Consider the following 55630-nt stretch of genomic DNA (forward strand, 5'->3'; position numbering starts at 1 on the left):
GTCAAGCAGCTCAAGACCTATGAACTGGACATCACCCGGCCATTCCCGCCGCTGATCCAGCGCATCGTCCAGTCGGGCGAGAAGAACGAACGCATCCGCATCCGCAAGGTCGACAAGTCGAAATTCGACAGCGAAGCGGCGATCATCCTCAGCATCCTGAACGACGCCTGGGGCAATAATTGGGGCTTTGTGCCGATCACCGACGAGGAGGTCGCGCATTTCGGCAAGCAGTTGAAGCCCATTGTGTTCAACGACCTCATCATGATCGCGGAGCTGGAGGGTGAGCCTGTCGCTTTCATGATGACGCTGCCCGATCTCAACGAAGCGATAGCGCCGCTTAACGGCTCGCTCTTTCCCTTCGGCTGGGCGAAACTGCTCTGGTGGCTGAGAAAGCCGAAGGTGCGGACCATGCGCGTGCCGCTGATGGGCGTGGTGCAGCGGTTGCAATCTTCCCGCATGGCGAGCCAGCTTGCCTTCATGATGATCGAATATATCCGCCGCAGCGCGACCGCGCATTATGGCGCGACGCGCGGCGAGATCGGCTGGGTGCTGGACGACAATCAGGGCATGAACGCCATTGCCGACGCCATTGAGAGCAAGGTGAACAAGGTCTATCAGGTATATGAAAAGCCCCTTTAGGCGCTGTCTGCATCCCATAGGCTTCCCGTTGGAGGGGATGAAGGGACGCGAGCAGAAGCACGCTTCTGCTTTGGCGCCCATGCTGAATTCAGCCTGAAAGCCCGCCCAAGGAGAATGGTTAAGGCACCGCCACATCCACCGCGCCGGCCGCGATCTTCACCATGGCCGGCGTCTTCGCCAGCACTTCGCCGTCGATGGAAATGCTCTGCGGCGGCGCCGTTTCGATCCGGAACGCCTTGCCGCGAAACTCCTCCGTCTGCGCGTCCCGGTCGCGCAGCTTGAAGAATTTGGCGTACCAGTCCCAGGCCAGCCGGGCGTGGCTGCGCCCAACCACCGCCTGGATCACGATCTCCCCGGTGTCCACATCCGCCTGATCGGACAGTTCCACCCCGCCATGATAGGGGCCGTTGAGGATGCGTACTTCCGTCGCCCACATGCTGCGCTGCCTGATCCCATCGTCCAGCATCAACCGGAAAGCGCGAAAGCCTATGGAGCATTTGACCGCCCAGAGCAGATAGCCGATCCGTCCCAGATAACGCTTCAACTTGTGCGGCACCGTCTCCCCGATCCGGGGGGACAACCCCAGCGAGGCCGCATTCACGAAATAGTCCCGGTCGATCATGCCCAAGTCGATTCGCCGCCGCCGGCCGCCGGATATGACCGCCACCGCCCCTTCCAGATCGAGCGGAATGCCCAGCGTCCGCGCAAAACTGTTCGCGGTGCCCAGCGGCAGCACGCCGAAGACGCAGTCCTTGCCCACCAGCTCATCCACAGTGCCGGACAGCGATCCATCGCCGCCGCCGACGATCACCATCGGCGCGCCGTCCGCGATGGCCCTGCGCACCGTTTCCTGCAATCGCTCCGGCTCCTTCACCGCATGGGCTGCGATCAGGCGCAGGCCCGCTTCCTCCAGCCTGGCCTTGGCATCCTTGAACAGGGCTTCTCCTCGGCGGGAATGCACATTGACGATCAGCGCCGCCTCATGCGGCAGGTTTCTGACGGGCGGGGATGTCGTTTCCATGCCTCGACAACACGCAACTGCGCTCCAAGGTCCGAAACCATAAAAGGCCTTGCCCGTTCATGGTTCATGGCCCGCATCGCTCATCTGTCGGATATTCATTTCGGCGCCCATGATCCCCGCATCGTCACCGCCACCGAGGCCTGGCTGCAACAGCATCAGCCGGACCTGGTGGTCATCAGCGGCGATTTCACCCAGCGCGCGAGGCGCGAACAGTTCCGGCAGGCCGCCGCCTGGCTCAACCGGCTGCGGTCGGCGGGCATGAAGCTGCTGGTGGTACCAGGCAATCATGACATTCCGCTCTACGATCTGGCGCGCCGCTTCGGGGCGCCGCTGCGCCGCTACAAACATTATATCAGCAATGATCTGTGCCCTTTTTACGAGGATGATGCGGTCGCGATATTGGGGCTCAACACCGCGCGATCGCTGACGATCAAGGATGGGCGGATCAACCATGACCAGATGGACATGCTTCGCGAAAGATTCGCGCGGGTCGCGCTGGAGAAGACGCGCATCCTCGTCACCCATCACCCGCTCTTCGCCATGCCGATCGGCAAGGGCGGCGAGTTGAGCGAAGCTGTCGGAAGGCATGAGGATGCCGTACGCGCGGCGGCGGAAGCAGGCATCCATATCGCGCTGGCCGGCCATTTCCATCGCACCTATGCGGAGGCGGCGGAGAAGATGGTGGCGCATTCGGGCGGCGCGCTGGTGATCCAGGCGGGAACGGCGACCTCCACCCGCCTGCGCAATGCCGAGCCGCAAAGCTTCAACTGGCTGCACGTTCACCGCCATGACGAGATAGAAGTGCAGGTGGTGGTATGGGACGGCGCCAGTTTCCAGCGAGGCCACCATATCGGCTATTTCAAACAGGGCGGCGCGTGGATCGGGCAGGACATGGCCGATCCGGCGGCCCTGCCGGGAATTCAGGTAGCGGAAAAGGCGAGAAGCTGAGGCTGGCAGGCTGTGTGGGGAGGTGGAAACCGATTGTCTGCTGAAAAGGATGCGACAACGCAAAGTTAGAACGCACGCCCAGCGTCCGATTCAACGCGGCGCGCTCTGGTCGAATGCTCCCTGGGCAAGGGCCGCGCCATGATCCCGGATGGCGCGGGGCCAGTCGGCAGCAGCAAGGTCGAACCCCGCCTTGTCCCTTGCATAGAGCGCGCGAATGGCGTCCTCATAGCCGGGCCGGTCGCCCGCCATCACCGTCAGAAAATGATAAGCCGCGTCCATCGCCGCGCGAGGCGATGGCTTTGTGTCCGCATCCTTGCGCGCCGCATCGACCAAGCGCCGCAGCGTCACGGAAGCACCGCCGGGCTGCGCCGCCAGCCAGTCCCAATGCCGGGGGAGCAGAGTCACTTCACGCGCCTGAACGCCCAGCCGGGGCCGCCCCCGGCCGCGGGAAATCTCCTGCACTGGACCGCGCAGATCGATATCCACCTGCCGCCCGGTGCTGTCGTCGAACAGCAGCAGAGACTGCGCCTGCGTCCCCATGGCATGAAGCGTTGCCCGCAGCTCTTCCTCGTCACCCGTCGCAATCCAGAGGTCGCCCGCAAAGGCGGTCAAAGTGCGCGTCATGCCGAAATCTCCTTCGGCACAACATTTATTATCCGGGTAAAATAGAGTCAATAACGTCCGGGTAAAATTATTCGGTCAGTTCCGCCCAGACAGGGGCATGATCGCTGGCCTTTTCCCGCCCACGAAAATCCTTGTCGACCTGCGCGTCGATCAGGCGGTCGGCGGCGGCGGGACTGAGCAGCAGATGATCGATCCGGAACCCCGCGTCGCGTGGCCAGGCGTTCATCTGATAATCCCAATAGGTCCATATTCCGCCCGCCGGGTGCCGGGAAGCGATGGCATCCGTCCAGCCGTCGCCCAGCAGGCGACGATAGGCGGCGCGGCTTTCCGGCTGCATCAGCGCGTCGTCGGCCATCGCCTTGACCGAATAAACGTCCCTGTCACGCGGAATGACATTATAATCGCCCGCCAGGATCGCCGGCACTTCCTCCGCCCAGATTTCCGCAGCGCGAAGGCGCAGACGCTTCATCCAGCGCAGCTTGTAATCGAATTTCGGTCCCGGCTGCGGATTACCGTTGGGCAGGTAGATGCTGGCGACGCGCAGCCCCTTTACATCGGCTTCCAGATAGCGGCTATGCTCGTCCTCCGGCTCCCCTTCCAGGCCGCGGCGGACCTCCACCGGCGTCTCGCCGCGCGCAAGGATGGCTACCCCGTTGAACCCCTTCTGCCCGTGCCATATCGCGCCATAGCCGACATCTTCGATGTCCTTGACCGGGAAAGTGTCGTCGGAGGTCTTGATTTCCTGAAGACAGGCGATGTCGGGGCGGGTCTCGTCCAGCCACTCCAGCAAGCGCGGCAGGCGCGCCTTGATTCCGTTGATGTTGAAGGTGGCGATGCGCATAAGGGCCTGTCTTTCTTTCGGTCGGCCTGAATCGCATCAAACCGGCGCGTGCCCTTTTAAGGAAATGAAGGGCTTCGACAAGCTCAGCCCGAACGGGGAGAGAGCGCTATCAGACCGAGAAGCTGGTGCCGCAACCGCAGCCGGCGGTGGCGTTGGGGTTCGTCACCTTGAAGGCCTTGCCGCCCAGATCGGACACGAAATCGACCGCCGAACCGCGCACCAGATCGATGCTGACGTCATCCACCACCAGCGTCACGCCGTCGCGCTCGACCATGATGTCGTCGGGCTCCACCGCCTCGGCCAGACCGAAGCGATACTGGAAGCCGGAACAACCCCCGCCCTCCACTGCCAGACGCAAAATGGCGGGCTTGCCCTGCTTGGCGGCAATGGCGGCCACGCGGGCAGCGGCAGAGGGCGTAAGATCGATGTCGGTCATGACGTTTAAATAGGATCAAGCAAAAGGCCCGACAAGCTTTCGCGTGCCGGGCCTTGGGAAAGAGAAAAAAGTTCGGCTCAGTCCGCCGCCTTTTCCTGGGCCTTGGTCGGGCCGCCCATGGCGATCGGCGGCTTGGTGTTCATCGCCACCAGATAATCGGGTCCGGCCACGAAGGGGATCGGGTTGATCGCCTGGCCGTCGACGCGCACCTCATAATGCAGATGGCTGCCGGTGGAACGGCCGGTCGAACCCATCAGGCCGATCAATTGGCCGCGATGGACATAGCTGTTGGCGGCGACCAGCAGCTTCGACATGTGGCCGTAGCGCGTTTCCATGCCGCCGCCGTGAGAAATCTGGACCAGATTGCCGTAACCGCTGGCCCAGCCGGCGCGGCTGACGATGCCGTCGGCGGTCGCGTAGATCTTGGTGCCGGTCGGGCCAGGGATGTCGATGCCCTTGTGCATGCGGGCGCCGCCATTGAACGGGTCGGAGCGGACACCGAAATTGGAGGTCAGGGAGAGTTTCTCCACCGGACGCCCGGAGGGGATGTAGTTGCTCGACTTGGCCTGCCCGTCGAGCCGCTGAAGGCTGGAGAAGAGATTGGAGAAGCCGACATCGGCCGGGCCGAGCGTGCTGGTGTTGATTTCCGACGCATCGCCATAGGGATCGTCTTCATCTGCCTTGGCCTGAGCCGGGACTGCGGCGCAGAGCGCTCCCGCCATACCCAACGCTCCAGCGATTTTAAGTGCAGAACGGAACCATCGCGCAGCGCGCGCATTATCAGAATGAAGAACCAACATGCCGACCCCGACTCTCGACCGGAGGCTTTGCGCCTCTCGGCCTAATCCCCACGTTTCCAAAATGCGGCTGATGCCGCCACCCGCTGGAACAAAGAGGACATGTCCCGCCTTATTGTGCAAGCGGCGTGTAAAATTCCCGCGTTAAACCGGCTTGTCGGCGCGCCGAGTCGTTGAACGGAGGTTTCAACGCACCCCGAAAGTGGCGTTTCACAAGGATTTGGTAATGTTTTGCGGGGTTCACGCCCAGTCGTTTCGTCGCATGGCCGAACCATGTCGTCCCGGCGGAGACGTGGCGAATCTCATCTGTCATGATCCTCTGCAACATGCGCGCCGACATTTCATCGCCCGCTCCCCGGAAGCGGACGATGGTAGCCGGGGTGATGTCCAGCGCACGCGCTTCCAGCACCATCGGCACGATGGCAAGGCGGGCGAGCGCATCATGCGCCGTCTCGCTCGCGGCCTGCCATAGCCCGTCATGCGCCGGCAAAGCGCCGTAAAAGCTGCCGAACTGCCGCAGACGCCGGTCGAGCAGCGCGAAATGCATGGCTTCGTCGGCGCCCACCCGCATCCATTCACCGGTGAATTCCGGCGGGAATTCCGCCCCGAACCGCCCGATCAGGTCGAAGGCGAGATCGATGGCCACGAATTCGATATGGGCAAGCGCATGGAGCATCGCGATCCGCGCCCGTTCCGAACCGATCCTGCCGCGCTTGGGCATCTGGTTGGGCGGCAAAAGTTCGGGCTTTCCCGGGCGCGCCGGGCGATCCGGCATGGCGGCATCGAAGCGATGCGCCAGCCGCCCAAGCCGCCAGTTCCTTGCGACCGCCCGGGCCGCCATCAGCTTGGCCAACGGATCGGGGGTCAGCAGCACATGGGCGCAGGCCGCGCCGACGCTGTCGATGGAAACAGGAAGCGTCAAAGGCCTTGTCCGGCCTCCAGCACCTCGGCGGCATGGCCCTTGACCTTCACCTTGGGCCAGACGTGCAGGATCTTCCCGTCAGCCCCCACCAAAAAGGTCGCCCGCTCGATCCCCATATATTTGCGGCCGTAAAGCGACTTCTCGACCCAGGTGCCGAAAGCCTCGCACATCTCGCCCGGCTCGTCGGAGGCGAGCGTGACGGTCAGCCCGTATTTTTCGGCGAATTTCTTGAGCTTGGCGGACTTGTCCTTGGATATGCCGACCACCGGCACGCCCAATGCCGCGAAATCGGCGGCGAGCGCGGTGAAATCCTTGGCTTCGCTGGTGCAGCCGGGCGTGTCCGCCTTGGGATAGAAATAGACGACCAGGGGCTTGCCCCTGTAGCGCGCCAGGGTGAAATCCACCCCATCCGCATCCTTCAGCGTCACTTCAGGCACGGCGTCGCCCACATCCAGCATCGTCATTCCTCCTTGAAGGGCGCCGCCAGCGCCGCCCATGCGTCACCGACCCTTTGCCGGGCCTTACCGTAGCTTTCAAGCAGCGCGTCCCAGCTTTCGACCCCGCAGGCCCGCGCGACGAGAGGCCGGGTGGCTTGCGGAGGTTCGGTCGATTTCGGCGAAACGAGGCGGGAAACGACGAGAAAGCGGGTGATGAGATCATGGGCCGGGATCAATTCGCCCGGCAGGTGGCCGGCCGCCGCAAGCTGCTCCAGCGCGGCGCGCAGATCGGGGTCGAACGCCATATTGTGGCGGAACTGGGTGACGTGGATCAGGAATTCCAGGTCTACCAGCCCGCCCGGCACCAGCTTCACGTCCAGATCGCTCGCGGGCGGTTTGTGCCTCGCGATGTCCCCCCGCATCTTCACCGCATGGCGCGCCAGTTCATCGAAATCGCGCTGCCGCTCAAGCGTTTCCGTCAGGATCGCGCCCAGCGCCGCGCGCGCGGCATCGGAGCCGAAGACCGGGCGGGCGCGCGTGAGCGCGAGATGCTCCCAGGTCCACGCCTCCTCCCGCTGATAGCGGGCGAAGCTGTCCAGGCTGACCGCCAGCAGCCCTTGCGCGCCGGAGGGGCGAAGGCGCGTGTCCACCTCATATAACGGGCCTGCCGCGGTGTGCACCGACAGGGCATTGGTGATGCGCTGGCCAAGGCGGTTGAAATATTGCGTCGCGCCCAACGGCTTCGCGCCGTCGGATTCGGTTTCGAAGCTGCCGGTGAAGAGATAGACGAGGTCGAGGTCGGACGCATGGGTCAGCACTCCGCCGCCCAGCCGGCCCAGCGCCAGGATCACCATCTCGCCGCCGGGCACTTTTCCATGGGCGCGCTCGAACTCCGCGACGGTGGCGGCGCCCAACGCCTCGATGGCGGCTTCGGCCACGCGGGAATAGCCCCGGCCCGCCTCCAGCGGATCGCCGCCGCGAATGATCTGCGCGCCCAGAGCGAAGCGGCGGTCGTTCACGCGTTGGCGCACCCGGTCCAGCAGCGCCTGATAATCCTCCCCCTCCTCCAGCCGGGCGAACTGGTCGGCCAATATCTCCACAGGAGGCGGCGGATCGAAGGCGGAGGTGTCGATCAGCCCGTCGAGCAGTTCCGCCCGCCGCCCCAGCGCGTCGGCCAGCGTCGGCGCATGGCTCAGCAGTTCGGCCAGCAGTTCCACAAGGCCGGGTCGCGCCGCCAGCAGCTTGAAGAAGTTGATCGCGCTCGGCAGGCGGCCGACCAGATCGTCCAGCCGGTTGAGCGCCCGCGCCGGATCGGGCGCCGCGGCCAGCGTCCGCATCAGGCCCGGCAGCAATTGCTCCAGCGCCTCCCGCGACGCGCCGCTGCGCAATGCGCGGACCGTGCCCGATCGCCAGCGCGCGATCCGCGCCAGCGGCGTTTCCGGATCGGCAAAACCCAGTTCGGCAAGCTGCGCCTTCAGCCTCTCCTCGTCCAGCGACAGGGATTCATCGGGCGTCGCTGGGGTCAGCCGGTCGTAATTGCCGCCCACCCACTGCACATGCGGGCGCAGCAGGTCGAGCAGCGCTCCGCCATCCTCCAGCCCGTGCAGGCGCGCGACATTATCCAGCGCCTCGGCCGACCTGGGCAATTCATGGGTCTGGCGATCCTCCACCATCTGCAACCGGTGCTCGACGGTGCGGAAGAGGACATAGGCCTCGTCCAGCCTGGCGGCGACCTCCGCTTCGAACACGCCGGCGGCCGCCAAGGCACGCAAGGCTTCCCGCGTATTGCCCGACCGCAGGGAAGGATCGCGCCCGCCATGGATGAGCTGGTGCACCTGCGCGAAGAATTCGACTTCCCTTATGCCGCCACGCCCGCGCTTGAGGTCATAGCCCGGCCCGAACGCCTGACCCTGCGAATAATGGTCGCGGATTCGGCGGGAGATGTCCGTGATCGCATCGATGGCCCCGAAATCCAGACTGCGGCGCCAGACGAAGGGGCGGATCGCCTGCATGAAATAATCGCCCAGCGGCAGGTCGCCCGCCGCCGGTCGGGCCCGGATGAACGCCGCCTGCTCCCAGCCGAGCGCGGTCGATTCATAATAGCCGATCGCCGCCTCCACCGGCAGGGCGATGGGCGTCGCCTCCGGAGAGGGGCGCAGGCGAAGGTCGACGCGGAACACATAGCCGTCGCCGTCCCGGGCATTCAGCAGTTCGCTGACCCGCCGGCCAATGCGCACGGCCGCGTCCGCCGGGTCTTCCCGCTCGCCATGGGGCAGCGTCTTCGGGTCGTAGAGCAGGATCGGATCGATGTCCGACGAATAGTTCAGTTCCCGGCTGCCATGCTTGCCGAGCGCCAGCACCACGAAGCCCCGCTTCTCCGCGTCCGGATAACGCTCCGCCATGGCGGCGGCCAGCGCCTGCTCCAGCGCCTGGTCGGCAAAGTCCGACAGGGTGCGCGTGACCCGGTCCAGTCCCCAGACGCCCGCCAGATCGGCGGCTGCGGTCACCAAGGCCACCGCGCCACGCCTGCGCCTCAGCGACCGGGCAATGCCGTCATCGGGCGCCGCCACCTGCTGCGCGGCGGCCCAGGCCCCTTCGAAATCTCCGCTCTCCACCAGATCGGCAACACCCGGAAAGCGATCCAATTGCCGGGCCAGGAAAGGCGAATGCGCCCTGATCCTTGCCGCGACCGCCAAACGGTCCGTCACCATGAATCTCCCATAATGGAGCCGATATTGCGTGCCATTGCGACGAACACCAGAAACTTTTGCGCCGCTTGGCAGTTATCTTACCATGGAAATGCAACGAAAACCCCTCAGCCGGTCGGCCCGGATTCAGGATGGCGCGATCCGCCGCGTCCTGAATATCGGCGTTCCGCAACCCTATGAGGGCATCGGCAATGCGTTGCGTTCGACCTTCCGTGCGGGTAGCGGCGCTGTTCCGGACGACATGCTCGACCTGCTGGAGAAACTCGACCGGCATTAGTTTCCGTCGGATCGGCCCAGACCCACCGCGCTCCTGCGGAGGAGCGGGGCGTCGAGGGGACCGCCGCAGTCTAAGCTAGCCACCTTCACAAGGGGCGACAGCATTTTATTTACGATCCGCGCCTATGATGACGCGATCATGAATGGACGCGCCCCATGATCTACAAGGCCTTTGCCGCCGTGACCCTGATCGCGGCTCCGATCATCGTATTGACGGTGGAAAGCTTCGTTCCCCAATCCAGTCAGGCCGTGCCGTCCGCGGCGATTGTTCCGGCTTCAGCGCCCGTGGTGATGCCCGCCCAGGCCGCGCCGTCCCCAACGCCGCCCCAAGACAGCGGCGCCCAAGATCCGGGCGCTGCGGACTTCGGCCAGCCCATGCCCGAAGCCGGCAGACCCTTCCTCGCCCCGGGCGCAGGGCTGCCCGCTGCGCCCGTATCGAACCCGACGCCGGTCGAAGGCGTGCAGCCGTCCGACGAGGTGCCCGAATAAGGCCGGACCTCACATTCCCTTGAACGTGTCGCATTGCGCGGGATCGCCGCTGTCGAGTCCCTTGCGCAGCCAGGTCATTCGCTGTTCGCTGGTGCCGTGGGTGAAGCTTTCCGGCACGGGACGGCGGCCGGCCGCCTTTTGCAGCGTATCGTCGCCTATGGCTTGCGCCGCCTTCATCCCCTCCTCCAGATCGCCCGATTCCATGAGGCCGGTGCGCTTGGCCCAGACGCCCGCATAACAGTCCGCCTGCAATTCGACCCGCACCTGCAGCGCATTGCCCTGTTCCTCGCTGACGGCGCGCTGCCGCTGGTTCACCTCGCCCAAAGTCCCCTCCAGATCCTGCACATGATGGCCGACTTCATGCGCGATCACATAGGCTTGGGCGAAATCGCCGGGGGCGCCGAAGCGCTGGCGCAGTTCGGTGAAGAAGTCGGTGTCGAGATACACTTTGCGGTCATTGGGGCAATAAAAGGGGCCCATGGCGCTTTGCGCCGCGCCGCAGCCCGACACGCCGCTCTGGGAATAGAAGTAAAGGACCGTCGGCTGATATTGCCGGCCGGCCTGCTGGAAGAGCGGCCCCCAGACGCGCTCGGTCGATCCCAGCACCTTCAGGGACCAATGCTGTATATCGCTGAGTTTGGAGGTATCGCGGCTGACCTCGCTCCCCTGCGGCATCTGGCCGCCACCCCCCATCAGGCTCAGGGGATTGACGCCCATGACCGCCAGAATGATCAGCACCACGACGATCCCGCCGCAGCCGAAACGGCTGCCGATCAGCGGCAGCAGCAGGCCCAGACCGCCGCCCATCCCGCCGCCGAAGCCGCCGCGACCCTCCTGGATCTCGAAATTGGTGCTTTCCCGTTCGTCGTCGAGCCGCATCTCGTCCCTCTCTTTCCTTGCCCTGCCTATTCCATTCCGTCGCCGGTGGAAACGTCCCCGATGCAATGCGGGTTGCGGCGAGCGCACCGTCCCATGAAGAGAATGTAACGAGACATTCAGTTGGAATGCCGGAAGACTATTCTATATTGCGCTGCGACATGGCCGACACCGAATCCCAGCCGCGCAGGCGCGCCAATATGCCGCTTCCCCTCCCCCGCGAAGTCGCCCTGTTGCTGCAGGGCGGCGGAGCGCTCGGCTCCTTCCAGGCGGGCGTCTATCAGCGGCTGGACGAGTTGGGAATCGACGTCAGTTGGGTCGCGGGCATTTCGATCGGCGCGGTCAACGCCGCCATCATCGCCGGCAATCCGCCGCACAAGCGCCTCAGCCGGCTCAAGAAATTCTGGCTGACCGTCTCCGGCGGCATGCCCAATGTCGTCCTGCCGGAAATCGACCATATCCGCGAGGCCGCTCATCTGATGGCGGCGGGCACGGTCGCGACCTTCGGCGTGCCGGGCATGTTCCGCCCACGCCTCTGGCCCGCGCCGCTGATGCCGGAAGGGACGGCCGGCGCGATCAGCTTCTACGACAGTGCGCCGCTGAAGGACACGCTGGACGCCTGCATCGACTGGGACCTGCTGAATGACGGGCCGGTGCGGCTGTCGGTGGGCGCGGTGGATGTGGAAAGCGGCAATTTCGCTTATTGGGATACGCGCGGCCGGGGCGGCAACACCCGGATCGACGCGCGCCACATCATGGCGTCGGGCGCTCTGCCACCGGGCCTGCCGCCCATCGAGATCGACGGGCGCTGGTATTGGGATGGCGGCATCGTGTCCAACACCCCGCTCGCCCATGTGCTGGACCATCAGAGCGAGGATATGCTGGTGTTCCAGGTCGATCTGTTCCCCGCCGAAGGGCCGATGCCCCGGCAGATGACCGATGTCTATTCCCGGACCAAGGACATTCAATATTCCAGCCGCACCCGCCAGGTGACGGACCAGTATCTGCGGCTGCGCAAGGAGCATAAGGCGATCCGCGCCCTGCTCGACAAACTGCCGCCCGAATTGCAGGAGGACGCGGACGCACAGCGGCTGCGCCAGTTGCTGGACGTGGGTTCGGTCAACATCGTCCACCTCATCTACCGCAGCCGCGCGTGGGAAAGCGGAGCGCGCGACTTCGAATTTTCCCGCTCCACCATGCTCGACCACTGGGCGCAGGGCCGCGACGCGGTGGAGGAAGTGATGCACAAGGGCGACCTCATCGCCCGCAACATCGTCAACGGGAAAAGCTCCACCTTCGACCTCGACGCCCCCGACCATCTCAAGGAGAAGCAGGCATGAGCAGCCAATTCCTGTCCGGCAAGACCGCCCTCATCACCGGATCGACCTCCGGCATCGGCCTTGCCTATGCCAAGGCGCTGGCCGGGGAAGGCGCGAATGTCGTCATCAACGGCTTCGGAGATGCGGACGCGATCGAGAAGGAACGCGCCGGGCTGGAGGCGTTGAGCGGGGCGAAGGCGCTCTATAGCGGCCATGACCTCACCAGAACCGAGCAGATCGAGGCGATGATGAAGGAGGCGGCGGACGCATTCGGCGGCGTCGACATCCTCATCAACAATGCAGGGGTGCAGCATGTCGCGCCGGTCGAGGATTTCCCGGTCGACAAATGGAACCTCATCATCGCGCTCAACCTCAACAGCGCCTTCCACACGTCCCGTCTCGCCATTCCCTTCATGAAGGAGAAGAAATGGGGACGGATCATCCAGACGGCTTCGGCGCATTCGCTGACGGCCTCTCCCTATAAGAGCGCCTATGTGACGGCCAAGCATGGCCTTGCCGGTTTCACCAAGACGCTGGCGCTGGAGCTGGCGACCTTCGGCATCACGGCGAACTGCATTTCGCCCGGCTATGTGTGGACGCCGCTGGTGGAGAACCAGATTCCCGACACGATGAAGGCGCGCGGCATGACGCGGGAGCAGGTGATGAACGACGTGCTGCTGGCGGGGCAGCCGACCAAACAGTTCGTCACGGTCGATCAGGTGGCGTCCATGGCGCTTTATCTATGCAGCGATGCCGCCGCGAACATCACCGGCGCCAATATGAGCATCGACGGCGGCTGGACCGCGCAATAGCCATATCCATCCCGGTCATCGGCGCGCAATTCCTTAACATGGATTGTGTCATATTGGGGACAGCGGGAAGGATTTGTTTTCATTGAGGAAACCTGATGCGACCAGCGCAGGTTATCCCCTCCGACACGCCATGCGGCGAAATTGGAAAAGGGACTCCTCATGAAGAAATATCTCATTGCGGCCGCACTTGTTGCGGCGCTGCCTTCCGTCGCGTCCGCGCAGGAGGAAACGGCGCCCGACGGCACCCAGGCCTTCGGCGTCGAACCCTATGTCGGCATATTGGGCGGCTATCACACCTTTGACCGTGGCACCGAATTCGGCAGCGTGCCCGGCGAGACGATCATGAACGGCGCGATCATCAGCGGCGTCGCGGGCGTCAACGTGCCGCTCGGTCCCGTCTTCGTGGGCGTCGAGGGCAATGCCACCAAGGGTTTCAGCGACATCGACTGGGAATATGGGGTGAAGGGCCGCTTCGGCGCGCGGGCCGGTGAAAGCGGCATGATCTTCGCGTCGGCCGGCTATCAGTGGGTCAACGGCAAGGGCGGCTGGCCGGACCGCAAGGACTGGATGTACGGCCTGGGCGTCGAGGTCGGCCCGAAGGACATCGGTCTGGGCGGCGTCACGGGCAATAGCGGCATCCGCCTGCGCTTCCAGACCGAAACCTATGATTTCGACAGCTTCCGGCCCACGGCTGGCGTGATCTTCCACTTCTGATCCCTCCCATGGCATCGGCAGGAGCGCCCGTCGGCAACGGCGGGCGCTTTTGCTTTGGGGAAACAGGCTGGACATGCCGAAGCCCCTTAAAAGGCGCGGCAAATCCGCTTATGGTTGCTTCTTCCATCAGGGAGACCCATCGATGCGTCATGCGTTGACGGCCGTCATGGCCGCCGCCAGCCTTATCTCCATTGCCCATGCCCAGTCCCCTGGCGCGCCTGTGAATGGGGCGACGCCCGCGACGCCGGCCAATGCCATCGCAGCGACCATCGCGAAGGACATGGATGGGCTAATGACCCTCTATCGCGACCTGCATGCCAATCCCGAACTGTCCGAACAGGAAAGCGCCACCGCCGCCAAGCTCGCCCGGCGGTTGAAGGCGATGAAATTCACCGTCACCGAAAAGGTCGGTGGAACGGGCGTGGTCGCGGTACTGAAGAACGGCTCCGGCCCGGTGCTGCTGATCCGCGCGGACATGGACGGACTGCCGGTGACCGAGCAGACGGGGCTGGAATTCGCCTCCAGGGTGAAGGCCAAGACCGCCGACGGCGCCGAAACCGGCGTGATGCACGCCTGCGGCCATGACACGCACATGACCGCCTTCATCGAAACCGCGCGGCTGCTCTCCACGATGAAGGAGGAATGGAAGGGCACGCTGGTGATGATCCTTCAGCCGGCCGAGGAAGTGGGCCGTGGCGCGCGGCTGATGCTGGAGGATGGGCTCTACACCCGCTTCCCGCGCCCGACCCATGCCATCGCCTTCCACGACGCCGCCAATCTGGAAGCGGGGAAGATCGGCTATACGCCGGGCTTCGCGCTCGCCAATGTGGACAGCGTCGACCTTTTGGTGCGGGGCGTGGGCGGCCATGGCGCCTATCCGCAGACGACGCGCGACCCGATCGTGATCGGCGCGCGGATTGTGACCTCGCTGCAAACGCTGGTCAGCCGGGAACAGGACGCGTTCGACCCGGCCGTCGTCACCGTCGGCAGCTTCATGGGCGGCGCCAAGCATAATGTCATTCCCGACGACGCGAAGATGCTGCTCACCGTGCGCAGCTATTCCGATGAAACCCGGGAAAAGCTGATCCGGGGAATAGAACGCGTCGCCCGCGGGGAAGCCATTGCGGCGGGCGTGCCGGACGACAGGATGCCGGTGATCTCCGTAAAGGACGAATTCACGCCCTCCACCTACAATCCGCCCGCCTTCGCCAACCGGATGGCGGACGTGCTGAAGGCCCATTTCCCCGAGGGCACCGTCAGCGAAACCAGACCCTCCATGGCGGGAGAGGATTTCGGCCGCTATTACCGCGCCGACAAGAGCATCGAAAGCTTCATCTTCTGGGTCGGCGGCGTGCCGGCAGACCAGATGGCGAAGGCGAAGGCCGGTGAGGTCAGCCTGCCGTCGCTGCACAGCCCCTTCTGGGCGCCCCAAGCCGACAAGGTGATCGCCACCGCCAGCGAAGCCATGACGGTGCTGGCGATGCACATATTGAAGCGGGATTGAGGCTGAAGCCCCTCATTCCCCCTCCCGCAGGCGGGAGGGGGAATGTCTTGGCCTGGCCAAAAGCCACCCCGCCCCGCAACCCATGAAAAAGGGCGCCACCTCCCGGCAGCGCCCTTTCCCAATCCATAAACCCGGTCAGGCGCCCGCAGGCGACGGATCACCGAATGGCCCCTTGCGCCGGCGCGTCTTCGGGATCGAAGACCCGGCCGCCGGGATCGCGGACGGCTTGATCGTCGTGCCGTCATCACGGGTGATCTCGCCCTTGTCGAGCAGCGTCTTGATTTCCTCGCCGCTCAGCGTCTCATATTCGAGCATCGCATTGGCGAGCAGGTGAAGCTGGTCCTCATGACCCTTCAGGATTTCCTGCGCCCGCGCATAGCCCTGCTCGACCAGCCCGCGGATTTCCTTGTCGATCAGCTTGGCCGTCTCGTCCGACATATGGACACGCTGGCTTTGCGAATAACCGAGGAATGTCTCGCCCTGCTGCTCTTCATATTGCAGGGGGCCGAGCTTGTCGGACATGCCCCATTGCGTAACCATGTCACGCGCGAGCTTGGTGGCATATTGAATGTCGCCCGAAGCGCCCGACGATACCTTGTCATAGCCGAAGATGATCTCCTCGGCCACGCGGCCGCCCATGGCGACGGCCATGTTCGCGTGCATCTTGTCGCGGTGATAGCTGTAGCTGTCCCGCTCCGGCAGGCGCATCACCATGCCCAGCGCACGGCCACGCGGAATGATCGTCGCCTTGTGAATGGGGTCCGAGGCCGGTTCATGGACAGCGACGATGGCATGACCCGCCTCATGATAGGCGGTCATCTTCTTCTCATCGTCGGTCATCACCATGGAGCGGCGCTCGCTGCCCATCATGACCTTGTCCTTGGCCGCCTCGAACTCGTCCATGGCGACCAGACGCTTGCCGCGGCGGGCAGCCATCAAAGCCGCTTCGTTGACGAGGTTCGCCAGATCGGCGCCGGAGAAGCCCGGCGTGCCCCGCGCGATCGTGCGCGGATTGACGTCCGGCGCCAGCGGCACCTTCTTCATGTGCACGGCCAGAATCTTCTCGCGCCCCTCGATGTCGGGACGCGGCACCACGACCTGCCGGTCGAAACGGCCCGGACGCAACAGCGCGGGGTCCAGCACGTCGGGACGGTTGGTCGCCGCGACGATGATGATGCCCTCATTCGCCTCGAAGCCGTCCATCTCCACCAGAAGCTGGTTCAGCGTCTGCTCGCGCTCGTCATTGCCGTTGCCGAGGCCCGCGCCGCGATGGCGGCCGACCGCATCGATTTCGTCGATGAAGACGATGCAGGGCGCATTCTTCTTCGCCTGCTCGAACATGTCGCGGACGCGACTCGCGCCCACGCCGACGAACATCTCGACGAAATCCGAACCCGAAATGGTGAAGAAAGGCACGCCCGCCTCACCCGCGATGGCGCGGGCGAGCAGCGTCTTGCCTGTACCCGGCGAGCCGACCAGCAAGGCGCCCTTGGGAATCTTGCCGCCCAGCCGCGCGAACTTGCTCGGGTCCTTCAGGAACTCGACGATTTCCTGCAATTCCTCACGCGCTTCGTCGATGCCGGCGACGTCATCGAACGTCACCTTGCCGTGCTTTTCGGTCAGCAGCTTGGCCTTCGACTTGCCGAAGCCCATGGCCCCGCCCGCGCCGCCGCCCTTCTGCATCTGGCGCAGCACGAAGAAGGCGATGCCCAGAATCAGCAGGAACGGCAACGACTGGTAGATCAGGATCATCCAGAAGCTCGGCTGTTCCTCCGCCTGGCCGGAATATTTGACATTATAGTCGTCCAGCAGGCCGGTCAGGCCGGGGTCGTTCACCGGGACAGTGCTGAATTTCTGCCCGCTGCTCAGCGTGCCGGAAATCCGGTCGGTGGCGATGGCGACATCCTTGACCTGGCCTTCCTGCACCTTGGCGCGGAATTCGGAATAGGCGATGCCGGTCCCGGCGGTCGACGCCGTGCGGCTGTCGAACATGGAGACGAACAGCAGCAGGGCGACAATCACCCCCGCCCATATCATCGCGCTCTTGATCCAGGGATTACCCTGCGGGTCCTTCTCGTCGTTCATTCACCACTCTCTTTCACCCGGCAAGATAGGATGCCGCAGCAAAATCGCAAGCGCGCGCCTGCTAAGGTCAGCCGCCGATAAATTGCGACAGGGCGATATAGGCCAGGATTACCGCGACCCCCGCCGACAGACCGCAAAGCATATAGCCGGTATAGAGCAGCATCGGCGGATGGGGTCGCTCCATCCGGTGATTACGCTGCGCCGCCGAAAGAATGACGCTGGCCAGGAGGCCATAGGTCACCGCCGCAAATTCAAACATGAATCGAAAATTCCCACGCTCAACTGGCTTCATTAACCAACATAGGCGTTAAGGAAAGGTCATTGCGCCCGATCAAATCGACGGATTGTTCGACGGATGCGCCAAGCCGTGGAACCTTTCCGTAACGATCATTGCCAGCGTCGCTGGGGCGCCAGCGTCAGAGTCCAGCAGGCCCCGCCCTTCAGGATGAGGCGACCGATGCTCATCTTCTCGCCCCGGCGCGCCGCCGCGACCAGCCTGTCCACCGCTTCCCCGCGTGGCGGGGCGGCATCCGGCTGCAATCGCGCGATCATGCGGAGGATCAGGCGGCGCAACAATTCGCGGGGCAGGTCGGTCCGGTCCAGCGTCAGCCCGCCTCCACCCGCGTGCACATGGCGCGCTTCCAGATCGTCGACCGTCCAGTCCAGCGCCTCCTCCGCCTCGGCCAGAGCCGCCGCGCTGCGTCCCGCCGCCGCGGCGTCGATCCAGTCGACACCGGCCAGCGCCATGCGCAGGGCAGCCCGGTCGAAGCGCGCATCGCTGTTCGACGGATCGTCGACATGGGGCAGGCCGCGTTCCAGCGCAGAGGCGAGCAAGTCGGCCTTGCGCACGCCCAGCAGCGGGCGCAGCACCACGCCCTGCCGCGCCCGCACGCCGGCCAGCCCGCCCACGCCCGCGCCCCGGTTGAGCCGCATCAGCAGCGTTTCCAACTGATCGTCCGCATGATGCGCCGTCAGCAGCCAATCCAGCCCCCGCGCTGCCCGCCAGCCTTCCAGCAGCCTGTACCGTTGCGCTCTCGCCCAGCTCTGAACATTGCCCCGAACCGCGCCGGTGGGATGCAGGGTGGCATGCGCGATCCCGGCGCCTGCGCACCAGTCCGCCACCATCGCCGCCTCCGCTGCCGAAGCCTCGCGCAAGCCATGATCGACCGTGGCCGCCTCGACACGCCCTGGAAAGGCGCGCGCGGCGAGGTCGAGCAGCGCCATGCTGTCAGGCCCGCCGGAAACCGCCACGCCGAAACGAGCGCCGTCGGCATCCCCGACCAGCGCCATCATCGCCCGGCTCAGTTCCGCGACGGGATCGCCCTCGGCCATGGGGACTTCAGGCGGTGCACTTGGCCCTGGTCCGGCCCTTGTCCATCATGCCGCGCAGGCCGTTCGACAGGCTGGCGCCGTAGACCTGCTCCAGTTCCGCATAGACCTTGCAGGCGTCGGCGGGCTTTTTGAGCTGGATCAGCGCCTCGCCCAGATAGGCCAGGCTGTCGGCCGCACGGTCGCCCTTGGGCCGCTTCTGGTAATTTTCATAGAAGGCGACCGACGCCAGCGCCGGCTTGCCGTCGTCCAGATAGGCGCGGCCCAGCAGGTTCGCCGCCTTGCTGGCGACGGGACTGGCGCCATATTTATCCACGGTCGCCTTCAGCTGCGCCTGCGCCTCCGGATAGAATTTCGCGTCCCACAGGCGGAAGCCATAGGTGTAGGCGTCGTCGGCCTCATTACCCGTCGAGGGCCGCTCGATCGCGGCGACGGCGGTCTTTCGTTCCTCGCTCGCACCATTGGCGGCCGGGCGCGGCGCACCTGGCCGCGCCGATGCGGTGGTGGAGGCCGGAGCGGCCGAGGCGGAGGGGCCGACCGCCGGCGGCACGACCGCGGGCGCGGCACGGCTTTCCTGTTCCGCCTTGTAGCGGTTGAACGCCTCTTCCAACTGCTTCAGCTTGAAGCTGTTTTCCTCCACCTGCCCGGTGATCGAGGCCAGTTGCGATTCCAGCGCATTCACCCGCGCCGTCAAATCCGCCACCGGCGTGGAGGCAGGCGATCCCGGCACCACGGCCGGCGCGGCGGGACGCGTGATCTCCGCCTCCAGCGGCGCGCCGGCCGGGAACACCTTGCGCTGGACCGCGCGCATTTCCTTTTCCAGACGGTCGACCCGAACATCGACGCTGACATTCTGGGCCGCGAGCGGCGGCGCGAGCGCGATGAGCGCCAGTGCAGCCGTCGCGAAAAAAGCGTTACGCATGGATGATCCCCGACTTATATCCGGTGTTAACCATAGGGCGATAATCCGCCCGGTAAAGCGCGACTTTGCGCCAAATTCCGCTGAATCGCCCCTGAACGGATCAGTCGGCCGCAGCGGGCGCAGGTGCGGCGGGCACCGGGGCGGCCGGACCCGTGGGAACCGGGGCCGTGGAGGCCGGAGCCGCCTGCCCCTGACCCTGACCCTGCGCCGCGGCAGGCGCCGCCCGCGCCAGCAGCGCCTCCGCATTGACCGGCACATCGGCGATGGTCCGGTCCGGCGGCCCCAGCGGCGCAATCGGCTTGCCGCCGACCGTCACGGTCAGCGCCTGCGGCCGGCCTGTCAGGATCATCGGATTGCGGGCATTGGCGGGAAGGGTGAAGCTTTCCCCCTTCTTCATAAGCCCGTCCTTCAGCCTCTCTCCCGCCTCGTCATAAATGCGCAGCCAGACATCGTCATTGGCGGTGAACAGCACGGTCTGCACCACCGGCGCCGCCGGGCGCGCGCCTGCTGCCGGCTTCGCGGTCGCGGGCGCGGGGGCACTTTGCTGCGCGGCGATCTCCTCGCCTGTCGGCGGCGTCATCACCTGCGTGCGCCAGACGGCGAAGCCGGCGACCAGGATCACGACGATTGCCGCCGCCGTCCAGGCCAGGGCCCGCGATGGAACCCGCGCCGGATCGGCCGGTTCGAACGCCTCATAGCGGTTGCTGCCAAGGTCGGAATTATGCACCGCGTTGCGCACGTCGGCGGCGATCGCCACCTCGTCCACATCGATGGCGCGGGCATAGGCGCGGGCAAAGCCCACCGCATAGGGAATGCCGGGCAGGGCGGCATAATCGTCGCGCTCTATCGCCTCCAACTGCCGCTGGGCGATGCGCGTCCGCGTGGCGACATCCTGTATCGACAGTCCTTGCGCCTCCCGCGCGGCGCGCAGGCGCGCGCCCGGAGTATTGGGCTGCCGTTCCGGCGCCGCGACGCCGGGTTCCAGTTCAGGTTCTTCTGCCATGCTGCTCCGCGACTTTTGAAGGCTGGCCTTGTCTCATTGCGGGACGGGGATTGTCAACGCCGCGCCGCCCCGGAAAGGCGGGATGCATCGCCGCGATCCCCATTAATTCAATTCAATAGCATGTTCGCCGGCCCAGTCGACCAGCGCCGAACGAATATCCGTCACGCCCTTGTCCAGCAGATCGCGCATGAACCGGCGCAGTTCCGCAGCATCGATGGTCCGGATCATCGCCTTCACCGGGCCGACCGATGCCGGGGTGATCGACAGGCGCCGCACGCCAAGGCCGATCAGCGCCATCGCTTCCAGCGTGCGCCCGCCCATTTCGCCGCAGACGCCGACCGGCACCTCATAGGTTTCACAGGCGCGCACCACGCGGTCCAGGAAGCGCAATATCGCGATGCTCAGCCAGTCGTAGCGCTCCGCCAGGCGCGGATGCGCGCGGTCGGCGGCGAACAGGAACTGCGTCAGGTCGTTGGTGCCGATGGAGAGGAAATCGAGCCTGGGCAGCAGGAGGTCCAGCACCTCCGCCAGCGCGGGCACCTCCAGCATCGCGCCATAGCGCACCGCGACCGGCAGCTTCTTCTTCTGCGCCACCAGCCATTCGCGCTGATGTTCGACGAGCGCCTTCGCCTGCTCATATTCCCAGGGCTCCGACACCATCGGGAACATGACGTGCAGCACCTTGCCCGCCGCCGCCTCCAGCAGCGCGCGGGCCTGCGCCTTCATCAGGCCGTCTCGGTCCAGCGCCAGCCGCAAGGCGCGCCAGCCCATGGCCGGATTGTCCTCCAGCTCCTCCTCATCGTCGCGGGACATGTAGGGCAACGCCTTGTCGCCGCCGATGTCGACAGTGCGGAAGATCACCGGCCGGTCGCCCGCGGCATCAAGGACGTCTCGATAAAGCCGCTGCTGCTTTTCCCGCTGCGGCAAAGTGGCGGAGACGAGGAACTGGAATTCGGTGCGGAAGAGCCCGATGCCGTCCGCCCCCACGATGTCCAGCGCCTGCGCATCCTCCCGCAGGCCCGCATTCACCATCAGTTCGATCCGCTGCCCGTCCACCGTGACGGACGGCAGGTCGCGCATCGCCGCGAATTCCGCGCGGCGCTTCTGCGTCACATGCAGCTTGTTCTCGAACGCCTCCTCCATGTCGGGCGTCGGACGGATCAGCAGATTGTTGTCGGCGACGTCCATCAGGATCAGGTCGCCTTCGTTCACCTGATGGCGGATGTCGCGCACCCGGCCCAGCACCGGCACGCCCATGGCGCGCGCGACGATGGTCACATGGGCCGTCAGCGACCCTTCCTCCAGGATCACGCCCTTCAACCGCCGCCGGTCATATTCCAGCAGTTCCGCCGGTCCCAGGTTGCGCGCGATGAGGATGGCGTCCTGCCGCAATCCGAGTTGCGCCGCCGTCCCGAGCTGCCCCGACACGATGCGCAGCAGCCGGTTCGCCATATCCTCCAGATCGTGCATCCGGTCCTGGAGCAGCGGATCGTCGATCTGGCGCATGCGCATGCGGGTGCGCTGCTGCACGCGCTCTATGGCCGCCTCGGCGGTCAGGCCGCTGTCGATCGCCTCGTTGATCCGCCTGATCCATCCTTCGTCATAGGCGAACATCTTGTAGGTTTCGAGCACCTCCTGATGCTCGCCCTCGGTGCCGAACTCGGCCGTGCCGGTCATGCGGTCGATCTGTTCGCGCATCTTGGTGAAGGCGGAAATGACGCGGGCCCGCTCCGCCTCCGTATCCTCGGCCACGGTATGTTCGATATGGACGCGCGGCTGGTGGAACACGGCATGGCCCCGCGCCATGCCCATCACCAGTTGCAGCCCGTGCAGCACCGAGGAACCGGTATCCTGCACCCGGCTGTCCAGCGGACCGTCATCGGCCAGTTCGGCATTGGCGATCAGTTCGGACAACACCATCGCCACGGTCTGCAGCGCCTCGATCTCGATCTCTTCATAACGGCGCGGCTCCACATGCTGCACGCACAGGACGCCGATCGCTCGCTCCCGCCGCACGATCGGCACGCCCGCGAAACTGTGGAACAGCTCCTCGCCCGTTTCGGGCCGATAGCTATAGTCGGGATGCGACGCCGCCTCGTCCAGGTTCAGCGTCTCGACATTGGTGGCGATCATGCCGACCAGCCCTTCGCCCATCGCCATGCGGGTGACGTGGACGGCCTCCTGCTTCAAGCCCCGCGTCGCGAACAGTTCCAGCAGCCCTTCGCGCACCAGATAGATGGAGCAGACCTCGCTCGACAGCGATTCCCCGATGATCTCCACCACCTTGTTCAGCTTCGCCTGCGCGCTGGTGCGCGCGGCCATGACTTCCTGCAGGCGAATGAGGATCTGGCGGGCGGCGGCGGCGGGCGTGCTGGGCATGTGCCAAGCGCTAACAGATCGCGCGTCCGCTTTCCAAGGCGAATATGCGCGGTTCCAGCGGATTTTCCGTCTATGGATATGGCGGAAATGGACGAGGCTTTCGTTTACAGCCTTAAAATCTCGAAAGTCAGCGAGTCAGGGAGACGAGCATATGGCAGAAATCGATACTAAAGCCTTCGAACAGGATCTGATCGACCGCGGCTATTCCCGCCGCCAGATGGGCAAGGTCGCGGCCCTGCTGGGCGCGGGCGCGGCCGCCCTGCGCGTCACCGGCGCCATGGCGCAGCAGGCGGCGAAGCCGGTGGAAGGCGCGGTGCGCATCGGCGCCAATGAATGCTGGACCGGCCCCTTCCCCGTCGCCGCCGAAGCCGCGTTCAAGCTGGTGCAGGAAGGCAATCGCTACGAACCGAATGACGAACATGCGAAGCTGTTCGCCGCCGTCGCCGCCGTGGAGGGCATCCCGGCCGACCGCATCACCGCCTGGCCGGGCTCCAGCGATCCGCTGAGCCGCGTCGCCGTCGCCTATGCATCGCCCACGCGCGGCATCGTCACCGGCAACCCTGCCTATGAGGCGATCTGGCGCACCGGCGACTGGCTGGGCGCGAAGGTGACGAAGGTGCCGCTCACCAAGGATTATGCCCATGACGTGAAGGCGATGCTGGCGGCCGATCCCAATGCGGGTGTCTATTATATCTGCTCGCCCAACAATCCGACCGGCACGATGACCCCGCTGGCCGACATCCAGTGGCTGGCCGACAACAAGCCGAAGGACGCGATCCTGGTCGTCGACGAAGCCTATATCCACTGGTTCGATGGTCCGAACGCCGCGAAGATGGCGGCCAGCCGCGACGACGTGCTGATCCTGCGCACCTTCTCCAAGCTGTTCGGCATGGCGGGCATGCGGCTGGGTCTCACCTTCGCCAGCCCCGCGATCATGGAAAAGATGATGCGCTATGACGGCGGGCAGGTGACCGCGATGCTGCCGATGACCGCCGTCGCCTGCGGGACCGTGTCGGTGGCGCAGGCCGACCTCATCAAGGCCCGCCGCGCGGAAATGGTCGCCAATCGCGAAATGGCCATCGCCCACCTCAGGAAGAAGGGGATCAAGGTCATCCCCGGCAGCCAGGCCAATATGTTCATGGTCGACTGGGGAAAGCCGGCCAAGGCCATGCAGGCCGCCATCCTTGCGGAAAAGGTGCAGATCGGGCGCAACTGGCCGATCTGGCCCAATGTGTCGCGCGTCTCGGTCGGCTCGGCCGATGAGATGAAGGCCTTCTGCGATGCCATCGACAAGGTTTGGAAAGCCTGATCCAGGTTAACGGCTCATAAAATTTCAGGAATCCGGAGGCGGCGCATTGTGGAAATGCGCCGCCTCCTTCGTTTCCCCCGGTGGAATATGCGCAGTTGATGGAACAACTAGGGGAACAGACGACATGACCATGATGTTGGAAAAGGACGCCCGCGAAGACCTGCTCGACCGGGGCTATTCCCGCCGCACGATCGGCAAGATTTCCGCTCTGATGGCGGCCGGGGCGGCTGCCGGCAACCTGTTGATCCAGCCCGCCCTCGCGCAGCAGCAGGCGGCGCGCGGGGTGAAGGGCGCGGTGCGCATCGGCGCCAACGAATGCTGGACCGGCCCGTTCGAACCGGGCGTTCAGGCCGCGGCCAGGGCCGCCGCCGTCGGCAACTGGTACGATCCCGACAATTACAAGGGCGACCTGATCGCCACCATCGCCAAGGTGGAGGGGATTCCGGAATCGCACATCATGCTGTGGCCGGGTTCGGGCGGGCCGCTGGTCAGCACGGTCGCGGCCTTCTGTTCGCCCACCAAGGGCCTCGTCACCGCCGATCCGACCTTCGAATCCGCCTGGCGCACCGCCGATTATCTGAAGGCCCCTATCGCCAAGGCCCCCCAGGCCATTGGCAAGGGGCACGATGTCAAGGCGATGCTGGCCGCCAATCCCAATGCCGGGCTCTATTATATCTGCACGCCCAACAATCCGACCGGCACCATCACGCCGCTGGCCGACATCGAATGGCTGCTGGCGAACAAGCCCAAGGATTCGTTCCTGCTGGTCGACGAAGCCTATATCCACTGGTTCGACGGCCCGAACGCCGCGAAGCTGGTGGCGGGTCGCAAGGACCTGATCGTCATGCGCACCTTCTCCAAGCTGTTCGGCATGGCGGGCGTGCGCCTCGGCCTGACCTTCGCGGACCCCGAAGTGCAGAAGCGCATCAGCCTGTTCGGCCCGACGGCGGGCGGTCTGTCGATCACCGCCATGGCCTGCGGCAATGCGGTCTATCCCGAAGCCGGCCTCATCAAGGCACGCCGCGCGGAAATGATCGCGAACCGCGAGGAAACCATCGCCTGGCTCACCAAGAAGGGCATAGAGGTGCACCCCGGCAGCGAGGCCAATATGTTCATGGTCGACTGGAAGACCAAGCCGGCCAAGGAGATGCAGGCCGCCCTGATCGCCACGCCGGAAAAGGTGCAGATCGGGCGCAACTGGCCGATCTGGCCCACAGTCTCGCGTGTGACCGTGGGTTCGGCCGACGACATGGCGAAGTTCCGCGCCGCCGTGGACAAGGTGTACAAGGCCTGATTTCCTTCCCTAGGGGTCGCAGAAAGGGCGTCCGGTATATCCGGGCACCCTTCTTTCCATCCTGGGGCAATCCAAGGCATTTCCCTCCCGTAGTCGGGAGGGGGATGTCCGCTCTGCGGCCGACCTAGAGCCAATCGACATTCAGAAGATGACGAGCCGAAAATGGTGGTTTTCCGTGACCCGGAGCGCAGCCTACTCAAAGTAGGTGAGCACCGGAAGCACGGAAAAGCGTCATTTGCAGGCCGTCAGGGCTGAATGTCGATTGGCTCTAAGCCATGCCCGCCGAAGTCTCGCACAAAGCCTTGAACTGCTCGGCCATCTGGTCCCAACCGGGGTGGAATCCCATCTCCTCATGCTTCGCCATCGCTCCGGCATCCCAATGCCGGGCCGTCGCGGTGAAGCGCGTCCCCTCCCCCTCCACGGCAAAGCTCCAGATCGCCGTCATGAAGGGCGTCTGCGGTATCCAGCCGGAGGCATAGGCGTCGGTCGTCACCACCTTCTCCTGCGGCACCACCTCCAGCACGATGCCTTCCATCGGCCCCGTGTCCTCGCCATTCGGGCCGAACATCCGCACCGCGCTCCGCCCGCCGGGCCGCAGATCCTCCTCGATCACCTCGGCGCGCCAGGGCTTCGGGCAGAACCATTGGTCCTTGAGGTCCGTCCATACCTTCCACACGATTTCGCGCGGGGCGGCGATGTGACAGGTCACCGATAGTTCGAATTCCGCCGCGCTCATGCCGGCCTCCCCTCGAAAGCCGCCTTCATCCGGGCGGTATCCAGCTTCTGCATGGTCATCATCTCGTTCATCATCCGCTGGATGCCCGGTCGGTCGCCGGTCTTGTAAAGGTCCATGATCTCCTGCGTCACCAGCTGCCAGGACAGGCCATATTTGTCCTTCAGCCAGCCGCACGGGCCCGGCGACCCCCCATCGGCTGTCAGGGCATCGAAATACCGATCGATCTCCGCCTGATCCCGACAGGCGACGGACAGCGAGACCGCCTCTGTGAAAGGAAATTTCGGCCCGCCGTTCAGCGCCTGATAGCTTTCCCCGAACAGGGTGAATTCCACCAGCAGCACGTCCCCGCCCTTGAACGGACTGGGGCTGGGATTATCGTCGGGATAGCGGCTGATGAAATCCACCGATCCCCCGAACAGGGATGTGTAGAAGCGCGCGGCCTCCTCCGCCTGCCCGTTATACCACAGGCAGGGTGAAATCTTCGACATGGTTCCTCTCCTTATGCCGTGCCGGATCGCATGCCCACCAGCGCGAACATCGCGCCCTGGGGGTCGGTCGCCTGGATGATCCAGGCCCCGCCCGGCACCTCCATCGGGCCGTTCAGCACGGTTCCGCCGCCGGCCTTCACCTTCTCCGTCGCGATGTCGATGTCCGGCACGACGAAGTAGAAGAGCCAGACCGGCACCGGCACCTCCGGGGGACGGGCCATGATGCCGCCCGTCATGCTCTGGAAATCGGTGCCGCCGGTCTGGGAGACGAGCTGATAGCTGCCCATTTCCCCCATATCCATGGCCTCGCCCTTCGCCCAGCCGAACTGCCCGGTGTAGAAGGCCAGGTCGGCGTCGAAAGCGCCGCTGTAAAGTTCATGCCAGCCGACATGACCGTTCGCCATCGGTGGTGCGGGCTCCATCCCGTCGGGACTGGACCCCTTGAGCAGCATGAACGCCGCCCCGCCCGGATCGCTCATCACCGCGAAGCGCCCGACGCCCGGAATGTCCTCCGGCGCGCGCTTCACGCTGCCGCCCGCCCCGGCCAGCCGCTTCGCATCCGCATCCACATCGGCCGAACCGACATAGCCACCCCACCAGGGCGACATGCCGCGATCCTTCGCTTCGGCCGGAATGGACATGATCCCGCCCATCGGCCCGGCGCTGCCCGACACGACATGATAGGGATCATCGGTCCGCTCCCCGCCAAAAGGTTGCGCGGTCCAGCCGACGATGTCGCCATAGAAGGCGATCGCCGCCTGCGGATCGCTGGTCATCAGTTCATACCAGAAGAATTTGCCGTTCAGGTCGGTCATTTCCAGCCTCCCTCAAGCCCAGTTTTCGATCCCTGCCCTCAGGCCCTGGCGTCGAGCAGCACTTCGAACCCGCCATAGATCAGCCGCGCACCGGCGAAAGGCATGTCTTCCCCTTCCTTCGGCTCCATCCGCGGATCGTTCATGACCTTCTCCGCCCCTGCATCGCGAGTCGCCTTGTCGGGCCATTCGATCCAGGAAAAGACGACCTCCTCATCCTCCTCCGCGATCACGGCGGTGCGGAAATCGTTGACCTTGCCCGGCTTGACGTCGTTCGCCCAGCATTCCACGACCCGCAGCGCGCCATGTTCGATGAAGATCGGCGCGGCATAGGCCGCCACTTCCCTGTACCGCTCCTTGTTGCCCTTGGGCACGGGGATCACGAAACCGTCCATATAGCTCATCGTTTCTCTCCTTAAGGAAAGGCGGAGTTCAGGCGGCGGCTTCCTTGTTCACCGCCAGCGCCGCTTCCATATCCATCCACGCCACTTCCCAGATATGGCCGTCCAGGTCGGCAAAGCTGCGGCCGTACATGAAGCCATGGTCCTGCCGGGGATTGGGCTCCGCACCGCCCGCCGCCAACGCCTTCTCCGTCGTCCGGTCGACATCGGCGCGGCTCGCCTCGCTAAGGGCAAGCAGCACCTGGGCCGTTTCATGCGCGTCCGGAATGCGACGCGGCGTGAAGCCGGCAAACCGCTCCCGCGTCAGCAGCATCACGTGGATATTGTCGGAAAAGCTCAGCATCTGCGCGCTGTCGTCCGCAAAATCATTGTTCCGGACCGCGCCCACCGCCTCGTAAAAGGCTATCGAGGCGGCCAGATCCTTCACCGGCAGGTTGACGAAAATCATTTTCGGAGCGGGGGCGTTCGGCATCACACATCTCCTTGGGATCATCCTGGCCTGTGGCCTTTTCCCGACTCACCGGCTTGAACTTTATGCACTGATAGATTATCTTATACAACCTATAAGTTAGGAAAAATAACCAAGGACTTCCTCTCGTGAAAAAGCGGGCCTATCAGGATGGTTGTGCAACGGCCCATGCGCTGGACCTGATCGGGGATCGCTGGGCCATGCTGATCATGCGGGAATTGATGCTCGGTCCCAAGCGTTTCACCGATTTGCGCGCCAGCCTGCCCGGAATCAGCGCCAACGTGCTGACGCAAAGGCTGGAGGAGCTGGAAGCGGCCAGCATCCTCATCCGCCGCCGCCTGCCCCCGCCCGCCGCCAGCCAGATTTATGAGCTGACGGAATGGGGCCGCGAGTCGGAGATATTGTTCCAGGTGCTGGGACGCTGGGCATCCCGCTCTCCCACGATGCAGCCCGGCATGCCGATGAGCAATGCGTCGGTGATCCTGTCGATGCGCACGATGATCGACCGAGACCGCATAGGCGATCTGGATGCGACCATCGGCCTGCGCTTCGGGGAGGAGGAGTTCCGCCTGACCCTGAAGGATGGCGATTTCACCGCCGGGCGCGGCGAAGCGGGCGGTGCGGACGCAATCTTCTCCGGCGACCAGAATGGACTGGCCGCCGTGATCTATGGCGGCCTGACGTTCGAGGACGTGGCCGACTCGCTTCAGGTGGAGGGGGACAGGGCCCTTGCGGCACGCTTCGTCCGCCTGTTCCCCTTGCCGCCAAAGGCGCCTTCGACGACCACGCCAGCGTCATGAGGCCCCATAATCCTCCCCATGCCGGGCATGGGGAGGTTTCATGTCCGCTCAATGCCCGGCGTTCAAAATCCCGAACACCTGCTCAAACTCCCCGCGCCGCTCCGCTTCGCGCAGGAACTTCACCCGTTCGACGCAGATTTCCTCCAGCGGCGGCTGCTGCGCCAGCAGCCCCATGACTTCCGCTATGAATTCGTCCAGCGGCATCATCTGCGGATTTTCCGCATGGCCGGGCATCAGGTCGGTCTGCACTCCCGGCGGCGCCAGTTCGATCACCTCGACATTGCTACCCCTGAGCTGATGCCGCATCGACTGCGACCAGCTATGGAGCGCCGCCTTGGTTGCGCTGTAGGTGGGAGTGGCCGCCAGCGGGACGAAGGCCAGACCCGACGTCACCGTCATCAGCGTCGCCGCCTCCAGCCCCAGCAGATGCGGCAGCAACACATGGGTCAGGCGGATCGGCCCCAACAGGTTCGTGGCGACGGTGGCCTCCGCTATGGCAAGGTCGATCCGCTCCTCCACAACCATGATCCCGGCATTATGGATCACGACATTGAGCGCGGGGAAGTCCGCGACCAGCTTTCCGGCGAAGGCCGCGATCGCCGCCGCGTCCTCCATGTCGACGGTCAGGGCTGCCATGCCCGGATGCTCCGCCGCCACGGCGTCCAGCGCCGCCTGCCGCCGCCCGGCGATGATGACCTGATTGCCGGCCGCATGGAATTCATGCGCCAGCGCCGCGCCGATGCCGGAACCGCCGCCGGTGATGAGGATGGTGTTGCCGCTCTTACGCATGGTCTTCTCCTTTTGCGATGGTGTGACCGGCAATCTAGAGCTACACTCTCTTTTTGAAAGAAGGCACCGAAAAGTGCCATACGCACCAAGAGGTGAGAAATGGAAAATCCGTTGCAAAAACGTTTTGCCCCGGCTGAAATCGCCGAAGCGGAAGCCTTTATCGACACCAATCCCGAAGCGCCGCTGGACCCTCGGATCGAACGACTCGTCAACGATCTGATCGGCCGGGTCGCGGATAAATGGACGCTGCTGGTCCTCGAACTGCTGGAGGAAAGGGGCACGCTCCGCTTCACCCGCATTGCCGAACAGGTGGAAGGCATCAGCCAGAAGATGCTGACCCAGACATTGCGTCAGATGGAGCGCGACGGCCTCGTCATCCGCACCGTCCATCCCGTGGTGCCGCCGCGCGTCGAATATGCGCTGACGCCGCTCGGCAACAGCCTCAGCGCCGCCTTTTGCGGCGTCTGGGTCTGGGCGGAGCGCAATCTGGAAGCGGTGGAGGAAGCCCGGCGCCGTTTCGACACGCGCGACTGAGGGATTATTGCGCGGGAATGAAGGTTTCCCGCATGGGCGTCAGCGGGAATGTCGGCACCTCTACCCGTACCGGAGCGCCGGGCACCAGAGCCGATGGCGGCGTCCCCGGCGCACCGGGCGCAAAACCGGCCGCGATCTCCCTGGGCGGGGTCGGCGGCGGCGGCAGCGGCGTTGGCGACACCACCACGCTCACCGTCCCGCCGAAGCGCGACTGCCATTCGGCCAGCCGCCGCAGATAATCGGCATAGGCGGCGTAGAATTCCTGGAACGGCTTTTCCAATTGGGTGAGCGCTTCGGGCGCATAGGCCAGCAGCTGGTTCGACGGCATGGCCAGTATCTTCGCCCCCACCTCTATGGCCACGGGGCAGAAGCTTTTCGTCACCGGCGGCAGCGCAAAGAAATTATAGACGACGGTGTTGAGCAGTTCCCGCGCCTTCAGCCCGCCCTGACCGTAAGCGACATAATAATTGCGGTCGACCGCCGCGTTCGCTTCGCGCAGGGCCGCCTCATGCACATGCAATATCCGGTTATACTGGATGCGCGCCGGTTCGTTCACGCCATGACAGGAAAGCGCCGCGACGTTCAGCGCCATGCGCACGTGCCACAGCGCCGTATTGGCCGTCACGCCGCGATTGGGCGTCAGATATTTACCGTCCTCGCCCACATCCGGAATGCCCATTTCCTCGACCGCCCCCATCGGCGGCAGGGGCTTTATCGTGGGCACCACCGGGGGTGGCGGCGTGGGCGGCGCCTTCTTCTCGGGCGTGGAACAGCCTGCGATCAGCGCGAGCGCGGTGACAGATGCAAACTCACAGAAACGGCGAACGACGGTACGCGGCGGCACCCTGGCATCCCTTTGATCATTATCCGGACGTCACAACTCATCGCAGAGCGAAGCGTTCCTGACGACCAAAGCGGGCTCGGCTCGTCCGGGGAGGGATTCGGTTCGTCCCATTTGCCCTGCGACGCGCACCTGCGAAGGGAATGCGGTATGCCCCAGGCCGCTGCGTCAAAATCGGACGCTGGTCGCGCGCTCCAAGTTTTTGTTGCGTATCCTTTGAAGCAGAAAACCAGTCCCGCTTTTCTGCACGATATCCTAGATGCGCCGTTCCAGCGCCGCCGCCGCTTCGTCCATCAATTGCGCGATGATGTCGGCCACCGGCTCCTCCTTCGACACCATGCCCACCGACTGCCCGGCCATCAGCGAACCGCCCTCGACATCGCCGTCGATCACGGCGCGGCGAAGCGCACCCGCCCAATAATGTTCGATCTGGAGCTGCGCCTCGCCCATGTCGACCGCGCCGCTGTCGAGCAGATTGGCGACCTCCCGCTGCTTGGCCGTAAAGGCCTCGGTTCCCGCGTTTTTCAGCGCCCGCACGGGGATGACCGGCAGGCGCGGGTCGATCTGCACGCTGGCGATCGCATCGCGGGCCGATGCACGGAAAAAGGCCTTCTTGAAGTTCGGATGGGCGATGCTCTCGACCGCGCAGGCAAAGCGGGTGCCCAGCTGCACGCCCGCCGCGCCCATTTCCAGATAGCCGGCGATCAGTTCGCCACGCCCGATGCCGCCGGCGACGAAGACGGGAAGCTGCGACGCCATTTCCGGCAGGATTTCCTGCGCCAGCACGCTGGTCGACACCGGGCCGATATGTCCGCCCGCCTCCATGCCCTCGATCACCAGCGCATCCACCCCGGAACGCGCCAGCTTCTTGGCCAGCGCCAGCGCGGGAGCGAAGCAGATCAGCTTCGCGCCCTTCTCCTTGATCGCCTCGATACTGCCCTTGGGCGGCAGGCCGCCGGCGAGGACGACATGTCCGACCTCATGTTTCGCGCAAACCTCGATCAGCTCGAAAAGCTGCGGGTGCATGGTGATGAGGTTGACGCCGAAGGGCTTGCCCGTCAGCGCCTTGGTCGCCGCGATCTCCCTGTCGAGCAGCTCGGGAGTCATGGCCCCGCAGGCGATCACGCCGAAGCCGCCCGCATTGGAGATGGCCGCAACCAGATTGCGCTCCGACACCCAGCTCATCGCCCCGCACAGGATCGCGACCTCGCAACCCAGGAAATCGGTGCCGCGGGCCATCAGGGAAGCGAGTTTGGCGTTGGTCATGTTCAAGCCCTTAGAATCATAAAGCCCCTCCCCTTCAGGGGAGGGGTTGGGGTGGGGGTTCTCCCCACGCGCTATTTTGTGGGGCAGTCCCCCATCCCCGGCCCCTCCCCTGAAGGGCAGGGAAGGAAAGGTCAAGCGACCGGCGCGTCCAGGCCATAGGCCGTGTGCAGCACACGCACCGCCAGTTCGGTCTCATCCTCGTCGATCAGCACCGAAACCTTGATCTCGCTGGTCGAGATGGCGAGGATATTGATGCCGCGATCAGCCAGCGACTTGAACATGGTGCTGGCGACGCCCGCATGGCTCTTCATGCCGACGCCGACGACCGACACCTTCGCCACCTTCGTATCCGGGATCACCCGGTTGAAGCCGATCACGTCCTTCTGGCTTTCCAGCACGTCCAGCGCCCGTGCAAGATCCGCGCCCGGCACGGTGAAGGTCACGTCCGTCTCGCCCTTGTCGCGGCCGACATTCTGGATGATCATGTCCACGTTGATCGCGGCGTCGGCCAGCGGCCCGAAGATGTGCGCCACCGCGCCCGGACGGTCCGGCACGCGGGTCAGGGTGATCTTCGCCTCATTCTTGTCATGGGCGATGCCGGTGATGAGCTGACGTTCCATCTTGTCTTCCTTGAGCTTGGCTTCCAGTTCCTCTTCGCTGACGATCAGCGTGCCGGGGAGGTCGTCCTGGGTGGGATCATCGAAGGAGGAAAGCACCTGCACGACCACGCCTTCCTTCATGGCGAGGCCGACCGAGCGGGTCTGGAGCACCTTGGCGCCGACCGAAGCCAGTTCCAGCATCTCCTCATAGGTGACGAGGTCGAGCTTGCGCGCCCGCGCCACGATGCGGGGATCGGTGGTGTAGACGCCGTCGACGTCGGTATAGATGTCGCAGCGGTCCGCCTTCACCGCCGCCGCGACGGCAACGGCCGAGGTATCGGACCCGCCGCGGCCGAGGGTGGAGATGCGGCCATCCTCCATCATGCCCTGAAAGCCGGGGATGACCGCCACCGTGCCCGACCGCATCGACGCCAGCAGGTCGATCGTGTCGATGTCCCCGATGCGCGCCTTGGCATGGGCTTCGTTGGTGCGGATCGGAAGCTGCCAGCCGAGCCAGCTCCGCGCATCCACGCCCATCGCCTTCAGCGTCATGGCCAGCAGGCCGCTCGTCACCTGTTCGCCGGAAGCAACGACGACATCATATTCCGCCGGATCGTAGAGCGGCGAGGCTTCCTTGCAGAAACCCACCAGCCGGTCGGTCTCCCCCGCCATGGCGGATACGACGACGGCGACCTCATGCCCCTGTTCGACGACATGTTTGACCCGTGCGGCCACGTTGCGAATTCGCTCCATCCCCGCCATGGAGGTGCCGCCGAATTTCATCACGATGCGCGCCATTTGCCTGTCGAACCCGCCTGCTGAAAAGAAATAAAATGCCCCGGAGGGGCGCGAAAACGGCGCTCCTATTAGCAGCAGCGGCGAATATGGCAAGCAAAGCGACAGAGTAGCGGCAGCAGCGGAAGGAACCGACCCGCCTGCCGGTCATTGCCCGTCCGGGGACCAGGAACGGAGGATGCGATGGAAAGCAGCTTATGGGCGATGGTGACGATCGGCGGGCCGATCCTGCTCGGGATCGTGCTGATTTTCGTGATGCTCAGCAACCGCAGGCACCGGACGCCGGAAGAGATGCGCCGCACCGAGGATGCGACGCGGGACCTCTACCGTCGCCTCGACCAGGAGGACAAGGCGCGCGAATTCGGATCGGCGGCGCCGGGCAATGCAAGACAGGCCGAAAAACAGCCATAGCCTGCACCCCCGGACACTGGTAGCAGGAGGCCATGGAGAATATTGCGTCCAGCACCATCGACCCGCGTGAAGCCGCCCATTTCGGCACCATGGCCGCCGACTGGTGGAATCCCCATGGCAGCAGCGCCATGCTGCACAAGCTCAATCCGGTCCGGCTGCGCTATATTCGCGATGCCGTCGACCGGCATTGGCCGGGGCGGAGCCATGATTTCCGTCCGCTGGCGGGCCGCCGCGCCCTGGACGTCGGCTGCGGCGCCGGCCTGCTGGCCGAACCGCTGGCGCGCCTGGGCGCTAGCCTGACCGCGCTGGATGCGGCGGAGGAGAATATCGCCGTGGCGCGCAACCATGCCGCGGGGCAAGGCCTCGCCATCGACTATCGCGCCACGCCGGTGGAACGACTGGAGGAAACAGGTTTCGACCTCGTCACCTGCATGGAGGTGATCGAACATGTGGCGGACCCGGCAGCCTTCGTCGCCGCGCTGGCGGAAAAGATGGCCCCGGACGGCCTGCTGATCCTTTCGACGCCCAACCGCACCCCCCTCTCCCGCCTTGCCATGATCACCATCGGGGAAAGCATCGGCGGCATCCCCAAGGGCACGCATGACTGGCACAAATTCCTCAATCCCGAGGAACTTGCGAAGCTGCTGGAGAATGCGGGGCTGGAGGTGATCGACAGCAGCGGACTCAGCTTCTCACCGGCCAGGGGCTTCATCCTTTCGCCCAACAAGGCGATCAACTATCTGCTGACCGCCCGGCACCGGCAGGGCTGATGGCGATGGCGGTCGATCCCCGCATCGACGCCTACATCGCCCGGCAGGCCGATTTCGCACAGCCGATCCTCCGCCATTTGCGCGGTCTGATCCACGCGGCATCGCCGGACATTGCGGAAACCGTCAAATGGGGCATGCCCTTCTTCACCTATCGGGACAAAAACCTCTGCAACATGGCCGGCTTCCAGCGGCATGTCGCCTTCGGCTTCTGGCATGACAAGGTTGCGCCGGACAGCAGTCGTGGCGAAGCCATGGGCCAGTTCGGCCGGATTCGAAGCCTGCAAGATCTGCCGGACGATGCCACGATCGCAGCTCTTTTGAGGAAAGCCATGGCGTTGATAGAGGCAGGCAACGAGCCACGCAGCGGCGTGAAGACGCCTCGCGCACCGCTCCCCCTGCATCCCGCTTTCGCGGCGGCCCTCGACGCCGACCCTGCCGCCGCGGCAACATGGGCAGGCTTCCCGCCCGGCAAGGTGCGCGACTATTGCGAGTGGATCAACGATGCGCAAACGGATGCCACCCGCGACAGGCGCATCGCACAGGCGGTCGAATGGATCGCGGCGGGCAAGGGCCGCAACTGGAGATATGAAAAACGCTGAGAAGCGGTGAGCCGGGGATGGAGACCGGAGGAACGCAGCGGGGACTGAAAAAGCGTTCCGGGGCTCGCATTTCCCCGTGCCGCGCTCCCCAAAGGCGCGGCACCCATGACACCCTCAACTCACCGGCTTCGCCACAGCCACCATCGTCGGCTGGGCATCCGACACGGCATCCTTCGGCGCCACATCGGCAGCCGGAGTCTTGAGGCTCGCGGCAGCCGATTGTAGCGCAATGGCCGCCGCCTCCAGCGCTGCGGCCGCCGATTGCGGCGTGACGGCGGGCGGTGCCGCTTCCGCCACGGCAACCGGCATCGCTGGTTCCGCCACCGGCGGCGGCGCGGCCAAAGGCGCCGCAGCAGCCGTCTTCAGTTCACAGACATCGCCCACGCCAGCCGGCTTTTCCGAAAAATTCCGCGCCAACACAGGCAGTTCGTCCTGACCGGCGTTGGTGGCCAACGTCATCAGCGTGTCGGCCATTTGACAGAAACCCGCCGATTGCACGCCATCCGTATGACTGTTGGCCATTTTCGTGATGAAGTCGTCATAGGCACGTTGCCCGTCGGCAATGCCGTTTTCACGCATGAAACGCAGTTTCAATGCATTATTATATTTGCCCGCATTTCCCATCCTCTCATAGAATTTATCGTATTTCGCGGTGATTTCGCTATTGGTCGATCGGCATTTCAGCGATCCCAGCATCAACATGATCTGAAGATCTCTGACACGCGCTGCCTCTATTTCATAAGGCTGCCAGCACTGTACCTCCCCCGCGGACGCAGCGCCGCCGAAAAAGAGCGCAACGATACAACTGGCGGCACTCGCCGCCATCCTCAACCTGGACATGATGGACCTCGCAGAATCTCCGACCCCGCAAATCAAACATTAACATTTTGCCATAAAAATGCCATTAATTTTTATTTGACAGTGACATTTATGACGCATCCGGAAACATCGCGGATTCACGTCCTTTCCCTGATTTTATGACCGTTGCACCGGGTTATCCATGCGGATATTTCAGTTCCGGCATCGGCTATGCCGTCACGGCGTCGGCCCGCGCGATCAGCGCCCTCGCCTCCTCGACATGCATGCTTTCGATCATTCGCCCCTCGAACCGCTCGGCCCCGCCCGTCGCCGCCTCGACCAGCCGCCGTGCATCGGCGACGGCCTGGGGGTCGGGACCGAACACCTGATTGGCGACCGGCACCTGGCTCGGATGGATCAGCGTCTTGCCGTCGAAGCCCAGCGCATGCCCCGCCGCGCACTCGCTTTCGAAACCCGCTTCATCGTCCAGCCGGTTGAAGACACCATCGAACACGGCGATCCCCGCCGCTCGCGCCGCAAGGATGACGGATTGCAGGGACAGGGCCAGCCCTTCCCGCCCGGCCGACGGCGGTATCCCCAAATCCTGCCGCAGATCGTTATTCCCCATGAACAGCCCCGCGCAGCCCTCCGCCGCCGCGATCGCCTGCGCCGCCAGCACGCCCGTCGCGCTCTCGATCATCGCGATCACCGGCTTGTGGCAGACGCTGAACACATCCTTCACCTGACGGGGATTTTCCACCTTGGGCAGCACCACATAATCCGCGGCCGATGCCTTGAGCGCGACCATCTCCCGCCCATGAGAGGGCGCGCCCTCGACATTGATGCGCACTGCCGAGAGACGACTGCCAAATCCCTCCGCAACCGCTTCGACCGCATTGGCCAGCGCTTCTTCCTTGCGGCCGTCGGGCACCGCATCCTCCAGATCCAGTATCACCATGTCGCAGGACAGCGTCCGCGCCTTGGCAATGGCGCGCGGGTTGGACGCGGGAAGGAACAGCAGCGATCGGGCGTGGCGCAACAACATGATGGAACTCCTATCACTTTGCCTTTTCCCATTCATGATTTCGCGTCATAGTCCAAGCGGATTTCGGGGGAGAGGCAGAGATGCTGACGACATTCGCGCTGACGGTGACATTATTGGTGCTGTTCTACCTGGCGGTGAGCGTCAAGGTCGTGCGCCAGGGCTATCAATATACCATCGAACGCTTCGGCCGCTTCACCGAAGTCGCGCGCCCCGGCCTGAATTTCTACCCTGCCTTCTTCTACGCCGTCGGGCGGAAGATCAACATGATGGAACAGGTGGTCGACATTCCGGGGCAGGAGATCATCACCAAGGACAACGCCATGGTCTCGGTCGACGGCGTCGTGTTCTTCCAGGTGCTGGACGCGGCCAAGGCGGCCTATGAAGTGTCGGAACTCTATGTCGCGATCATGCAGCTCGCGACCACCAACCTGCGCACGGTCATGGGGTCGATGGACCTGGACGAAACCCTGTCCAAGCGCGACGAGATCAACGCCCGCCTGCTCTCGGTGGTCGACCATGCCACCAATGCATGGGGCATCAAGATCACCCGCGTGGAACTCAAGGACATCCGCCCGCCCGCCGACATCGTCAACGCCATGGGCCGCCAGATGAAGGCCGAACGCGAGAAGCGCGCCCTGATCCTCGAATCGGAGGGGCTGCGCGCATCGGAAATCCTGAAGGCCGAAGGGCAGAAGCAAAGCCAGATCCTGGAAGCGGAGGGCCGCCGCGAAGCCGCCTTCCGCGACGCCGAAGCCCGCGAGCGCGAGGCGGAGGCCGAAGCCAAGGCAACGCAGATGGTTTCCGAAGCGATCGCCAGCGGCAACGCGCAGGCGATCAACTATTTCGTCGCCCAGAAATATGTCGAGGCGGTGAGCCAGTTCGCCACCTCCCCCAACGCCAAGACGATCCTTTTTCCGGTGGAGGCGACTCAGCTGATCGGCACATTGGGCGGCATCGGCGCGCTGGCCAGGGAGGCTCTGGGAGACGCCGCGCCTCCACCGCCGCCCCCTGCCCCGTCGCGGCGCGGGCCGTTCGGACAGGGGCAGGCATGACCGACTGGCTCGCCATGCTGGACGACCATTGGGGCTGGCTGGTCTTCGCCGCGCTGCTCGCCATGGGTGAAGTGGTGATACCGGGCGTATTCCTGATCTGGGTCGCGCTGGCCGCCGCGCTGACCGGTCTGGTCGCTCTCGCGTTTCCGGTCTCCATCCCCCTTCAGTTGCTGCTTTTCGCGGGCCTTTGCCTGCTGTCGGTCTGGGGCGGGCGACGCTGGTACACCGCCAATCCGGTGGACTCGCAAGACCCGCTCCTCAACGACCGCACCGCCCGGCTGGTGGGAGAGGTCGTCACCGTCGTCGAACCCATCGACAATGGCCGGGGCCGGGTGAAGGTGGGCGACAGCGTCTGGTCGTGCAGAGGCCCCGACTCGCCAGTCGGTGCAAGAATGAGAGTGACGGGCGCGGAAGCTGCGGTGCTGACCGTGGAACCGGCTTGATGGCGATGACCCAAGTTGCGGATCGCATCGAGGATGTTCTGAAGGCGAACCATCCCGGCGGTTGAGATCACCGATGACAAGCTTGGTCGCCGCGCGGGAAACAGATGTTCAGCCACGAAGCCCCAAGATGAAGCGCTTCTCTCTTCCCAAAACCCGACCTCTGAAAAGCCATGGCTCCACGCCGTTCAGGCGGATCTCCGACAGAGGACGACAATATCGACAGCAAGCGAATGCTGATCCGGGTCGAACAGGGCAAGGGCGGCATGGACCGCGAGGCCATGCTCTCGCCGCAGTCGCCCGAACCGCTTCGGCATTTGGCGCCGTTGCGGAAAAGCGCTCGATCATTTCTGCCTTGACATTCGGGCCGCCGCTGCGCGCTTATTTGGGGGCCATCCTGATCGCTCCGTCCAGGCGAATGACCTCTCCGTTCAACATCGGGTTGGTTATGATGCTTTCCACCAATTGCGCATATTCGCCGGGCTGCCCCAACCGGCTGGGGAACGGCACCTGCTTTCCGAGGGAGTCCTGGGCCTCCTGGGGCAGTCCGGCGAGCAGCGGCGTCCAGAAGATGCCCGGTGCGATCGCCATGACCCTTATGCCATAACGCGCAAGCTCTCGCGCTATCGGCAGTGTCATTCCAACGATTCCACTCTTCGACGCGGCATAGCCGGCCTGACCGATCTGCCCATCATAGGCGGCAACCGACGCCGTGTTGACGATGACACCGCGCTCCTCGCCAACAGGTTCGGCGGTGTGAAGCCGCGCGGCGAAGGCGGAGAGCACATTGAACGAACCTATGAGATTGATCGTCACGATCCTGGAGAAGTCGGCAAGCGGCATCGGACTGCCGTCGCGATCTATCACCTTGCGCGGCGTGGCGATGCCGGCGCAATTGATCAGGATGCGAGCGACGCCGTGCCGCGCCTCAGCTTCCGCGATCGCCGCGTGAACGGCGACTTCGTCCGTCACATCCACGGCCAGGAAATGTCCTCCCAACTCCTCCGCCTGTGCGGAGCCGAGCTTCGAATTGAGGTCGAAGATCGTGACCCTGGCTCCTAAGCGGGCAAGGCGCAGTGCCGTGCCAGCCCCGAGCCCCGATGCGCCTCCCGTGACGATTGCTGCAACGCCATCGATGTTCATCGCTTGTCTCTCCCTCAAATCAGTTCAATTGCCATTGCGGTCGCTTCGCCGCCGCCGATGCACAGGGCCGCGACGCCGCGCCGACCGCCCCGGCGTTGAAGCGCCGCCAGCAAGGTTGCCAGAATGCGCGCGCCCGACGCGCCTATCGGATGGCCCAGGGCTGTCGCCCCGCCATTTACATTGAGGCGGTCATCGGGGATTGCCAAATCGCGCGCCGCGATCATCGCTACCGCGGCAAAGGCTTCGTTCACCTCGAACAGGTCGACATCCTCAACCGACCAGCCTGTTCTGCCGAGCAACGTCCGGATGGCGTGAACGGGAGCGGTGGTGAAGAGCGCGGGAGCATGCGCATGCGCCGCGGCCCCGCTCAAGCGCGCTATTACCGGCATTTTGAGCCGCTCGGCAACGCTCCGCCGAGTCAATATAATGGCCGCCGCGCCATCGGAGATCGATGCCGAACTCGCCGCAGTGATCGTGCCGTTTGACGCGAATGCAGGCTTTAACGTCGGTATTTTCTCCGGCCGCGCCCTCCCCGGCTGCTCGTCCGTTGCGATGAATTGCGAGCCTGACCGCGTCCTTACAGGCACCGGCACGATTTCTTCGGCGAAGGCGCCCGTTTCGATTGCGGCCCGCGCCCGCTCCAGCGACCGAAGCGCATAGGCATCCTGCATCTCGCGCGTGAACTGATAGGCATCCGCCGTATCCTGCGCGAACGCGCCCATCGGCTTGCCCACGCTATAGGCATCCTCGAGACCGTCCATCATCATTGTGTCGATGACGCGGTCATGTCCGATCCGAGCGCCAGAGCGATGTTTGGGAAGGGCATAGGGCGCATTGGTCATGCTTTCCATGCCTCCGGCGACGATGACGTCGGCGGCGCCCGCTCGCAGCGCTTCGGCCGCCATGATGATTGCCTGCATGCCAGAGCCGCACATTTTGTTCACTGTCGTGGCCTGAACGCTCTCCGGAAGCCCGGCGCCGAGAGCGGCCTGTCGCGCCGGCGCCTGGCCGAGCGCCGCCGGCAGCACGCATCCCATGTAGATGCGGTCGATTGCTTCGCCCGGCACCTTGGCGCGTTCGACTGCCGCACGGACGGCGATAGCGCCAAGCTCCGTTGCGGCGACCGATGAAAACGCGCCTTGAAACCCGCCCATCGGAGTGCGGGCATAACTGGCAATCACGATAGGGTCGGTCTGCATAAATTTCCTTCAGCTTCAGGCGGATATGTCCGCTCCTGCTCCACGGATCTGGACAGCGCCTTCCTCGAATGATTTGAGGAAGAACAAGCGCCCCCCGGCACTTGTCATGATCAACTGCACAGCAGGATCGGCGTTTCGACAAGGCCGCGGAATGACTGCATGAACTGGGCCGCCAGGGCGCCGTCGATTGCGCGATGATCGAAGCTCGCCGTCGTCGCCATGATCGTCGCGAGCCCCACGGCACCATCGACCTTCCACGGCTGCTCCACCCCTGCGGCCGTGCCCAGAATGAGAGCCTGGGGCGGATTGATCACCGGAAACATCTCGTCGATCCCGAACATGCCGAGATTGGAGATCGAGCAGGTGCCGCCCTGATATTCCTCGGGCAGCAGCTTGCCATCGCGCGCCTTCGCGGCGAGCGCCTTCGTCTGCGTCGCTATGGCGGAAAGCGACAGCGCCTCAGCGCCCTTGATCACCGGAGTGATGAGGCCGCCGTCGATCGCAACCGCCATCGATATGTCGACGCGCGCGAAGCGATGCAGCTCCTCGCCGCCGAACTGGACGTTCGCGTCCGGCACTTCGACGAGCGCGAGCGCCAGGGCCTTGATCAGCATGTCGTTGACGCTGAGCTTGATGCTGCGCGGCGCGAGAGAGGCGTTCAATTCTCTGCGCAGCTTCAACAGCGGATCGATGTTGCAGCGTGCCGTCAGGTAGAAGTGCGGCACCGTCTGCTTGGATTCGGTGAGGCGCCGCGCGATGGTCTTTCGCATCGAACTGAGCTTGACCGTCTCGACAGGAACGCCGGAAGGCGGTGGGGCGATGGTCGCGACAGGGGACGGCACGGCGTCGATCGACCGTGCGACCGGGTCGTGGCGCGGGGTGACCAATGGCCCGATGCCAAGATCGGCGCGAACGATGCGGCCGTTGGGGCCGGTACCGGTGATGCCGCCAAGGTCAATGCCCTTCGCCTCCGCAATGCGCAATGCAAGCGGGCTAACCTTCACCCGCTCGGCGGGCGACACACGGGTGCGCGGCGCCGGCACCCTTGGCGCGGGCTTTGGCCGGACCGACTCTGGAGCGGATGGAGCGGGCGCTTGCGCGGCCTCGACAGGTCGGGCGATCGTCGGCTCGGCGCCGGCCAGCACCGGCCTGGGCGCGGTCTCGCCATTCTCCGCCATGACGGCAATGACCGTGCCGACCGCAACGTCTGCCGTTCCTTCGGGAACCACGAGGTTCGTTATCCTCCCCTCGTCCACGGCTTCGAATTCCATCGTGGCCTTGTCGGTCTCGATCTCGGCGAGGAGATCGCCGGCCTTCACCAGATCGCCCTCGGCGACCAGCCATTTTGCCAGCGTGCCCTTTTCCATCGTCGGCGACAGCGCCGGCATCTTCAGTTCGATGGCCATGTCAGTTTCCCAGGAAAAGTTCGGCGGCGGCTTCGATGATGGCGTCGCTGTCCAGCCGATAGGCGTGATAGAGATCGGGCAGGTCCCCGGTCTGGCCGAAACGGTCGGTCCCGAGCGGGCTCACCCGCATGCCCTTGACGCCGCCGAGCCAGGACAGCGCGGCGGGCGATCCGTCGAGCACCGTCACCAGGCCCGCGCCCGGTGCCAGCGCGGATAGCAACGTCTCAGCATGGCAGGGCGCGGCCGTTTCATCGGTCCAGCGCGCGGCGCGACGGGCCGACCAGCCGCGATGGAGCAGGTCAGGTGAGGTGACATTGAGCAGGCCGAGACCCGGAATGTCGTCGACAAGCTTTTCCCACGCCGCCAACGCTTCGGGCGCGACGACGCCGGTGAAGGCAATCGCGGCTTCAGCCCCTTCGGAAGGACGACGCAGCCAGTAACCGCCCTTCAACAGGTCGGCTTGCCAGCTGACGTCATCGCGTGCGACCTGCGGGATCGATCGGGTCGTCAGGCGCAGATAGACGGAGCTGCCGTCAGGCTGCTGCATATGGTCGAAGGCATAAGCCATCATCATGGCCAGCTCGTCGGCATAGGCCGGCTCGAAATAGGTGAGATTGGGCTGACCCATGCCGATCAGCGGGGTGTTGATCGACTGGTGCGCGCCGCCTTCCGCTGCCAGCGTGATTCCCGACGGCGTGCCCACCAGGAGGAAGCGGGAGTCCGAATAGCAGCCATAGTTCAGCGAATCGAGACCCCGGGCGATGAACGGGTCGTAGACAGTGCCGACCGGCAGCAGCCGTGTACCGAAATGCGGTGCGGCAAGGCCCAGCGAGGCCAGCATGAGGAAGAAGTTGTTTTCTGCAATGCCCAGCTCGATATGCTGACCCGCCGCATGCTGCGCCCATTTCTGTGCCGAGGGAATCTTCGCCTTGTGGAACACGTCGGCCAGCTCCTGCCGGCGAAACAGGCCGCGCTGGTTGACGAAGGCGCCGAGATTGGTGGTCTGGGTGACGTCAGGCGCGGTGGTGACAATGCGATCGGCCAGCTCCTCGCCCGATTTGGCGAGGTCGAGCAGGATGCGTCCGAAAGCGGCCTGGGTGGATTGTTCGGCACCCTCGGGCGCGCGGATCGCCGGAACGGCGATTGCGGGCGCCAGCGGTTCCGTCTTGACCTTCGCGATCGGACTGTCGGCGATGAAAGCCTTCAGCTCTGTTGCGGCATTGTCGCCAAGGCCGCCCCAGGGTTCCCACTCCTCGCCTTCCCTGATGCCCAGGCCGGTGCGGAACTGCTCCATCTGGGCCGGGTTCATCATGCCCGAGTGATTGTCCTTGTGGCCCGCGAGCGGCAACCCGTGGCCCTTGACCGTATAGGCGATGAACAGGGTCGGCCGGTCGTCCTGCGCGCTGTCGAATGCGTCGACCAGCGTTTCGATGCAATGGCCGCCCAGATTGGTCATGAGCCGCGCCAGAGCCTCGTCGTCATAGCTGTCGAGCAGCTTCCGGGCGTTCGGTTTCTGGCCGATGTCGGCCATCAACCGCTCGCGCCAGGCTGCACCACCCTGATAGGTCAGCGCAGCGAATTCGGCGTTCGGGCAGCTGTCGATCCACTCTTCCAGCGCCTTGCCGCCTGCCTGAGCGAAGGCGGCCTGCTGCATCTTTCCGTACTTTAGCGTGACAACGCGCCAGCCACATGTCTCGAAGATATCGTCGAAGCGCCGGAACATGCGATCCGCCGTGGTCGCATCCAGCGACTGGCGGTTATAGTCGACGATCCACCAGCAGTTGCGCAGATCGTGCTTGTAACCCTCGATCAGGCATTCGTAGATATTGCCCTCGTCGAGTTCGGCATCGCCCATCAGCGCGATCATGCGACCCGCATCCTCCTCCCGCACCTGGCCGTGCGCGATAAGATAGTCCTGGACGAGTGAAGAGAAAGCCGTGACCGCGACGCCCAGGCCGACCGAGCCCGTGGAGAAGTCGACGGGGATAGTGTCCTTGGTACGGGAAGGATAGCTTTGCACACCCCCCAGACCGCGGAATTTCTGCATGCGATCGAGGGTCTGGTTGCCGAGCAGGTAATGGATGGCATGCAGTACCGGCCCCGCATGCGGCTTGACCGCCACTTTGTCCTGCGGACGAAGGGCATGGAAGTAGAGCGCCGCCATGATCGCGGTCATCGACGAACAACTGGCCTGATGGCCGCCGACCTTCAGGCCATCACGTTTCGGCCGAAGATGATTGGCGTTGTGAATCATCCAGGAGGAAAGCCACAATAATCGCGTATCGAGATGCTCGAGCGCGTTGACGATGTCGCGTCGCGACTGGCTGCTCGCGGCTTCCATGCACTTGATCCTTCGAATTCGATCGGCGGTCGATAAATTGAGGAGGGCCGCCGCGGGTGTCACACCCTCCGCGGCTTCTTGCGTGATCAGATGAGCGTCCGGTCGGCGCCCTTCAGGCCCAGCATTTCGCGCGCTTCGGCGGGTGTCGCGGGCTCATGGCCGAGTTCGGCCAGGATGCGCTTGATCTTCTCGACCTGCTGGGCGTTCGATGCGGCGAGTTCGCCACGTCCGATATAAAGACTGTCCTCAAGCCCGACGCGAACATGCCCGCCCAGCAGCGCCGCCTGGGTTATGAACGGCATCTGGTGGCGGCCCGCCGCCAGCACCGACCATTTATAGCTCTCCTTGCCGAAAAGCCGGTCCGCGGTTTCCTTCATGAACACGAGGTTTTCGAGGTGCGCGCCCACTCCACCCAGGATTCCGAAGACCATCTGGACGAAGAATGGCGGCTTGATCAGGCCACGATCGATGAAGTGCGCCAGCGTGTAGAGATGCGAAAGGTCATAGCATTCATGCTCATATTTGGTGCCCATGCCGCCCAGCGTCTCGAACATATAGGCGATGTCACGGAAGCTGTTGCGGAAGACATAATCGTCCGAATTGGCAATATAGTCCTTTTCCCACGGATATTTCCATTCCGTGATCTTGCCCGCCACGGGAAACAGCGCGAAGTTCATGCTCCCCATGTTGAGCGAGCATATCTCGGGCTGGAACCGGAGCGCGGCCGCGATGCGCTCCTGGACGGGCATGGGCAGATGGCGCATCCCGCCCTGAGATGCGTGGCAGGCATCGCTCAGGTCCCTTGATTGCGCTTGCTGCGGATGTGCGGATGCCAGGCAGCCGATAGGTGCCAGCTATCGCCGGCAAGTTTCTGCCATATCGGTTTTATAGCTTTGGGCGACTAAACTCCCGCGATGCGGAGCGCGCAATCCTGCGGGTTTGTTCGGCGAAGGGCGGCGCCCGAAGGAAACAAGGCGCGCAAATGATGGGCGGCGTGGCCGTCCCGACGGAAAAGAGAGACTAAGGAGAAGACAATGCAGATGCTTGATGAACGCCGATCCGAGATCGCGGCGAAAATTGTTCCGCCTTCGAAACTCGCTCATTTTGTTCTCCGCACGTCCCGCTTCACGGAGATGGTGGATTGGTACAAGCTCGTGATGCATGCGACGGCCGCCTACGAAAATCCGGGCTTGTCTTTCCTGTCCTACGATGAAGAGCATCATCGCATCGCGATCGTGGCCGTTCCCGATCTGCACGACCAGGACGGTTCCGATGTCGGCCTGCATCATATCGCCTTCACCTATGACTCGCTTCACGACCTGCTGGAAAATTATCAGCGCCTGAAAGATCTTGGGATCGCGCCTGCATGGGCGATCAATCATGGCCCCACCACCTCGCTCTACTATCGCGACCCGGACGGCAATCATCTCGAATTCCAGGTCGAGAATTTCGAGACTGTCGAAGAATCGACGAAGTTCTTCTTTACGGAAGAGTTCAACGTCAATCCCATCGGCGTCGAGTTCGACCCGGACATGTTGCGTCAGCGGATGCTTGCGGGTGAGGACGAGACGGAACTCAAACGGCGTCCTGCAAGCGGACCGGTGGGACTGGACGCAGTCAAGATCTGACGAGGCCGGGATTCCATCGGGAACCGCGTGCCGGGCCTGAACAGGGTCGAGGGATTCCGTCGGCCCAGGGCTGCTCGTAACTTGCGGCTGGCGCACGCGCGGCGCCGGCTGCTTCATCCGCTTCATCGAACCGACGGCCCTGATGCCCGCTGCCTATCATGGGACAGAAACCGCCATCGTTTCCTTGAATAGCTAATCTTCAATAATACAACAAAGCCGGTGAATGTCGGCAGATCATAGATAAATGTCGGGAGGAAAAGATGCGTGTATGGCTGGTGACGACCGTTGCGTCCGTTTGTTTGATGCCGGGGATCGCCCTCTCGCAAGGCGCGCCGGCGGGGTCGGCCGTGCAGGAACCCGCATCGGCGGAGGAATCCACCGCCAATGGAACGGGTCTGGAAGAAATCATCGTAACCGCCCAGCGCCGGGTCGAAAGCTCGCAGCGCGCGGCGGTTGCTATAAATGTCGTCGACGGCGCCGCGCTGCTGAAGGCCGGCGTGACGCAGGCGGATCGGCTCAACGAACAGGTTCCTGCGCTCTCCATCCAGCCGACGAGTACCGGCAATCTGATTTTCATCCGGGGCGTCGGCAATTTTACCCTTACCCAGAACAGCGATCCGGCCTCTGCGTTCAACTATGACGGCGTTTATGTGGGCCGCCCGACCGGCACGGTCGGCGTTTTCTACGATCTCGAACGGGTCGAGGTGTTGAAAGGTCCGCAAGGAACGCTGTACGGCCGCAACGCGACGGGCGGCGCGATCAACGTCATCCCCGTGCAGCCGAAGCCTGGCGATTTTTCCGGCCATGGCTCCCTGAGCTATGGCAATTACGATGCCCTCATCGCGGAAGCAGCGGTCAACATACCCATGGGCGATGACGGGGCTCTCCGCATATCGGGCATGCGCTCGAAGCGGGATGGCTATAATCGCGATGGAACATCTGACGAGGATATTGCCGCATTGCGCGTGCAGTTGAAGGCACGCCTGACGCCCAACCTGACCGTTCGCCTCGCCGCCGACCATGCGGATCTGGGCGGCGTGGGTACGAGCGTCGGTTACGACGGGCACTATGTCTATAATCCTCTGGCCGGCCGATACGCCTTTGCGCCGGCGAGCGTGCCTGCCTCCGATGGCGTGCTCACGCCTTTGGCGCAGGCCTATCGCGTCACCGTCAACGCCGGCCCCGCAGGCCGCAAGCTGGACCCGCTGGCCATCGCGCCCTATCAGAACAATCGGTTTTACGGCGCCAACGGGCTGATCGAGTGGACAACGCCAATCGGCACGCTCTCGGTCATCCCTGCATGGCGCTACAACAAGCTCGACTATCTGGCGACCAGCGGCGCCTTCGGGGCGCTCCAGCGCGAGACCGATGAGCAATACAGCCTTGAGGCACGTTTCGCCGGCAACCGCGTCGGCAGCATCGACTATACGATAGGCGCGCTTTACTATCATGAGGACATCTCTGCCGATGTCGCGCTGAGCACCTCGGCTTCGGCAGCATTCTCCAACGCGCGCTACGTCACGGAATCGATCGCGCCCTTCGGCCGGCTGACACTCCATCTGAACGACCGCGTCAGACTTGTCGGCGGTATCCGCTATACCGAGGATCGCAAGCGGTTCGCCGGCACGAGCATCTCAGGCGCGATCGTCTGCCAGCTACGGGTCGCGGGCGTGCCCACCTGTCCCAACGCTCCGCTCTTTCCCGTTGTGGAGACGCCGGCGCAGTTTCCCTTCGCCTTCCCCGCGGCGGGATCACCGCCGGTGCCGCTGCGCGTTGGCGGCGTGCCCACAGGGGCTCTCCTCATCCGCGGCGACCGAAACGACGATCAGCGCCTGACCAACCGCCGCGTGACATATCGCGGCGCGGTCGAGTTCGATCTGGCCCAGCAATCGATGCTCTATGCGAGCGTCGAAACCGGCTATCGGTCGGGCGGCTTTTCAGCCGCCACCGGTTTCGAGACATATGATCCCGAATTTATCACAGCCTATACGGTCGGATCGAAGAACCGGTTTTTCGACAACCGGGTGCAGCTCAACATCGAGGGTTTCTGGTGGGAATATAAGGACCAGCAGGTGTCGTCCGTCCGTCCCGACCTTGCCGGACGCATCACCAATATCACCCAGAATATCGGGCAGTCGCGCATTCGCGGTATCGAGGTGGAGGCGCGGGTGTTGGCCACTCCGACGACTTTGATCAGTGGCGACGTCCAGTATCTCGACAGCCGCAACAAGTCGTTCACCTACGTAAACCAGAATAGCGGCGTGCCGCCATTGACCGGCTGCATCGCCACTCTGGATACCGCGGCGAACCGTTATAATGTGGATTGCGCGGGCAAGCCGGGCTTCAACTCGCCGAAATGGACGCTGAACATCGCTGCCCAACAGACAATTCATGTCGGCGATTTCGACCTCGTCGCCAGTGCCGATACGCAATATCGCAGTTCCCGGTATCTGGGTTTCCTCTATCTCCCCGAACAGCGCGCCTCGGGCGTCTGGCGCAGCAATGCGCAGTTGAGCTTCGGTCCGGCGAACGGAAACTGGTCGATCGCTGCGTTCGTTCGCAACATCGAGAATAACCGCACCCCGGTCTTCTCCTCGACGCAACCCATCGCCAACATCCTCGTATCGACCCGCGCCGCGCCGCGCACTTATGGCGCCCGCGCCGCTGTGAAATTCTAGAGCAGATTCCGATCCGATTGCATCGGCTCGACTGCTCTAAGTTTTTGTTTTGTCGCGTTTTCCGAGTCAGCAGATGATTCCATCTGCTTGGAAAACGCTCTAGCTGGGAAATGTCCGTGCATAAGAGAAACCAAGTCAAATCCTTCGCAACGGCCTTGCTGTCGATAGTCGCCGCCGCGCCGCTGGCCGCTGCGCCGCCCGTGGACATGGTGCGCCAGGGCGTGGTCCTTGACGGCGTGACCGTCATCGATACGCGCACCGGCGCGGCAAGACCCAACAGCGCCGTGTGGATACAGGGCGAACGGATCGTCAAGGTTGCGCCGGCGCACAGCTTCAAGGTCGCTCGCACAGCACGCCGCGTGTCGCTGCCAGGCAGGTTTGTCGTGCCTGGCTACAACGACATGCATGCGCACAACCTGAATAGCGCAAGTCCCGCGACGAGCCTGCCGCTCATGCTGGCGAGCGGAATTACGGGGTTCCGCCAGATGGCCGGCTCTCCGGAATTGCTGGCGGCGCGTGCATCGGGGAAGCCTATCCTGCCGCCAGAATCCCCGGCCCTGTTGGCTATGCCCGGTGCGATACTCATCCCCGGAGCAAGCGCCACTGCCGAGTGGATGCGGGCCGAAGTCCGCCGGCAGAAGCAACAGGGCGCCGATTTCATCAAGATAGCGGATGCCGGTCGCGAAGCCTATCTGGCGGCGATTGACGAAGCGCGTCTCAACGGGCTTCCGATCGCAGGCCATCTTGTCCCGTCGGTCACGATCAGGGAGGCCGCCGGGCATGGGATGACGTCGGTTGAGCATCTTGGCCCAGGCATCAGCGTCCTGCTGAGTTGCTCGCGCGACGAGGACGCGTTGCGGCGAATCCTGTCTTCGGCACCGGAACCGGCGGAGGCTCCGGCGAATGCCGCGCCGGAGGAGTGGAAGCGGCTCTTGGCCAATCCCATGGCGCAGCTTCCGCCGCCCGCCATCAGGCTGATCGCGCGGACGGTAGCGACGTTCGACGAAGCGAAATGCCGCACGCTCGCCCGCGATCTCGCGGCCGGGACCATGTGGCAGGTTCCGACTCTGGCGCGACTGGAAGCGATGGAGATAGGCGACGGCCCATCCCTGCGCGACAATCCGGACAATAAATATGTGCCCGCGGAATCGCGCGCGCTCTGGAACTCGGTCGGTGATGCGTTCAGCCGCCGAATGGCCGCGGGCGACCGGGAGACGCTTCGGAATCTGTTCGAACTCCAGTTGAAGGTGACGAAGCTGTTCGACGAAGCGGGCGTCAAGATGCTGGCTGGAACGGACTTCGGCGGAGGGTGGCTGCCCCCTGCTTCATTGCATCATGAGTTCGACCTGCTCGCGCGAGCCGGCATTCCTCCCTTGCGCATCTTGCAGATGACGACGATCGACGCGGCGCGCTTTCTCGGACGGGAACGGACGATGGGCGCGGTGGAGCCGGGGATGGCCGCCGATCTGGTCGTCCTCAATGCCAATCCACTGGCGGCGGCTGGAAACCTTCACGGCATTGCCGCCGTGATGCGCGCCGGACGCCTCTACATGCGTGCGGAGCTCGATGCGCTGAAGCGGCGATCGACGCCGCGATGAGGGGCTTTTCCGGCGGTCGCGGCGCCAGTGCACTTCTCTGAACCGGGCAAGCATAAAGGACGAGCATATGAATCACTCGGTCGAGGACGTCATCCGGGAGTTGGAGAATCGGAGGATCGCCGCTCTCGTGTCAACGGACCTGGCTGCCCTTAACAATCTCCTTGCCGATGATCTCGTGCATGTGCACGGAAACGGGAAAATCGACGATAAGGAAGAGTATCTGCAAGGTGTGGCCAGCAAATATCGTTACCATTCCATCCAGCGAGGCGATCTCAACATACGCGTTTTCGGGAATGTGGCGATCGTAGTAGGTCGTCTGTCGCAAACGGTCTCGTTTCAGGGAGACGACAAGCGGATCGACATGAATGCAGTGGTCACCCAGACGTGGACCCGCGACGCGGACAATTGGAGGCAAAATAGCTGCCATACCGGTGTTGTTTCATCCTGAGATATGCCGCCGGTTCGTTGAACCAACAGCATCTTTCGTAATTCACGCCAGGCCGAAATCCAGCACGATCTTTCCGACGACATCTCCCCGTTGCAGGGCCTCCATCGCCGCGCCGGCCTCCTCCCAAGGCAGGACGCGGCCGACGACGGGATGGATCTCGTGCTGAACAAGCGCACGGTTCATCGCCTCGAACATCTCTCGCGAACCGACCGTGACGCCGCGAATTCGGGCATTCCTGCCATAGATGTGCCGCACATCGATCGGCTCGACCGCGCCGCTCAACATGCCGACCACGGAAATCGCGCCGCCCAGCCGAATGGCCTTCAGGCTCTCCGTAAACGTGCCGGCTCCGCCGACCTCCACGACGAGGTCTACGCCGCGGCCGTCCGTCATCGAAAGCGCAGGGGCGCTCCATTGGGGATCGTCTCGATAGTTGATGCCGCCATCGGCGCCCAGCGCACGCATCTGCTGCAATTTGGCGTCGGACGAACTGGTCGCCAGAACCGCCGCGCCAGCCATCTTCGCGAATTGCAGGGCGAAGAGGGAGACGCCTCCCGTGCCCTGGACGAGCACGACCGATCCCGGCTTCGCCGCGCCGGAGTGCATGACGGCGTTCCAGGCCGTCAAGGCCGCACAGGGCAAGGTTGCCGCCTCTGCCGCCGAAAGATGCGATGGAGCCGCAACCAGCGCCTGCTCGGCCGCCGTGAACATCGTCTGCCCAACGCCGTCACGCGCGGCCCCAAGCGGGCGGCGGCTTTCAGGAGAGAGTGCGCCAGCGATCCATTCCGGGAAAAAGAGCGAGCAGACGCGATCCCCCGGCCGCCATCGCGTGACGCCGTCGCCGACCGCCTCCACGATCCCGCAGGCATCCGAGAACGGGATATAGGCCCGGCCCGGTCGATCGATCGACTTTCCCGAGATCATGGCAATATCGCGATAGTTCAGCGCGACGGCCGCTGTTCGCACCCGCACTTCATGCGCGGCGAGCGGCGGCAAAGCGACGTCGGTCATGAAGAGCCGGGCTTCGCCATCTTCGACGCACACTGTCAGAGCTTTTCCCTGGCTGCTTCCCGGCATGAATATTCTCCCGATGATGATGCTGGCGCGGTTCGGTCGGGCCGCCGCGTTGGCCGGTCCCGGTTCAGCGGGGACCGAGGCGTACCGCGCCGTCGAGGCGGACCGTCTCTCCGTTCAGCATGGGGTTGCTCGCGATCGCGAGCACGAATTGCGCATATTCCCTCGGCTGGCCCAGGCGGCGCGGATGGGGCACCTGTGCCGCAAGGCTGCTCTGTACCTGCGGACTGAAACCCTCCACCATCGGGGTCAGAAATACGCCGGGAGCGATGGACACGACGCGGATGCGATGCTCCGCCAGATCGCGCGCCAGCGATAGGGTCATGCCTGCGACGCCCGCCTTGGACGCGGTATAGGCCGCCGTCCCGATCTGCCCGTCGAACGCGGCGATGGACGCCGTGTTGACGATGAGTCCCTTGTCCTCATCGGCAATGTCGGCCGCGACCAGGCGCGCTGCGAATTTCGAACTTGTGTTGAACGTGCCGACAAGGTTGACGTCGATGGTCCTGCGGAACCGATCCAAGTCGTGCGCCAGCCCGTCCCGGTCCACCGTGCGCGCCGGAAGCGCCACGCCCGCACAATTTACCAGCAGGCGCGCGGTACCGTCCCGGGCCGCCGCCGCCTCCATTACCCGCGCGACGCTGAGATCGTCGGATACATCGACCTGATGGAAAGACGCGCCGATCTCAGCGGCTCGGGAGACACCTTGATCTTCCTTGAGGTCGAAGATCGCGACTTTGGTCCCCTGCTCCCGGAGCATTCGCGCCGTCGCCAGGCCAAGCCCCGATGCGCCCCCGGTCACGATAGCGGGCAATCCCTGCAGATCCATCGCCTTTATTCCTCCCCAATTCGTTCGCTTCCTGTCCGCTTCATCAGCGGCAAACCGGGCGAATCCCGACGGTCCTGACGGCCCGTGACGGGACCGGGTGTCGCCGGGACCGGACGGCGCCAGCCCCGCCTGTTACCGCCAACGCTTAAATGGCCTTGGCCAAGCCACAAAATCGCTGTGGATGATGCAGCACATAAATATCGATGATGGATCTGTCGGCCGCGCGGCAACTCGGATCGACCGCGCTCCCCTCGATAGGACACCGCTTGTATCGCGGTAACTGATAATGCCTATCAGCGCCGCCGATTGGCCCGCCGTTCCATGTTCCAATAGAGTGCCGGCATTTCAGAACCCATGGTGCATGAAGGCAATGATGTCCGATACGAACGATGCAGAGGTGCAGGCGGTATATGACGCCGAGCGTCGCCGGCGCGAAGCGTTGGTGACGCGCGACCATGACGCGCTGACCCGGCTTCTGTCGCCCACCTTGTCCCACACGCATACGCCAGGACATAGCGAGACACTGGAAGAGTATCTGCGCTTCGTCAGGGAAGATGTCTTCTTCCTCGACATAAGGCGGGACAAGCTGGCCGTTCGGCTCTTCGGCACGGTCGCGGTCATGACGGGTTCGATGGACAGTGTGATTCAGATACGGGCGAACGACCAGACCGTCTCGTTGCGCGCCCAGGTCCTGCAGGTCTGGGTCCAGCAGGACGGACAGTGGCGGCTAGAGGCGTTTCAAGCGACCGCGATCTCCTGACGCGGCAGCGCCTGGCGTTTCCCGCTGCCTCGCTTCTCGCCTGCTGCGGATGTCCGCGCTGATTTCCTGGAGCAGCCCCCGCAACCAGACATGGCCCGGATCGCTGTTGTTGCGAGCATGCCAGAATGCCGCCTCCGTGATCGGATCGACGGCGAATGGCGGCTCCATGATGCGCAGATGGAGCATCGGCGCGAGCATCGCCGCCAATTCATAGGGCGCGATGGCGATCATGTCGGTTCCGGGGAGCTGGAAAAGCTGGCTGGTGAAGCTGCCGATCATGACGCGGTCATGGGTGGCGACCCCCGCGAGCCGATGAGCGACATCGGGCACGGTGGGAATGTCATGGTTGGAGCTTGCATGGGGAAAGCGCGTATATTCGGCCAGCGTCAACGGCGACGACACCGGATGATCGGCGGAGACGACGCAGACGAAACGGTCCTCGATCAGCGGCATCCGGTTCATCGCCTGAAACTGGTCATCATCGGCGAAGACCCTCTGATCGTCGAGGGTGATCTGCATGTCGAGGTCGCCAAGTTGAAGCGGATCGAAATCCTTGGTGAACCGCTCAGCCACCGCAATCCTGACATTGGGCGCCTCGATGCTGATCCGCTGCATCAGGCCCGGCAGGATCGTATGGGTGCAATAATCCGACATGGCGAAGCGGAACGTGCGCTGCGACGTCCGTGGATGGAAGCTGGGGCCGACCTGCAGCAGCCGCTCAATGACCAGGATCGCCTCATGGACCGGATCGACCAACGCCTGCCCCTGCGGCGTCAGTTCCATCCCACGGCCGACGCGAATAAGCAGCGGATCCTGGAAAATCTCCCGCAGCCGCTGCAGGGACCCGCTCGCCGCCGGCTGGGTCACGAAGAGCCTGCGGGCCGCCCGCGTCACGCTTTTCTCCTGCAACAGCACATCCAGGGCGCGTAGCAGGTTGATGTCGAACTGGGTCAGCTCCATCCTATCCCCTCCAGCCGGAATCCTGTTGCTGGCGGTTCAGGTCCCGATCGAAATCCCTTCAGCGCACCCCGCCGCGATTCCCATGCTGGAAGGCCTGGGCGCGAACGGTGGGCCGCCGAATAGGCATTCGATCATGGCGCGCGCGCCGAAAGGGTGCAAGCGTGGTTTTGGCCGTGAGCCGACGCCCCAACCCAGAGGTCGGAAGCCCGGAAGGATGCCAACTGAGAAGCCGTTTGC

Annotated in this window: 56 protein-coding genes (1 of these 56 only partly in view); 22 read left to right on the top strand and 34 right to left on the bottom strand. The window is 64.2% G+C overall.

Features of this window, described 5'->3' with window-relative positions; all coding sequences use genetic code 11:
• On the top strand, positions 1–639 hold the 3' portion of the coding sequence (locus EWH10_RS01775) for a hypothetical protein (RefSeq protein WP_044660032.1). The gene continues 519 nt to the left of window position 1, outside the view; only the last 639 of its 1158 coding nucleotides appear in the window; its start codon lies off the left edge, out of view; it ends in the stop codon at positions 637–639.
• Positions 640–757: 118 nt separating this feature from the next.
• Here the strand turns inward: EWH10_RS01775 and EWH10_RS01780 are convergent, their stop codons facing one another.
• Positions 758–1660 carry a diacylglycerol/lipid kinase family protein gene (locus tag EWH10_RS01780; RefSeq protein WP_025549739.1) on the bottom strand — a complete coding sequence of 301 codons (903 nt, stop codon included), beginning with the start codon at positions 1658–1660 and terminating at the stop codon, positions 758–760.
• 66 nt (positions 1661–1726) lie between these two features.
• Between EWH10_RS01780 and EWH10_RS01785 the strand changes: the two genes are divergently transcribed.
• Positions 1727–2608 (top strand): metallophosphoesterase family protein, encoded by an 882-nt coding sequence (locus tag EWH10_RS01785; RefSeq protein ID WP_044660033.1) that lies wholly within the window; start codon positions 1727–1729, stop codon positions 2606–2608.
• A 90-nt stretch (positions 2609–2698) separates the two neighbouring features.
• Here the strand turns inward: EWH10_RS01785 and EWH10_RS01790 are convergent, their stop codons facing one another.
• The 7 genes from EWH10_RS01790 to EWH10_RS01820 form a co-directional block, all read right to left on the bottom strand.
• Entirely contained in the window at positions 2699–3232 is a 534-nt protein-coding gene (locus EWH10_RS01790; RefSeq protein WP_044660034.1) for a DUF2239 family protein, read from the bottom strand.
• A 67-nt stretch (positions 3233–3299) separates the two neighbouring features.
• Complete coding sequence (gene xth, locus EWH10_RS01795; protein WP_044660035.1) at positions 3300–4073, bottom strand: exodeoxyribonuclease III; 774 nt, start codon at positions 4071–4073, stop codon at positions 3300–3302.
• A 109-nt stretch (positions 4074–4182) separates the two neighbouring features.
• On the bottom strand, positions 4183–4509 hold the full coding sequence (erpA, locus tag EWH10_RS01800) for an iron-sulfur cluster insertion protein ErpA (protein WP_025549736.1): 327 nt from the start codon (positions 4507–4509) through the stop codon (positions 4183–4185).
• A 77-nt stretch (positions 4510–4586) separates the two neighbouring features.
• Positions 4587–5309 (bottom strand): M23 family metallopeptidase, encoded by a 723-nt coding sequence (locus EWH10_RS01805; RefSeq protein WP_170825562.1) that lies wholly within the window; start codon positions 5307–5309, stop codon positions 4587–4589.
• Positions 5310–5418: 109 nt separating this feature from the next.
• Positions 5419–6228 carry a ferritin-like domain-containing protein gene (locus tag EWH10_RS01810; protein ID WP_044660036.1) on the bottom strand — a complete coding sequence of 270 codons (810 nt, stop codon included), beginning with the start codon at positions 6226–6228 and terminating at the stop codon, positions 5419–5421.
• Positions 6225–6686, bottom strand: coding sequence for a thioredoxin-dependent thiol peroxidase (gene bcp / locus EWH10_RS01815; protein ID WP_044660037.1), 462 nt, complete (start codon positions 6684–6686; stop codon positions 6225–6227). Before bcp ends, EWH10_RS01810 begins: the two co-directional genes overlap by 4 nt.
• A 2-nt stretch (positions 6687–6688) precedes the next feature.
• On the bottom strand, positions 6689–9376 hold the full coding sequence (locus EWH10_RS01820; RefSeq protein ID WP_065846004.1) for a bifunctional [glutamine synthetase] adenylyltransferase/[glutamine synthetase]-adenylyl-L-tyrosine phosphorylase: 2688 nt from the start codon (positions 9374–9376) through the stop codon (positions 6689–6691).
• An 82-nt stretch (positions 9377–9458) separates the two neighbouring features.
• Here EWH10_RS01820 and EWH10_RS01825 point away from each other — a divergent pair, with 82 nt between their 5' ends.
• A complete protein-coding gene (locus tag EWH10_RS01825) occupies positions 9459–9650 on the top strand; it encodes a hypothetical protein (RefSeq protein ID WP_025549732.1) in 192 nt (63 codons plus the stop codon).
• Between the two features lie 155 nt (positions 9651–9805).
• Positions 9806–10138, top strand: a complete 333-nt coding sequence (locus EWH10_RS01830; RefSeq protein WP_044660039.1) for a hypothetical protein — start codon at positions 9806–9808, stop codon at positions 10136–10138.
• Between the two features lie 9 nt (positions 10139–10147).
• Here EWH10_RS01830 and ypfJ read toward each other — a convergent pair whose 3' ends face one another.
• Positions 10148–11017: a KPN_02809 family neutral zinc metallopeptidase gene (gene ypfJ, locus EWH10_RS01835; RefSeq protein WP_044660040.1), complete on the bottom strand. Its 870-nt coding sequence runs from the start codon at positions 11015–11017 to the stop codon at positions 10148–10150.
• Between the two features lie 158 nt (positions 11018–11175).
• Between ypfJ and EWH10_RS01840 the strand changes: the two genes are divergently transcribed.
• From EWH10_RS01840 to EWH10_RS01855, 4 genes are all read left to right on the top strand, one after another.
• A complete protein-coding gene (locus tag EWH10_RS01840) occupies positions 11176–12354 on the top strand; it encodes a patatin-like phospholipase family protein (protein WP_044662741.1) in 1179 nt (392 codons plus the stop codon).
• Positions 12351–13145, top strand: coding sequence for a 3-hydroxybutyrate dehydrogenase (locus EWH10_RS01845; RefSeq protein WP_025549729.1), 795 nt, complete (start codon positions 12351–12353; stop codon positions 13143–13145). The genes EWH10_RS01840 and EWH10_RS01845 overlap by 4 nt, the downstream gene beginning before the upstream one ends.
• Before the next feature lie 159 nt (positions 13146–13304).
• Complete coding sequence (locus EWH10_RS01850) at positions 13305–13859, top strand: hypothetical protein (protein WP_044660041.1); 555 nt, start codon at positions 13305–13307, stop codon at positions 13857–13859.
• A 142-nt stretch (positions 13860–14001) separates the two neighbouring features.
• Positions 14002–15363, top strand: a complete 1362-nt coding sequence (locus tag EWH10_RS01855) for an amidohydrolase (RefSeq protein WP_065846003.1) — start codon at positions 14002–14004, stop codon at positions 15361–15363.
• Positions 15364–15498: 135 nt separating this feature from the next.
• Here EWH10_RS01855 and ftsH read toward each other — a convergent pair whose 3' ends face one another.
• From ftsH to ptsP, 6 genes are all read right to left on the bottom strand, one after another.
• Positions 15499–17448, bottom strand: coding sequence for an ATP-dependent zinc metalloprotease FtsH (ftsH, locus tag EWH10_RS01860; RefSeq protein WP_025549726.1), 1950 nt, complete (start codon positions 17446–17448; stop codon positions 15499–15501).
• A gap of 67 nt (positions 17449–17515) precedes the next feature.
• A complete protein-coding gene (locus EWH10_RS01865) occupies positions 17516–17707 on the bottom strand; it encodes a hypothetical protein (protein ID WP_025549725.1) in 192 nt (63 codons plus the stop codon).
• Positions 17708–17835: 128 nt separating this feature from the next.
• Entirely contained in the window at positions 17836–18780 is a 945-nt protein-coding gene (gene tilS / locus EWH10_RS01870) for a tRNA lysidine(34) synthetase TilS (RefSeq protein WP_044660043.1), read from the bottom strand.
• A 7-nt stretch (positions 18781–18787) separates the two neighbouring features.
• Positions 18788–19699 (bottom strand): tol-pal system YbgF family protein, encoded by a 912-nt coding sequence (locus EWH10_RS01875; RefSeq protein ID WP_044660044.1) that lies wholly within the window; start codon positions 19697–19699, stop codon positions 18788–18790.
• A 100-nt stretch (positions 19700–19799) separates the two neighbouring features.
• Positions 19800–20702: a helix-turn-helix domain-containing protein gene (locus tag EWH10_RS01880; RefSeq protein ID WP_044660045.1), complete on the bottom strand. Its 903-nt coding sequence runs from the start codon at positions 20700–20702 to the stop codon at positions 19800–19802.
• Between the two features lie 102 nt (positions 20703–20804).
• A complete protein-coding gene (ptsP, locus tag EWH10_RS01885; protein WP_044660046.1) occupies positions 20805–23081 on the bottom strand; it encodes a phosphoenolpyruvate--protein phosphotransferase in 2277 nt (758 codons plus the stop codon).
• Positions 23082–23232: 151 nt separating this feature from the next.
• Between ptsP and EWH10_RS01890 the strand changes: the two genes are divergently transcribed.
• A complete protein-coding gene (locus EWH10_RS01890; RefSeq protein ID WP_025549721.1) occupies positions 23233–24390 on the top strand; it encodes a pyridoxal phosphate-dependent aminotransferase in 1158 nt (385 codons plus the stop codon).
• 124 nt (positions 24391–24514) lie between these two features.
• Positions 24515–25684 carry a pyridoxal phosphate-dependent aminotransferase gene (locus EWH10_RS01895; protein WP_044660047.1) on the top strand — a complete coding sequence of 390 codons (1170 nt, stop codon included), beginning with the start codon at positions 24515–24517 and terminating at the stop codon, positions 25682–25684.
• A 268-nt stretch (positions 25685–25952) separates the two neighbouring features.
• On the opposite strand, the gene EWH10_RS01900 is transcribed toward EWH10_RS01895, so the two are convergent.
• Genes EWH10_RS01900 through EWH10_RS01920 form a run of 5 tightly spaced genes read right to left on the bottom strand, consistent with a single transcriptional unit; the run spans position 25953 to position 28593 of the window.
• On the bottom strand, positions 25953–26420 hold the full coding sequence (locus EWH10_RS01900) for an SRPBCC domain-containing protein (RefSeq protein WP_044660048.1): 468 nt from the start codon (positions 26418–26420) through the stop codon (positions 25953–25955).
• Positions 26417–26908 carry a VOC family protein gene (locus EWH10_RS01905; RefSeq protein WP_025552101.1) on the bottom strand — a complete coding sequence of 164 codons (492 nt, stop codon included), beginning with the start codon at positions 26906–26908 and terminating at the stop codon, positions 26417–26419. The genes EWH10_RS01900 and EWH10_RS01905 overlap by 4 nt, the downstream gene beginning before the upstream one ends.
• Positions 26909–26919: 11 nt before the next feature.
• Positions 26920–27723, bottom strand: coding sequence for a VOC family protein (locus EWH10_RS01910; RefSeq protein WP_044660049.1), 804 nt, complete (start codon positions 27721–27723; stop codon positions 26920–26922).
• 38 nt (positions 27724–27761) lie between these two features.
• Positions 27762–28124, bottom strand: coding sequence for a DUF1428 domain-containing protein (locus EWH10_RS01915; RefSeq protein WP_044660050.1), 363 nt, complete (start codon positions 28122–28124; stop codon positions 27762–27764).
• A gap of 28 nt (positions 28125–28152) precedes the next feature.
• Positions 28153–28593 (bottom strand): VOC family protein, encoded by a 441-nt coding sequence (locus EWH10_RS01920; RefSeq protein ID WP_025552095.1) that lies wholly within the window; start codon positions 28591–28593, stop codon positions 28153–28155.
• 125 nt (positions 28594–28718) lie between these two features.
• Here EWH10_RS01920 and EWH10_RS01925 point away from each other — a divergent pair, with 125 nt between their 5' ends.
• Positions 28719–29390 carry a winged helix-turn-helix transcriptional regulator gene (locus EWH10_RS01925; protein WP_044660051.1) on the top strand — a complete coding sequence of 224 codons (672 nt, stop codon included), beginning with the start codon at positions 28719–28721 and terminating at the stop codon, positions 29388–29390.
• A gap of 48 nt (positions 29391–29438) precedes the next feature.
• Here the strand turns inward: EWH10_RS01925 and EWH10_RS01930 are convergent, their stop codons facing one another.
• Positions 29439–30179 carry an SDR family oxidoreductase gene (locus EWH10_RS01930; RefSeq protein WP_044660052.1) on the bottom strand — a complete coding sequence of 247 codons (741 nt, stop codon included), beginning with the start codon at positions 30177–30179 and terminating at the stop codon, positions 29439–29441.
• A gap of 99 nt (positions 30180–30278) precedes the next feature.
• On the opposite strand from EWH10_RS01930, the gene EWH10_RS01935 reads away from it, so the two are divergent.
• Entirely contained in the window at positions 30279–30713 is a 435-nt protein-coding gene (locus EWH10_RS01935) for a winged helix-turn-helix transcriptional regulator (RefSeq protein ID WP_025552091.1), read from the top strand.
• Positions 30714–30717: 4 nt separating this feature from the next.
• On the opposite strand, the gene EWH10_RS01940 is transcribed toward EWH10_RS01935, so the two are convergent.
• The 3 genes from EWH10_RS01940 to EWH10_RS01950 form a co-directional block, all read right to left on the bottom strand.
• The gene (locus EWH10_RS01940) at positions 30718–31557 is read right to left on the bottom strand and encodes a hypothetical protein (protein ID WP_044660053.1); all 840 of its coding nucleotides are present in this window, start codon (positions 31555–31557) and stop codon (positions 30718–30720) included.
• Between the two features lie 252 nt (positions 31558–31809).
• The gene (locus tag EWH10_RS01945; RefSeq protein ID WP_044660054.1) at positions 31810–32820 is read right to left on the bottom strand and encodes an NAD(P)H-dependent flavin oxidoreductase; all 1011 of its coding nucleotides are present in this window, start codon (positions 32818–32820) and stop codon (positions 31810–31812) included.
• Positions 32821–32951: 131 nt separating this feature from the next.
• Positions 32952–34217, bottom strand: a complete 1266-nt coding sequence (locus EWH10_RS01950; RefSeq protein ID WP_025551431.1) for an aspartate kinase — start codon at positions 34215–34217, stop codon at positions 32952–32954.
• A 180-nt stretch (positions 34218–34397) separates the two neighbouring features.
• Here EWH10_RS01950 and EWH10_RS01955 point away from each other — a divergent pair, with 180 nt between their 5' ends.
• The 3 genes from EWH10_RS01955 to EWH10_RS01965 are packed head-to-tail and all read left to right on the top strand — an operon-like array spanning position 34398 to position 35994.
• Positions 34398–34625, top strand: coding sequence for a hypothetical protein (locus tag EWH10_RS01955; protein ID WP_044660055.1), 228 nt, complete (start codon positions 34398–34400; stop codon positions 34623–34625).
• 32 nt (positions 34626–34657) lie between these two features.
• Positions 34658–35395, top strand: a complete 738-nt coding sequence (ubiG, locus tag EWH10_RS01960) for a bifunctional 2-polyprenyl-6-hydroxyphenol methylase/3-demethylubiquinol 3-O-methyltransferase UbiG (protein WP_044660056.1) — start codon at positions 34658–34660, stop codon at positions 35393–35395.
• A 5-nt stretch (positions 35396–35400) separates the two neighbouring features.
• Positions 35401–35994: a YdeI/OmpD-associated family protein gene (locus tag EWH10_RS01965; protein WP_044662742.1), complete on the top strand. Its 594-nt coding sequence runs from the start codon at positions 35401–35403 to the stop codon at positions 35992–35994.
• A 114-nt stretch (positions 35995–36108) separates the two neighbouring features.
• On the opposite strand, the gene EWH10_RS01970 is transcribed toward EWH10_RS01965, so the two are convergent.
• Both EWH10_RS01970 and EWH10_RS01975 read right to left on the bottom strand, forming a co-directional pair.
• Complete coding sequence (locus EWH10_RS01970) at positions 36109–36819, bottom strand: hypothetical protein (RefSeq protein WP_229742403.1); 711 nt, start codon at positions 36817–36819, stop codon at positions 36109–36111.
• 202 nt (positions 36820–37021) lie between these two features.
• Positions 37022–37837 carry an HpcH/HpaI aldolase/citrate lyase family protein gene (locus EWH10_RS01975; RefSeq protein ID WP_044660058.1) on the bottom strand — a complete coding sequence of 272 codons (816 nt, stop codon included), beginning with the start codon at positions 37835–37837 and terminating at the stop codon, positions 37022–37024.
• An 80-nt stretch (positions 37838–37917) separates the two neighbouring features.
• On the opposite strand from EWH10_RS01975, the gene EWH10_RS01980 reads away from it, so the two are divergent.
• Together EWH10_RS01980 and EWH10_RS01985 are read left to right on the top strand one after the other, a co-directional pair.
• Positions 37918–38889, top strand: a complete 972-nt coding sequence (locus tag EWH10_RS01980) for an SPFH domain-containing protein (protein ID WP_044660059.1) — start codon at positions 37918–37920, stop codon at positions 38887–38889.
• Entirely contained in the window at positions 38886–39332 is a 447-nt protein-coding gene (locus EWH10_RS01985) for an NfeD family protein (RefSeq protein ID WP_025551422.1), read from the top strand. Before EWH10_RS01980 ends, EWH10_RS01985 begins: the two co-directional genes overlap by 4 nt.
• Positions 39333–39710: 378 nt before the next feature.
• On the opposite strand, the gene EWH10_RS01995 is transcribed toward EWH10_RS01985, so the two are convergent.
• The 5 genes from EWH10_RS01995 to EWH10_RS02015 form a co-directional block, all read right to left on the bottom strand.
• A complete protein-coding gene (locus EWH10_RS01995) occupies positions 39711–40472 on the bottom strand; it encodes an SDR family NAD(P)-dependent oxidoreductase (protein WP_044660060.1) in 762 nt (253 codons plus the stop codon).
• Between the two features lie 14 nt (positions 40473–40486).
• On the bottom strand, positions 40487–41671 hold the full coding sequence (locus EWH10_RS02000) for an acetyl-CoA C-acyltransferase (RefSeq protein WP_044660061.1): 1185 nt from the start codon (positions 41669–41671) through the stop codon (positions 40487–40489).
• A 110-nt stretch (positions 41672–41781) separates the two neighbouring features.
• Positions 41782–43077 (bottom strand): pyruvate dehydrogenase complex dihydrolipoamide acetyltransferase, encoded by a 1296-nt coding sequence (locus EWH10_RS02005; protein WP_065846000.1) that lies wholly within the window; start codon positions 43075–43077, stop codon positions 41782–41784.
• Position 43078: 1 nt separating this feature from the next.
• Positions 43079–45418: a transketolase gene (locus EWH10_RS02010; protein ID WP_044660063.1), complete on the bottom strand. Its 2340-nt coding sequence runs from the start codon at positions 45416–45418 to the stop codon at positions 43079–43081.
• An 86-nt stretch (positions 45419–45504) separates the two neighbouring features.
• Positions 45505–46182: a beta-keto acid cleavage family enzyme gene (locus tag EWH10_RS02015; protein ID WP_242495886.1), complete on the bottom strand. Its 678-nt coding sequence runs from the start codon at positions 46180–46182 to the stop codon at positions 45505–45507.
• A gap of 270 nt (positions 46183–46452) precedes the next feature.
• Here EWH10_RS02015 and EWH10_RS02020 point away from each other — a divergent pair, with 270 nt between their 5' ends.
• The 4 genes from EWH10_RS02020 (at position 46453) to EWH10_RS02035 (ending at position 51770) form a co-directional block, all read left to right on the top strand.
• Complete coding sequence (locus EWH10_RS02020; RefSeq protein WP_044660064.1) at positions 46453–47046, top strand: VOC family protein; 594 nt, start codon at positions 46453–46455, stop codon at positions 47044–47046.
• A gap of 260 nt (positions 47047–47306) precedes the next feature.
• A complete protein-coding gene (locus tag EWH10_RS02025) occupies positions 47307–49724 on the top strand; it encodes a TonB-dependent receptor (RefSeq protein WP_044660065.1) in 2418 nt (805 codons plus the stop codon).
• Between the two features lie 116 nt (positions 49725–49840).
• The gene (locus EWH10_RS02030) at positions 49841–51322 is read left to right on the top strand and encodes an amidohydrolase family protein (protein ID WP_165363303.1); all 1482 of its coding nucleotides are present in this window, start codon (positions 49841–49843) and stop codon (positions 51320–51322) included.
• Positions 51323–51389: 67 nt separating this feature from the next.
• Positions 51390–51770: a nuclear transport factor 2 family protein gene (locus EWH10_RS02035; protein WP_044660066.1), complete on the top strand. Its 381-nt coding sequence runs from the start codon at positions 51390–51392 to the stop codon at positions 51768–51770.
• A 42-nt stretch (positions 51771–51812) separates the two neighbouring features.
• On the opposite strand, the gene EWH10_RS02040 is transcribed toward EWH10_RS02035, so the two are convergent.
• A complete protein-coding gene (locus EWH10_RS02040) occupies positions 51813–52847 on the bottom strand; it encodes a zinc-dependent alcohol dehydrogenase family protein (protein ID WP_130029761.1) in 1035 nt (344 codons plus the stop codon).
• A gap of 64 nt (positions 52848–52911) precedes the next feature.
• Positions 52912–53673: an SDR family NAD(P)-dependent oxidoreductase gene (locus EWH10_RS02045; RefSeq protein ID WP_044660067.1), complete on the bottom strand. Its 762-nt coding sequence runs from the start codon at positions 53671–53673 to the stop codon at positions 52912–52914.
• A gap of 373 nt (positions 53674–54046) precedes the next feature.
• Here EWH10_RS02045 and EWH10_RS02050 point away from each other — a divergent pair, with 373 nt between their 5' ends.
• Positions 54047–54433 carry a nuclear transport factor 2 family protein gene (locus EWH10_RS02050; protein ID WP_165363305.1) on the top strand — a complete coding sequence of 129 codons (387 nt, stop codon included), beginning with the start codon at positions 54047–54049 and terminating at the stop codon, positions 54431–54433.
• On the opposite strand, the gene EWH10_RS02055 is transcribed toward EWH10_RS02050, so the two are convergent.
• Complete coding sequence (locus EWH10_RS02055; protein ID WP_052628055.1) at positions 54401–55393, bottom strand: LysR family transcriptional regulator; 993 nt, start codon at positions 55391–55393, stop codon at positions 54401–54403. The genes EWH10_RS02050 and EWH10_RS02055 overlap by 33 nt on opposite strands.
• Positions 55394–55630 lie beyond the last annotated feature (237 nt).

It is taken from the genome of Sphingobium fuliginis (genome assembly GCF_004152845.1).
Classification (GTDB): Bacteria; Pseudomonadota; Alphaproteobacteria; order Sphingomonadales; family Sphingomonadaceae; genus Sphingobium; species Sphingobium fuliginis.

Bases quoted from the DNA above. Each gene is read 5' to 3' on its own strand.
- erpA (WP_025549736.1), bottom strand. From the start codon at position 4,509: ATGACCGACATCGATCTTACGCCCTCTGCCGCTGCCCGCGTGGCCGCC.
- EWH10_RS01970 (WP_229742403.1), bottom strand. From the start codon at position 36,819: ATGGCGGCGAGTGCCGCCAGTTGTATCGTTGCGCTCTTTTTCGGCGGC.
- EWH10_RS01935 (WP_025552091.1), top strand. From the start codon at position 30,279: ATGGAAAATCCGTTGCAAAAACGTTTTGCCCCGGCTGAAATCGCCGAA.
- ubiG (WP_044660056.1), top strand. From the start codon at position 34,658: ATGGAGAATATTGCGTCCAGCACCATCGACCCGCGTGAAGCCGCCCAT.
- EWH10_RS02005 (WP_065846000.1), bottom strand. From the start codon at position 43,077: ATGGCCATCGAACTGAAGATGCCGGCGCTGTCGCCGACGATGGAAAAG.
- xth (WP_044660035.1), bottom strand. From the start codon at position 4,073: ATGCGCATCGCCACCTTCAACATCAACGGAATCAAGGCGCGCCTGCCG.
- EWH10_RS02045 (WP_044660067.1), bottom strand. From the start codon at position 53,673: ATGGATCTGCAGGGATTGCCCGCTATCGTGACCGGGGGCGCATCGGGG.
- EWH10_RS01830 (WP_044660039.1), top strand. From the start codon at position 9,806: ATGATCTACAAGGCCTTTGCCGCCGTGACCCTGATCGCGGCTCCGATC.
- EWH10_RS01865 (WP_025549725.1), bottom strand. From the start codon at position 17,707: ATGTTTGAATTTGCGGCGGTGACCTATGGCCTCCTGGCCAGCGTCATT.
- EWH10_RS01785 (WP_044660033.1), top strand. From the start codon at position 1,727: ATGGCCCGCATCGCTCATCTGTCGGATATTCATTTCGGCGCCCATGAT.
- EWH10_RS02020 (WP_044660064.1), top strand. From the start codon at position 46,453: ATGCAGATGCTTGATGAACGCCGATCCGAGATCGCGGCGAAAATTGTT.
- EWH10_RS01890 (WP_025549721.1), top strand. From the start codon at position 23,233: ATGGCAGAAATCGATACTAAAGCCTTCGAACAGGATCTGATCGACCGC.
- EWH10_RS01985 (WP_025551422.1), top strand. From the start codon at position 38,886: ATGACCGACTGGCTCGCCATGCTGGACGACCATTGGGGCTGGCTGGTC.
- EWH10_RS01915 (WP_044660050.1), bottom strand. From the start codon at position 28,124: ATGAGCTATATGGACGGTTTCGTGATCCCCGTGCCCAAGGGCAACAAG.
- EWH10_RS01980 (WP_044660059.1), top strand. From the start codon at position 37,918: ATGCTGACGACATTCGCGCTGACGGTGACATTATTGGTGCTGTTCTAC.
- EWH10_RS01950 (WP_025551431.1), bottom strand. From the start codon at position 34,217: ATGGCGCGCATCGTGATGAAATTCGGCGGCACCTCCATGGCGGGGATG.
- EWH10_RS02035 (WP_044660066.1), top strand. From the start codon at position 51,390: ATGAATCACTCGGTCGAGGACGTCATCCGGGAGTTGGAGAATCGGAGG.
- EWH10_RS01840 (WP_044662741.1), top strand. From the start codon at position 11,176: ATGGCCGACACCGAATCCCAGCCGCGCAGGCGCGCCAATATGCCGCTT.
- EWH10_RS02010 (WP_044660063.1), bottom strand. From the start codon at position 45,418: ATGGAAGCCGCGAGCAGCCAGTCGCGACGCGACATCGTCAACGCGCTC.
- EWH10_RS01845 (WP_025549729.1), top strand. From the start codon at position 12,351: ATGAGCAGCCAATTCCTGTCCGGCAAGACCGCCCTCATCACCGGATCG.
- EWH10_RS01930 (WP_044660052.1), bottom strand. From the start codon at position 30,179: ATGCGTAAGAGCGGCAACACCATCCTCATCACCGGCGGCGGTTCCGGC.
- EWH10_RS01790 (WP_044660034.1), bottom strand. From the start codon at position 3,232: ATGACGCGCACTTTGACCGCCTTTGCGGGCGACCTCTGGATTGCGACG.
- bcp (WP_044660037.1), bottom strand. From the start codon at position 6,686: ATGCTGGATGTGGGCGACGCCGTGCCTGAAGTGACGCTGAAGGATGCG.
- EWH10_RS01910 (WP_044660049.1), bottom strand. From the start codon at position 27,723: ATGACCGACCTGAACGGCAAATTCTTCTGGTATGAACTGATGACCAGC.
- EWH10_RS01805 (WP_170825562.1), bottom strand. From the start codon at position 5,309: ATGTTGGTTCTTCATTCTGATAATGCGCGCGCTGCGCGATGGTTCCGT.
- EWH10_RS01905 (WP_025552101.1), bottom strand. From the start codon at position 26,908: ATGTCGAAGATTTCACCCTGCCTGTGGTATAACGGGCAGGCGGAGGAG.
- EWH10_RS01850 (WP_044660041.1), top strand. From the start codon at position 13,305: ATGAAGAAATATCTCATTGCGGCCGCACTTGTTGCGGCGCTGCCTTCC.
- EWH10_RS01880 (WP_044660045.1), bottom strand. From the start codon at position 20,702: ATGGCAGAAGAACCTGAACTGGAACCCGGCGTCGCGGCGCCGGAACGG.
- ypfJ (WP_044660040.1), bottom strand. From the start codon at position 11,017: ATGCGGCTCGACGACGAACGGGAAAGCACCAATTTCGAGATCCAGGAG.
- EWH10_RS02025 (WP_044660065.1), top strand. From the start codon at position 47,307: ATGCGTGTATGGCTGGTGACGACCGTTGCGTCCGTTTGTTTGATGCCG.
- EWH10_RS01825 (WP_025549732.1), top strand. From the start codon at position 9,459: ATGGAAATGCAACGAAAACCCCTCAGCCGGTCGGCCCGGATTCAGGAT.
- EWH10_RS01855 (WP_065846003.1), top strand. From the start codon at position 14,002: ATGCGTCATGCGTTGACGGCCGTCATGGCCGCCGCCAGCCTTATCTCC.
- EWH10_RS01780 (WP_025549739.1), bottom strand. From the start codon at position 1,660: ATGGAAACGACATCCCCGCCCGTCAGAAACCTGCCGCATGAGGCGGCG.
- EWH10_RS01820 (WP_065846004.1), bottom strand. From the start codon at position 9,376: ATGGTGACGGACCGTTTGGCGGTCGCGGCAAGGATCAGGGCGCATTCG.
- EWH10_RS01975 (WP_044660058.1), bottom strand. From the start codon at position 37,837: ATGTTGTTGCGCCACGCCCGATCGCTGCTGTTCCTTCCCGCGTCCAAC.
- ptsP (WP_044660046.1), bottom strand. From the start codon at position 23,081: ATGCCCAGCACGCCCGCCGCCGCCGCCCGCCAGATCCTCATTCGCCTG.
- EWH10_RS01995 (WP_044660060.1), bottom strand. From the start codon at position 40,472: ATGAACATCGATGGCGTTGCAGCAATCGTCACGGGAGGCGCATCGGGG.
- EWH10_RS01955 (WP_044660055.1), top strand. From the start codon at position 34,398: ATGGAAAGCAGCTTATGGGCGATGGTGACGATCGGCGGGCCGATCCTG.
- EWH10_RS01920 (WP_025552095.1), bottom strand. From the start codon at position 28,593: ATGCCGAACGCCCCCGCTCCGAAAATGATTTTCGTCAACCTGCCGGTG.
- EWH10_RS02040 (WP_130029761.1), bottom strand. From the start codon at position 52,847: ATGCCGGGAAGCAGCCAGGGAAAAGCTCTGACAGTGTGCGTCGAAGAT.
- EWH10_RS02055 (WP_052628055.1), bottom strand. From the start codon at position 55,393: ATGGAGCTGACCCAGTTCGACATCAACCTGCTACGCGCCCTGGATGTG.
- EWH10_RS01945 (WP_044660054.1), bottom strand. From the start codon at position 32,820: ATGACCAACGCCAAACTCGCTTCCCTGATGGCCCGCGGCACCGATTTC.
- EWH10_RS02050 (WP_165363305.1), top strand. From the start codon at position 54,047: ATGTCCGATACGAACGATGCAGAGGTGCAGGCGGTATATGACGCCGAG.
- EWH10_RS01895 (WP_044660047.1), top strand. From the start codon at position 24,515: ATGACCATGATGTTGGAAAAGGACGCCCGCGAAGACCTGCTCGACCGG.
- EWH10_RS02000 (WP_044660061.1), bottom strand. From the start codon at position 41,671: ATGCAGACCGACCCTATCGTGATTGCCAGTTATGCCCGCACTCCGATG.
- EWH10_RS02015 (WP_242495886.1), bottom strand. From the start codon at position 46,182: ATGCGCCATCTGCCCATGCCCGTCCAGGAGCGCATCGCGGCCGCGCTC.
- EWH10_RS01900 (WP_044660048.1), bottom strand. From the start codon at position 26,420: ATGAGCGCGGCGGAATTCGAACTATCGGTGACCTGTCACATCGCCGCC.
- tilS (WP_044660043.1), bottom strand. From the start codon at position 18,780: ATGGCCGAGGGCGATCCCGTCGCGGAACTGAGCCGGGCGATGATGGCG.
- EWH10_RS01875 (WP_044660044.1), bottom strand. From the start codon at position 19,699: ATGCGTAACGCTTTTTTCGCGACGGCTGCACTGGCGCTCATCGCGCTC.
- EWH10_RS01965 (WP_044662742.1), top strand. From the start codon at position 35,401: ATGGCGGTCGATCCCCGCATCGACGCCTACATCGCCCGGCAGGCCGAT.
- ftsH (WP_025549726.1), bottom strand. From the start codon at position 17,448: ATGAACGACGAGAAGGACCCGCAGGGTAATCCCTGGATCAAGAGCGCG.